Below are 57671 nucleotides of genomic sequence, written 5' to 3'. Positions count from 1 at the left end.
CTTTTTATCCGGATAATTGATTTTTACACCTGCTTCCTGAACTACTCTCAGCGATTCTTCCACCGATTCGGCCCAGTATTTCCGTTCAACCGGCACCGATTCATCAGCAGCTTCCTGTAACCATTTTTGTTCCTGTTCGGTAAGGCTGTTCCACACTTTTGTACTGATGATCAACACATCGGGAACACAGGTATGCTCATCGAGCGAATATTCTTTACAAACCTCGTAATGATGTGATGTATAAAGACTTGGCGGATTATTTTCGGCGCCGTCCACCACTCCGCTCTGAAGTGCCGTATACAATTCTCCCCACGAGATCGGCGTTGGCGAACCTCCCAGTGCTTTTACCATTTCCATGGCACTCTGGCTTTTCATCACCCTAATTTTCATCCCGTTCAAATCTTCCGGGGTATTAATCGGTTTGTCGATGGTATAAAAACTACGAAATCCGGCATCGTAAAAACACAGTCCGCGAATCCAGTATTCCTGGGTACCCAGCAAGAGTTCCTTCCCAATTTCGCCGTCAAAAACATTAAAGGAATGCTCTTTTGACCGGAAAATATAGGGTAACCCAAGTACTTTAAACTTTGGGGTGAAACTTTCCATTACTGCAGCAGAAACTTTAGTGATGGCCAAACTGCCGATTTGCAGCAGTTCCACACATTGCTGTTCTGAACCAAGCTGTCCGCTGGGATAAATATCTATGGTAAGTTCGCCCTTTGATTTTTCGGCCAAACGCTGCGCCATAAACACCATTCCTTTATGAACCGGATGCGTGGGATCGAGACCGTGTGCCAGTTTTAACACTTTATGGTGACCGGCATTACTGCACCCCATGACCATTCCGAGAAAAAGTATAGCCAGAAATATTTTAAAAGGTTTCATTTTCATTGGTTTTAGGTTTGACCGATTTTACAATCAGCTTATGTAACTATGATTTTAGCCGTTGAATAATCTGTAGTGCTTCGGCACATTTGTCCGTAATGTAGGCATAATTTCCTTCGGCCAAAACTTCTTTCGGGAACAATTGTGAGCCCATGCCCACACAAGTAACTCCCGCATCGAACCATTTTTTCAGGTTTTCTTCGTCGGGAGAAACGCCGCCTGTTGGCATAATGCTAGCCCATGGCATAGGTCCTTTCACCGCTTTTACGAAGCTTGGTCCTCCCACTTGTGATCCGGGAAAAATCTTCACCACTTCGGCACCCAGTTCATGCGCACGGCCAATTTCAGTAACTGAACCACAACCGGGACTCCAGGCTATTTTCCGTTTGTTACAAACTTTTGCTGTTCCCTCGTCAATCAGCGGCGCTACCACAAAATTGGTCCCCAGGGCAATGTACATGGCAGCCGTTGCTTCATCCACTATCGAGCCAACTCCCATGATCATATCGGGGCATTCCTGAATCGCCCATTTGTTGAGTTCGGCAAAAACAAGCGTGGCAAAATCTCCGCGATTCGTGAATTCGAATAAACGAACTCCTCCAGCGTAACATGCTTTTACTACTTGTTTACAAACTTCAACGTCTTTGTGATAGAAAACAGGAACCATTCCTGTTTCTTTCATTGTTAACGCTACATCTATTCTTGAAAATCTTGCCATCTTTTATACTTGATTCAATTATATCTTTCCATTCAACTGCTCCGTTGCAAGGTAACGTTTGTCCTCCAAAAAAGGGGGACAAGATTTTTCAATTTATTTGAAAAATCAGGGGGTACGTTTCTTTCACCCCAAAATAATTTAGAACGTCTCTTTTTTCTATGACTCATCATATCGGCGCAAACTACATTTCATTTTCAAACCGGTTTCCCGATGCGCCGTTTTCCGTTGTCGTTCATTATCCCCGCGCTGAAGCACGGGGTTATTCATATTGAGCTCTGCCGGAGTTCTACTTTTAACTTCCTACTTTTGCCTTCTCTAGCGGTCAACGCGCGCATTTCCGCCACCAATAATTTTTTCCACTTCCGATAAGGTCGCCATGGTTGTATCACCCGGTGTAGTCATGGCCAAAGCACCATGTGCTGCGCCATATTCAACGGCCAAGGCTCCGTCATTAAACTCAAGGAAACCGTAAATTAAACCCGATGCAAAGCTATCGCCTCCACCAACGCGATCCATGATTTCGAGATCTTCCCGGTGTTGGGCTTCGTGAATTTTACCTTCGGAATAGCAAATAGCACCCCATGAATTAACGGTGGCTGATTTCACGGTACGCAATGTTGTCGCAATCACCTTGAAATTTGGAAATTCGGCAATCGCATTTTTTATCATGCTCTTATAACCCGATAAATCCAGTTCTTTGAGGTTTTCATCGTTGCCTTCGATTTCCAGTCCCAAACAGGCGGTGAAATCTTCTTCATTCCCGATCATCACGTCTACATATTTGGCAATTTCACGGTTTACTTCCTGGGCTTTTGCTTCTCCTCCAATGGCTTTCCACAGCGAGGGACGGTAATTTAAGTCGTAAGAAACAATGGTATCGTACTTTTTGGCAATTTTTACGGCTTCGATAACCGTTTCGGCGGCCGTTTCAGAGAGGGCTGCAAAAATACCACCGGTATGCATCCAGCGAACCCCCAGGGTTCCAAAAATATACTCCCAGTCAATATCACCCGGTTTTAATTGCGATGCTGCCGTATTCCCACGGTCGGAAACACCTTTCGCGCCGCGAATACCAAAACCTCTTTCGGTAAAATTCAAGCCGTTGCGAACGGTTCTGCCACAGCCATCATAAGGCACCCACTTCACAAATTGAGTATCCAATCCGCCCTGAAGCATAAAGTCTTCGATTAAAGCGCCAACCTCGTTATCAGCCAAGGCTGTTATAATGGCAGTTTTCTTTCCAAAGCACCTTCTGAGTCCACGGGATACGTTGTATTCGCCACCGCCTTCCCAGGCTCTAAACTGACGGGTTGTGCGTATACGACCTTCCCCCGGATCGAGCCTTAACATTACTTCTCCCAGAGAAATACAATCATAGGTACATTCTGATTTCGATTTGATCTTCAATTTGGTCATGATTCGGTTTTTATTTATGCAATCGATTGCAAATATAACAATCCACACTAAACTTTTATAAATTGTCCGATCGCAAATGCTATTTTTTAAAACTTAAAATATTCTTTGGCATTGCTGAAACAAATGTTTTCCACCATTTTGCCCAGCAAATGCAAATCATAGGGAATCTCGCCGTTTTCAACATCTTTACCCAGTAAATTACACAGTGTTCTGCGGAAATATTCATGACGGGTGTAGGACAGAAAACTTCGGGAATCGGTTAACATTCCCACAAACCTGCTTAACAAACCAAGATTGGAAAGGGCATTCATTTGTTTCTCCATTCCGTCTTTTTGATCGAGAAACCACCAACCCGAGCCAAATTGCATTTTACCGGGTACCGATCCGTCCTGAAAATTCCCGATCATCGTGCCGATCAGTTCGTTGTCTCTTGGATTCAGATTGTATAAAATGGTTTGGCTCAACTTATTCTCCATGTCCAGCCGATCGAGCAAACGTGATAAGGGGCGTGCAATTTCGAAATCGCCAATCGAATCGAATCCCACATCGGCTCCTAACTTTTTAAATAAACGGGTGCTGTTGTTACGTAAAGCACCAATGTGAAACTGCTGGGTCCAACCCCGCGAGTGATCCATTATACCGAACTCGTACAACATGGCCGACTGAAATTTCCGAACCTCTTCACCGGTCAGGTCGTTCCCTTTTCTGACCTTGGCGAAAATCTTTTCAATTTCTGCTTCGGTATAATCTTCCGCCAAAATGGTCTCCACTCCGTGGTCGCTCAACCGACAGCCATTGTCGTGAAAAAACTGATGCCGGTTGTCGAGTGCATCCATCAGCGCAGAAAATGTACCGATATTTTGATCGGCAGCTTCTTCCAGCATATCGATGTATTCGTTATAGGCCTTTGTATTCCCAACGGCCATTGCTTTATCGGGTCTCCAGGCAGGCAATACAGCGGTTTCGAAACCACTTGCTTTTATTTCGCGATGGTACTCCAGCGAATCAACCGGATCATCGGTTGTACAAATGGTATGAACATTCGCCATTTTTATAATTCCACGACACGAATATTCAGGTGTTTGCAGTTTTGCATTGCATTCTTCCCAAATTTCTTTGGCAGTGGAAGGATTGAGCAAACGCTCCTCATCAAAAAAACGTCTTAACTCCAGATGAGTCCAATGATATAAGGGATTACGCAGCGTATTGGGAACCGTTTCTGCCCATTTTTCAAATTTTTCGTAATCGCTGGCATTACCCGTACAATAACGTTCGTCAACTCCGTTGGTACGCATTGCGCGCCATTTGTAATGATCGCCAGCCAGCCAGATCTCGGTTAAATTATTAAACTGCCTGTCTTCCGCTATTTCCTTTGGATTGATGTGACAGTGATAATCAAATATCGGCATTTTAACCGCGTGACTATAATATAATTCCCTTGCCACTTCATTCTGCAAAAGGAAATCGTCGTCCATAAATGGTTTCATATCATTCTATTTTATCGGAAACGGCCCTTCCCGAAGTCCGAAAATGTATTATTCTAAATCGAAAAGTCTTTTCAGGTGTCGTTCGTAGATGTTTTCCTCTACGCAAGCCCCTATCACATCGCTGTATTTTTTGAGCAAGCCGGTATACTTCTCACCCATTTCGGCAGCAACTTTATAGCCTACATGAATTAACTGGCGGAAATTGGGATTGTAATCCGGATGCCCCGGAATATGGCGCAAAGTGTTGCCGTATTTTTCTCCCGACCATGTTTCCACTTCCTCAGCCGATGGTAACTTACTATCGTCAATATCGATCACATCGGCATACGGAGCACACAATTCATCTTTACGGGCCAGCGCTTTGGCATAAATTTCTTTTGCTACCGCCAGTCCTTCATCACCCGAAATAGACAAGCCAATCACCTCTTCCAGCCAGGTTGTTCCGGCTGTTTTCACATGAATACCTTTGTCGTACTTCGCAATTATTGCTGCCATGATCGGGTAAATCGTAAATTTATCGGAACCGGTGTGCACACTGAGTTTCAAATCCTCAGGTAAACCAAACGCTTTTACGGCATAATCGATCACCAGCACATCCTGCTCAAATTCCTTCGCAAACTGTTCCACATCGCCCACATAATCAACGCCTTTATTAAAACGTCCGGTGAATTTTGGAGCAATGGTTTGCGCCGGAATCTTCTCATCGGCGATCATCTTCAGAATAAAGAACATGTCGACAGGAGTTTGCGGCGTCTCTACTTCATCCATCGAAACTTCGGTTACAAAATTTCCTTTTCCTTTTATAGTTTCAATATGCCGGTAAATTTCTCCCGCTTCTTTTACTGCTGCCAGGTATTTTTTAGCCACTTCTTCGAGCAGTGTATCGTTCACTACAATTGGCTCCTCAATTCCGGGGATTTTTACCTCGCCACCCAAAACAGCACACAATTTTTTAAATGCGGCCACATCCTCTGCCGAACTTTCGTTGCCAATATACATGGCAACATCCAGCGTGAAAAAATCGCAGGGTTCGATAAACCGATCCACGTTGCTCAGGTTAATGTGATCGGCATCAACAAAGTAAGGCCCTTCCCATCCCTGGTTTTTAACGGCGCCATCCGCCTCTGTTCTGGTTTCCTGTGGTTCGGAGTGAACGATGTTGTGCTCCCTGTTCGATTTGTTCCAAACCGGTGTAATTTCAACTCCCTCCGACGTGGCAATAATAAGTGCACTCAGTTGTGCTTCACCTTCATGATTGAAGCGGTCTCCTACTCCAAAGCTATATTTTCCAAGTTCCATTTTTACTGTTTAGATTGATATAATTACTGATCGGATTTCACTTCCGTGTACGTGCACGAAAATAGAATTATATTTTGAATCTAACAAGAAAAACAGAATAACAACATGACTAAAAAAATGAAAGATTTCCCGTTTTATTTCAATGCCCAAACAATGCAATTGTACAAAACGGGAAATAATTGGAAGCGCGAGATTAAATCAACATTCCGATCCCTAAGAAAATTTCTTCCTAATGCAGGTTGAACCAGCCCCTGATTTCAGAATTTGAAAGCGATGCTAGTCATCTTCCCGCCGAAGTTTACCAACCGATCTGTATATCTGTCCGTCTTCTCCAATTCCCTCGATGATATACGTATAGGTGGTTACCGGATCGGCAGCATAAAAGCTTACAATGGTGTCTGTCCCCGCCTGCACTTTTATATTGGGATTCCAGTATACGGTTGAGCGCATGTCGGGCTGCTTAGCCAATCGAATGGAATCCACCTCGTATTTTGGCACATAAAACCCGACAGGCTTTTGATACCCCAAAGGCGTGATTTTCTTTACGCCTTTTAACTCATAACTAGATTTTAGTCCAATTTTCAGACTAATAATTATGACACCTCCGCCGCCGCCACCTCTCCGACTGTATACAGCAGCACCGGCTCCTGCAATTACTGCAATGTGATCGATGTCGTCGGAATAAAGATCTCTTATATCATCCATTGTCTGTTCCATACCATCCACCAGTATCTCAGCGGCCCCATTACCTCTGGCCAAATAAACATTACTGTTTTCGATGCGTGAAACTCCGGGCAATGTGCGAATAACTCTTTCGAGAGGTTGTGGTGTTGGAAAAGAATGTGCAATTCTGTCTTCATCAAAAACAGTGCTCGATATTCCGTAATCTTTCTCTAAGGTATTTTTTGTTTTGTCGGTAGCATCCACACGAATTTCATCCAATACAATCATTTTCCCGCCATCTTCGTAATACACCCGTTCTGTAGCATTTTCACGCATTTTTCCGGTAAAGCCTTCGTTTTTCACCGGGATAAATCCAAGATGCTGAAATGCAGGAAAGGTGTCTTTATCGAAGGTAATAAATCCGGCGGGCTCCTGTTTGATATTTGTGAAACGCTGTGCCTGAACCGTAAACACCGTACTGTCGGGAAAATCCAATTCGTTAAAAATAAAACGGTTGTTTTCGTCGGTATAGGCCGATGCCGTGATAAACGGATCGACCGCCAACGCTGTTATTTCAGTGGGTTTATTTCGTTGCAGCAACATCTTATCGTATTTCCCTGAAAGTGTTTGCCCCAATTCAAGAAAATACTTCGCAGGCGAAGGTCCGTGCTGTAACAATTCGTTTATATCAAATCGTCTCCATCCCTGCGTCAGCATCAGTAAATCGAGAAAAAAACGGGTACTGTCAGCATTATTGAGGAAATAAAACCCTGGATTTTCGATGTGCCCTTTTAACTCGGAAGTTAGTAGGAGATTGGAGAAAATATTATCACTTAACGAATCGTGTTCAACCACAAGGTCATCCGTCACTGCCAATGAAAAACTACCGTTGTATGCAGTTGTATCTTGGCGCAGTAAAGAAAAGGTTAAACCGACTTTCGCGCGTCTTCTGTAATTTTCCTGATCAGGCTGCACCAGAAGATTTGATTTTTGTTCATTCCTGATCAACACCATCCTGCTTGAAACGGCTTCCTTGTTTTCGTTTAACAACACAAAATTCACAATACCTTCCGGCATAATATCCAGGGGGATCTTGTAATAAATATCGTCCAGCTCACGGGAAAACAGCAGGCGCTCTCCGGCATGTGCCATAATCGAGTAAGTCCCAACTGCATTGAAATCTTTCTGTCTGACATTCAGCAGAAGAGATTTCCTGTTGTTTACCACCGACAATGCAACTCCTTTTTCTAAATGGCGGGGCAACGCAACTGTAATAATTTTGTTTTCCGCGTCTTTTATTTCAGCATAATATTCTTCGCCTGTTTCCGGAACCAGGTAAAATGATCCCATACCACAGTGCTGGCTCTCGATGATAGCTACCGTATCCTTTTTGCTGTTGCGGACAAATCCCCAGATTTCGCGGGAATAACCGTCGCTACCTGTTGCTTTAAAAGCTACCCGGTTTCCAACATCAGCAATAAGATCGCCGCCTTCGGGAAAAAACTGCACATCCAACCCACCCTCTTCTTCTTTCTCCAAAAAGAATTTGTTGCGATACTCTGTCGGACTGTCTTCAAACTCAACTTCGATAAACTGATTTGCAGCAGAATCGCTTTCCGATTCCCAGTCAAAATTAATTTTTCCGTCATCGCCGGTTTTTCGTTTTAATACTTCGGTTTTCGAAGTCCCATTGTGCAACGTGCATTTAACCCGGGTATCCGCAACAGGTTCTCCGTTTTTATCGGCAAAATATACCGTTGCCAATTTTTTACCCGCCTCATCCCCGACGATCTCAAGTTTTGAAGTTACCTTATGCGTTTGCAAAGTACCGATATGAATGGCCTTGTAAAATACATAATCTATGCCTGCATTTAACATCCAGGTAGAATACGCCCTGATAAAATAACTTCCTTCCGGTAAGCCGGGGTCCAGTTTGATGTTCCCTGAAAATACCCCATCGATCTTTTTTATCTTCTTCCGGCAAACCAGCGAATCGGCCTGATCAAAAAGTTCAACGTATATAAAATTGCTGAATGCCCCCGGGAAATTTCCGCTTGCGGTTACCAGATAGCCCCTGAACCAAATCGTTCCTCCGGTAGCATAAATGTTGCGGTCGGTGTGCAGATACAATTTTTCCGTAGGAGGCTTATTGGCAAACGCGACAAAAACAGAATCGATCGATGCGGAAATATCCTGAGCAAAGCCGGTTGCCGAGCAACACGCAAAAACCAGGAATAATAAGGAAAGGCGGGCAGTTTTTAGCATGAGTAATTATTGGCTTATAGATTCATATAGTTTTACATTACGGAATGAAACATTGCAAACTTTACGAACAAAATAAATTGGCAAACCTGCAATACAATCACCTTATTGAGAGATGTTTGACCAGAACAAAGGGAAAAAGTTTAAGACGAATGAGATAAAAGTTATAAACGATCTAACTGATCATTGGTCTTTCGGCCCTAATCGCTTCTTCTGACCGCCAAATCTATCTTCAAAAAAAGCATTGAAAAGACATCCGTTATTTCCCTTTCATTCCAGTCAATACACTATTCATCTTCGCGACGAAGCTTGCCAACAGACCGGTATAGCTGTCCGTCTTCACCCACGCCTTCAATAATATAAGTGTAAGTGGTGGCAGGGTCGGCTGTATAAAAGCTGACAGTGGTGCCTTCTCCGGTCTGTACGTTTATTTTGGGATTCCAATATACGGTTGTGCGCATATCAGGCTGCCTAAGCATCCGAATAGAATCTACCTCATATTTGGGCACATAAAATTCCACAGGTTTCTGATATCCCAAGGGCATCACCTTTTTCACGCCTTTAAGCTCGTAATTGAATTTCCACCCCTCCTTCATGCTGATGAGTATTACTCCTCCGGCGCCACCTTTCCGGCTGTAAACGGCTGCACTCGGACCAGTGATCACCGCGATATGGTCAATATCATCCGAATACAAATCGCTTAAATCGTTTATCGACAAGTCGATTCCGTCCATCAACATTTCTGCTGCCCCGGTGCCTCTGGTCAGGTACACAGAACCATCTTCCACACGCGCTATTCCGGGCAATCTCCGAACCACCAGATCAATGGATTGTGAAACAGGAAAAGTTTTGGCAATTCTCTCTGCATCATAAATATAACTCGAGCTACCGTATTTCATTTCCAACAACTGCCGCGTTTTATCATTGCCCTTAACCTCGATTTCATCCAGCACAATCATTTTCCCGCCATCTTCATAATAAATCCGTTCCACAGCATTTTCGCGAGCCTTACCCGTAAAACCTTCGGTTAGGACAGGCATTCGTCCGATGTGTTGAAACGATGGGAAAGTGTCTTTATCCAGAACAATCAATCCGGCCGGTTCCTGTTTTACATTGGTTAAACGCTGGGCCTGAATGATAATTTTTGTACTGTCGGGAAAATCCAATTGGTTAAAAACAAAATTATTGTCGTCGTCGGTGAACGCTGATGCCATAATCACCGGGTCGACCGCCAAAGCAGTTATTTCGGTGGGTTTCTTTCTTTGCAATATCATTTTCTGATACTTCCCCGAAAGGGTTTGCCCGTATTCCAGGTAATATTTTGCTGACAGTGATTTGTTTGCCAACAACTCATTTATATCAAAACGCTTCCAGCCCTGCGTTAGCATTAGCAAATCGAGGTAGAAATTGGTGCTGTCGGCATTGTTTTGAAAGTAAAACCCGGGATTTTCGATGTAGCCCCGCAGTTCAGAAGTTAGTAACAGATTGGAATAAATATTATCGCTTAACGAGTCGTGTTCCACCACCAGATCATCGGTAACCGCCAGTGAAAAGCTCGCGTTGTAAGCGGAAGTATCTTCGCGGGGGATTGAAAGTTTTAGATCTACCTTTTCGCGCCGCCTGTAATTTTCCTGGTTTGGTTCTATCAAAAGTTCAGGTTTTGTGTCTTTCCGAATAAATATCATCCGGCTCGACAGCGCTTCCTTCTTCCCGTTCAACAAAACAAAATTTACGATACCTTCCGGTAGAATTTCTTCCGGTATCTTATAATAAGTTGCTTCCAGTTTTTTGGTTAACACTTTTCGTTCTCCGGCATGAATCAGCAAATAACAGGAGTCGAGCACATTATAATTTTGCTGCCTGATGTTCAAATGAATCACACCTCCCCTGCTCATTAGCGACAATGCGGCCCCCTTTTCCAGAGCACGGGGAAGCGGAACATTTAAAACGTTATTGCCGGCATCTTTGATCTCGGCAAAATATTGCTCCCCAACCTGCGGAATCATACGAATGTAACCCATTCCCGTATGCTGGCTCGAAATAGTAGTGATTGTGTCATTCCGGGAGTTTATGACAATTCCTTTTATTTCCCGGGAATAACCATCACTTCCAATCGCCTTAAAAGCTACTCTGTTTTCAACACCGGCGATAAGATCGCCACCTTCCGGAAAAAACTGAACGTCAAACTGCTTTTCGTTCTCCTTTTTCAGAAAAAATTTGGTACGGTACTCCATCGGGCTGTCTTCAAATTCAACCTCAACAAAGGGATTGGCTAAAGCATTTTTCTCCGGAATAAAATCAAAACTTATTTTTCCGTCGGCCCCCGTTTTTCGTTTCAGGACCTGCGCTTCTGAATTTCCGAGGTGCAGGGTACACTTCACCGGAGTGTCGATTACCGGAGCTCCTTCCTTATCGGCAAAATAAATGTTGGCAGTTGTTTCATTCCCGCTGATCTCGATGGTTGAACTTACCCGCTGTGTTTGCAGATTATCGATATGAATGGCCTTGTAAAAAACATAGTCGAGCCCCTCATTCAGCATCCACATCGAATACGCCTGCATAAAATAACTCCCTTCCGAAAGATGGGTATCCAGTTTAATGTTTCCACTAAATATTCCGTCAGTTTTTTTGATTTTCTTCCGGCAAACCAGCGAATCGGCCCGGTCATACAATTCAACGTATATAAAGTTACTCATGGCAGCCGGTCGATTGCCGGTAGCTGTTACCAGGTAGCCCCTAAACCAGATGGTTCCTCCGGAAGAATAAGTGTTCCGATCCGTATGCAAATACAATTTCTCCATCGGTGGCCGTTCTGTAAACGAGATAAAAGCAGAATCGACTGACGTAGAAACGTCCTGAGCAAAACTATTCACGGCGAACAAAGCAAACACGAGAAGCAAAAAGGAAAATTTCATCATTTTGGTCATGGGGTAATTAGTTTTAATTGTTTCACAATTTTACATAAGTAAAATATTCTGTGCAAATTTTATCCATAAATTGAAACCATAAACTTTCAGCATACGTTTTTCCCTGAAATCGTATTTTTCAAAAAAAACCTTTTGGGGGTAAAATTTCATTGCCAATACAAGTGTACTATTTTTAGATTATTATCTTAGCAAAAAAATAAGTTAATAACTAATTACTTTTAAAATAATTTTAAATCTAATGAAGATTATATTCAATTTAGCACTAGCAGTACTCCTCACGTTTCCCTTTCTGACACAAGCACAAACCCCTGACTGGCAGAATCCTGCGATGTTTGACCAGAACAAGGAAAAACCACATGCAACGCTGATGCCCTTTCGTTCGGTAGACGAAGCACTGAGCCAAAAATCAAATCAATCTGTTTTTTATAAAACATTGAGTGGTACCTGGAAATTCAACTGGGTGAGAAAACCGGCTGACCGGCCGATGGATTTTTTCAAACCCGATTACGATGTTTCCGACTGGGATGACATTCCCGTGCCATCAAACTGGGAACTACAGGGTTACGGAATCCCTATTTACGTAAACCATCAGTATGAATTTGCTGATCATAAAGCTCCGGTTTCCGATCAAATTAAGTTCATTAACAATCTTTATCCGGCAAATCCCGGACAAGTCCCCACCGATTATAATCCGGTTGGTTCGTACCGAAGAACTTTCACCGTTCCGGAAATCTGGGACGGTCGCAGGGTATTTATCCAATTTGGTGCCGTTAAATCGGCCTTCTACATCTGGATTAACGGCGAAAAAGTAGGCTACAGCCAGGGAAGTAAGACTCCCGCAGAATGGGACATTACCGACTACCTGAAAGCAGGCGAAAACACCGTGGCGCTTGAAGTGTACCGTTGGTCTGACGGATCGTACCTCGAATCCCAGGATTTCTGGCGCATTAGCGGTATTGAACGCGATGTGTTTCTGTATTCGACACCACAGGTCAGAATCCGCGATTTCTTTGCCAAAGCCGATCTTGATGCTGACTATAAAAACGGAAAATTCAGCCTTGATGTGGATCTGAAAAACAAGGTTTCGAAACTTCGTTCAGGAAACTACAAAGTTAGCTACCAGATTTTTGACGCCAACAACAATGCTGTTGCATCGGATGAAATGGAAGCAAAAATCAACCGCAAAGAAGATCTCTTGCTCACTTTCAACAAAGAAATTAAAAACCCGCTGAAATGGACGGCCGAAACACCCAATCTCTATTCGCTTGTTATTAGCCTGAAAAACAGCGCAGACGAAACAGTGGAAGTAGTAACTTCAAAAATCGGTTTCAGAAAAGTTGAAATTAAAGACGCTATATTTTATATCAACGGTGTTGCGGTTGCCATTAAAGGAGTAAACCGTCACGAACACGACGAATATAACGGACACGTGATAAGTGAAGAAGCGATGATTCGCGAGATTGCCTTAATGAAACAATACAACATTAATGCTGTAAGAACCAGCCACTACCCTAATGCAGAACGTTTTTACGAATTGTGCGATCAATACGGTTTATACGTTACCGACGAAGCCAACATCGAGTCGCACGGAATGTATTACGGAGAATATTCGCTGGCCAAAAAACCGGAATGGACCGCCGCTCACGTCGACCGCAATATGCGCATGGTTGAGCGCGATAAAAACCACGCATGCGTAATCGTTTGGTCGATGGGTAACGAAGCCGGCGACGGTGAAGTTTTCACTGAAGTATACAAAAGAATTAAGGAACGCGATCCCTCACGTCCTATTCATTACGAACGTGCCGAAATGGGCGATAACACCGACATTTTCTGTCCGCAATATCCGGGCGTACAGTCGCTGATCAATTACAAAAAAGAAAAACGTTCGAAACCGTTTATTTCCAGCGAATACTCGCATGCCATGGGTAACAGCAGCGGAAACCTGGCCGACCTGTGGGATGTGTTTAACGAAGACCGCAACGACCAGTTACAAGGTGGTTACATCTGGGACTGGATTGATCAGGCGCTGGTAAAAAAAGCAGCTGACGGAACTGAATTCTGGGCTTACGGCGGCGACTACGGCGAAAACATGCCTACCGACTACAACTTTGTTTGCAACGGTATTATTTCTGCCGATTACACGCCTCACCCTGCCCTCGATGAAGTAAAATACGCGTATCAGTATGTTCTTTTCAAAGCCGTAAATGGCGGTTATGAAATTTCAAACTACCACGATTTTATCGACTTAAGCGATTACGAAGTATCGTGGACCATCTCGGACAACGGTAAAAAGAAATTTTCGGGAATATTCGAAGGACTGAATTTGAAACCGGGCGAAAGTAAAGCGCTGGTGTTTCCGGTTCCGTTAATGGCAATTGCACCTGGAACCGAACGTTTTGTCGATTTCTCAGTGAAACTGAAATCAGACAAGCCATTCCGCCCTGCAGGTTTTGAAGTAGCACACGAGCAGTTCAAAATGGAAGGAAATTATGCCGCTTCGGCTACCACGCAAAAAGGAGGTGTATTAAATTTACAGGAAGACGGTAAGAACATAAATATTCACGGTGAAAATTTTGTGGTAACATTCGACAAAGTTTCAGGACTTCTTACCCATTATGAAGTAAATGGTGTTGCGTTGATTCAGAAAGGCCCGCAAATCAATTTCTGGCGTCCGGTGAACGACAACGACAAAGGAAGCAACATGCTGAGCCGCCTGGGAATCTGGCGCGAAGTTTCGCGTGAAGCCCAACCTGCCAGCGTAAACGCAGTTATGGTTGACGGAGACAAAGTAGTGGTAACTTCAACATACGAGCTCGACAAAGTAAAATCTACTCTGACGCTGGTTCAGACCGTTCATGGCAACGGAACCATTGAAGTACAAAGTTCGCTGAATGCATCTGCCGGAAAACTGCCCGATATGCCTCGTTTTGGTGTTCGCTGGGAAATGCCGGTGAATTTCGATAACCTGACATACTATGGCCGTGGCCCGCACGAAAACTACATCGACCGTAACCGCAGTGCCTTTGTTGGCATCTACCAAAGTAAAGTTGCTGACCAGTATTTCAAATACGTGCGTCCGCAGGAAAACGGATACAAAACCGATGCGCGCTGGTTTGAACTGAGAAACGAAAACGGTGTGGGATTAAAAATCACCGGAGAACCACTGGTAGGCTTCTCTACACTGCACAATCCGATCGAAGATTTTGACATGGAAAACGCACAGGATTTCAGACATACCAACGACATCGTTAAAAAAGATGGCGTTTTCATTACCACAGATATGAAACAAATGGGTGTGGCAGGCGACAACTCGTGGGGTGCAACTCCTATGAGAAAATACAGCCTCCCGGCTCAGGACCTTGAATTTAAATTTACCATTCAACCAGTTTTTTAGAAATTAAAACACTATCGAATCTTCATTTGTAAAACAATCAAAAATGAAACGAGCATGTAATCAAATATTTCCACATCGGAGTATGACTCAAATACATGCGAGTTCCATCTGTTACTTTAGTAAATAAACAATCTTAAACAGATGAAAAAACTTATATCACTCATGTTCCTGGCAATTTTTTGCCAGGAACTTTTCTCCCAAACCATTGACATTATTCCGCAACCTGCAAAGGTAATTACTCAAGACGGAAGTTTTACCCTTACTCGTTCTACCCGGATTCTTTTCAACATTACCAATGCCGACGGAAAAGCATTTGTGGCGCAAGCACAGGAGTTGCTGGAAGATGCCAGCGGCATAAAACCCGAAGTTGTTCCCGTTTCAGGCCCCGCCATTCCCGGAAACATCCTTGTTCAGTTGAACAATCCGCTGAATGCGCAAACCGGCACCGAAGGCTACAACGTGAAAGTGGAGAAAGACCGCATTTTCCTGAATGCCAACACCACCGCCGGCTTATATTACGGTATGCAAACGCTTTGGCAAATGCTGACTTCCGGCGACGGAAAAACAATCCCGTGCGTCGACATTACCGACTATCCGCGCCTCAGCTGGCGGGGAATGATGCTCGATGTTTCGCGCCACTATTACCCGGTAGAGTTTATCTACAAATACATCGACTACCTGGCGATGCACAAAATGAACGTTTTCCACTGGCACCTGGTCGATGATCAGGGTTGGAGGATCGAAATCAAAAAGTATCCAAAACTGACGGAGATCGGCGCCTGGCGTGCCGACCGCGAAAATCTGGACTGGAATTCAAGAAAAGCTCCGCTAAAAGCGAACGAACCGCAATACGGTGGATTTTACACACAGGATCAGATTAAATCGGTGGTAGAATACGCCCGTCAAAAACACGTTACGGTGATTCCCGAAATTGAAATGCCCGCACATGCCATGGCAGCTTTGGCAGCTTATCCCGAATTGTCGTGTACCGGAGAATACCAGCCGGTTCCGTCGGGCGGAGTATGGCCGATTACGCATATTTTCTGCGCAGGAAAAGAGGAAACTTTTCATTTTCTCGAAGATGTGCTGAAAGAGGTAATGGAGCTGTTCCCTTCTACATTTATTCACATTGGCGGAGATGAAGCCACCAAAACCGAATGGGAAAAATGTGCGCTTTGCCAGAAAAGGATGAAAGACGAAAACCTGGCCAACGAGCACGAACTTCAGGCCTATTTTATCAAACGCATGGAAAAATTCCTGAACAGCTACGGAAGACACTTGATTGGCTGGGACGAAATATTGGAAGGCGGCGTAAATCCGTCGGCTACCATTATGTCGTGGAGAGGTACAGGCCCCGGAATTGAAGCGGCAAAAGCCGGTCACGATGTGGTGATGACACCCACCGATTACAGTTATTTCGACTATTACCAGGGAGAGCCTTCGCTTGAACCCAAAGCCATTGGCGGACATCTGACCTTAAAGAAAGTGTATAGTTTTGAACCTGTTCCCAAGGAACTTACCGAAGAGGAAGGCAAGCACATTATTGGTGCACAGGCCAATTTATGGACGGAATACATTCCTACTACTGAACATGCCGAATATATGATTATGCCCCGCATGACGGCTTTGGCTGAAGTAGCGTGGTCGCCCAAAGAAGCAAAAGACTGGGCCAGCTTTTCGAAACGCATGGAAAGCCAGTATAAACGATATGAGAAAATGGGAGCGAATTATGCCACCAGCGCTTTCCAGGTAAAAGGTTCGGCTGAACTTAATCCTGAAAACCGGTCGGTAAAAGTTACGCTATCCACCGAAGCCTGGCAACCCGAAATACATTACACGGTTGATGGCTCGGAGCCCAATGCCAACTCAGAAAAATACACCGGTCCTTTTGAAATTCAGCAAACAACAACTGTAAAAGCAGTAGTGGTTGAAAACGGCAAAACCATGTCGAAACCGCTGTCTTCCACATTTTACCTGCACAAGGCCATCGCCTGCCCGGTTACGCTGAAGTTTCCCAACAGCAAAAATTACAATTCTACCGGCGATTTTGCATTGGTTGACGGGATTAAAGGTTCTTCAAATCATACCGACGGCCGCTGGAAAGGCTTTAACGGCGACGACCTGGTGGCCACCATCGATCTCGGAAAGGAAACTTCTTTTTCAACCGTAACCATCGGCGCACTTCAAAATGTTGGTGGATGGATTTTCTACCCCACAGAAATGATTGTTGAAAGTTCGGACGACGGCGTAACATTCAAAAAAGTGGGTTCGGTAAAAAACAAGGTCGATGCCAACGACGGAGAACGCCAGGTGAAAGACATTACCGTAAAGAAAAAAGCCAGTGCAAAATACCTGCGTGTAACGGTTAAAAACTATGGTACCTGCCCGAAAGGACACGCCGGCGAAGGAAAACCCGCGTGGTTGTTTGTTGACGAGATCTCAGTGGAATAAAACAACCATGATATTAAAAAATCGCCAGCAGAAATGAAAGTAAAGATTTTTACTCTCCCTCGCTCCCTCTCTATGCATAGAGAGGGAAGATTGTGACGCAGACACAATCAGGGTGAGTCTGAAAACTTTGAACTAATTTTTGCTATCGATTTTCGATAGACTTTTAGAAAAAATACAGGCCAGACAAAGATCAATTACACTAAAGTAAATAAATACTAAAAAATGAGGCTGTCCAATTTTACGTTTTGGACAGCCTCTCTTGTTTTATGAGATTTTAATTTCTCTGGCCGGTTTTGGTTTTACTTCTTCGCGCTTTGGTAATTTCACGTGAAGGATACCGTTGTCGTAATTCGCCGTAATTTTCTCGGCGTTTACTACATTTTCCGGCACAGTAAACGATCGTTGAAACGATTGATAACTAAACTCACGGCGTGTTACCACTTTCCCTTCTTTCTCTTCTTTTTCGTCTTTCTTTTCCGAAGAAATGGTCAGCCGGCCATTGTCATAATTTAGTTTAAAGTCATTTTTGTCCATCCCCGGTGCAGCCACGTCAATCTGGTATTCGTCTTTGTTCTCGACAACGTTCACTGCGGGCAGGGTTGAATCTGTTCCTGCAAAATTCCAGGAATTCCAATCCATCAGGTTTCCTTCAAAGAATTTATCTAAAAACGAAGGAAACGATGAATAATCACTGTTGAATAATCTTGGTAGTGCCATAATTTATTCCTCCATCTTTTAATTAGACATTCATTTAATTTTCACGTTCTGATTATTGCAAACACGATACCATTTCAAATGCCGTTTGATCGTCATTACCTTCATTTTTCTGATTTACAATTATTTGGGTAATTCATCTTAAACCCAGGCAACAAACACCCCTTAAACCACTATGAAAGAATGACATAACAAAACAAGAACAGATTGAAATTTTGACATTTTTTGTGAAATTTTGACGTAAAACGAAAGCTGGAAGCCGGATGTCGCAAACGAATATTAATAGTCTTCTGCCGGTGAATTACAAAAACCCAAAAGGAAGAAAGGCAACAGTTAAATTCTGCTACTCAATATTTTCATTACTTCCTTATAAAACTATCTTTTGGTTCCGGCAAACATTAAAACGCCACAAAATTCATTTTCCTCCGTAAATAAAAATCTGTCGCATAAAGCGTTTAGTAAAAGCGATGAAAGACCTGGAAATTATTTTTGACCGGAATTCCGAATAATTAAGATCTGCGAAAAAAACTTCATCACATAACATGTTTTCATAAAAGAAAAACCCAAAATTCAACGGCTTACCTGCAACATACTTCACTCAAATAAACGGCGTTATTCTTGGCGCGCGACTGAATAGTCTTACCTTTAGACGACAAAACAAACACCATGGAAAATGATTTTAAGCTGGCCGTTCTAATCGACGGCGACAATATACCTTCTGCATACGTAAAGGAAATGCTCGAAGAAATTGCCAAATACGGAAATCCAACCATCAAGCGAATTTATGGCGACTGGACGCGGCCCACACTTTCGAAATGGAAAAATGTGCTGCTCGAAAACGCTATAAATCCGATTCAGCAATACGGTTACACACAAGGGAAAAACGCCACCGATTCAGCAATGATCATTGATGCCATGGACATCCTGTACGCCGGACAGGTAAATGGTTTCTGCCTGGTATCGAGCGACAGCGATTTTACCAGACTTGCGACCCGACTGCGTGAAGCCGGCATGAAAGTATTTGGTATTGGCGAAAAGAAAACGCCGGAGCCTTTTATCGTGGCCTGCGATAAATTTATTTACCTCGAAATATTGAAATCTGACGAAAAAGAAACAGAAAACACTGCACTTGCCAGTAAACCTCAAAAGAAAGATGACTACGACAAAATAACGCCTAAAGTCGTTCGGCTGATTTCCTCCACCATTTCCGACCTGGCTGACGACGACGGGTGGGCATTTATGGGCGATGTAGGCAGTTTGCTTCAGAAACGCCAACCCAACTTCGACTCCCGGAACTACGGCTTCGAAAAACTCACTCCGCTAATCAACTCCATAGGCAAATTCGAAATCGATCAGCGCGACAGCTACAAGGGAAAATTCAAACTGATTTATGTGCGAAATAAAAAAGGAAAATAGCAGAAAGTCAGAAGATAGAAGCAGGAAGAAAATCACTGATCATTCACAATTGGATATTAATTATTAGCCAATCAATACATCAAACAATACGAAAATGCAGAAATGCCTGAATACGAGAATAAGCTACAAGCCATTAGCTACGAGCTACGAGTCGCTGATCATTGGATATTTGTTATTGATTATTGAAAATCCAATCCTTTCTTCTCTGAAAACTGAGATTGCAAACTGCAACTGAATACTGACCACTGTTTACTCAATCCTTGAATCTCATCAATCCTTCAGTCCCTGTAAACTGATCAGTTAAACAAGTCCACAATTTCCTCTTTGGTAATTTCCTGGAACGGATCGTTGGAGTTGATAAACTTATCGGCCAGCGAGCTTTTGCGTTCCTTTAGTTTCTGAATTTTTTCCTCGATCGAATTTTCAGTAATAAAGCGGTACACAAACACATGCTTGTCTTGTCCGATGCGGTGCGCACGGTTAATAGCCTGGATCTCGGCGGCCGGATTCCACCACGGGTCAATAATAAAAACATAATCGGCTTCGGTCAGGTTGAGCCCCACCCCACCTGCTTTCAGCGAAATCAGGAAGATGCGGTTATCATCGTTTTCCTGAAACTGTTTGATCACCTCTTCGCGTTTGGTGGTTTGCCCGGTAAGTTTCGAATATTTCCAGCGCTGCTTTTTGATTTTCGACTCCAGCAATTCGAGATGCGTCACAAACGACGAGAAGATCAGCACCTTGTGTTTTTCGGCCACCAAGTTCTCCAACATCCGGAAAATCTCGTCGAACTTACCCGAACTTTCACCGGCATCCTTTTCCAGCAACGACGGGTGATTGGCCAGTTGCCGCAAACGCGTGAGTCCCTGCAGTACCACAAACTGCGATTTGTTCATCCCCTCTTTTTCTATAGCTGAGAGTATTGTATTTCGAATGATCGACTTTTCCTTGTCGTACAGTTTTTGCTGATCGTCGGCCATGCTGCAAATACGCACTTCTTCCATCAACGGTGGCAGATCGCGCGCTACTTCCATTTTTTTACGGCGCAACACAAAGGGACGGATCATCAGTTGCAGTTTTTCCATCTGCTCTTCGTTGGCGTGTTTTTCGATGGGTGTTATAAACATCCGTTGGAAAAAAGCGAGGTTCCCCAGCAAGCCAGGATTCAGAAAGTTCATCTGGCTCCACAGGTCCGACAGCGAATTTTCGATCGGCGTTCCGGTGATCACCAGTTTATGACGCGCCTTTATTTTCATCAGCGCCTTGTAGGTAAGCGACCCCGAATTTTTGATCGACTGGCTTTCGTCGAGAATCAGGTAAAAAAACTCGGTGCCAGCGAGCATTTCGCTGTCGTTGCGCATGGTTCCGTAAGTAGTCAGAATTATGTCGTAAAAGCGCGCAATTTTACCGATGTCTTCCACTTTTTTGCGCTGCAAGCCCACGTATTTGTATACTTTCAGCGACGGCGTAAACTTGGCAATTTCGTTGCTCCAGTTGTGTACCAGCGAAGTCGGCAAAACAATCAGGCTGGCAGGTTGAACCGTTTCATCAGATTCGCCGCCGCCAAACATATCCAGCTGTCCGTTTGGATCGGGCTTCCCGATTTTAATCGGCTGCTGGCTGCGTTTCAGTTTTAGCAACAGCGTTAGTGTTTGCAGCGTTTTTCCCAGCCCCATGTCATCGGCCAGACAACCACCCAGTCCGTTTTTGTATAAACCGTACATCCAGCTAAAACCTTCTTCCTGGTAGGCCCTTAAACTGGCCTTCAGCTTCGACGGCAATACGGTCTCTTCTTTTTCGGCATCTTTTAGTTTCAGAAATTTCTCTTTTAAGTCGCTGTCGATGCCTTCAAAACTTTGCTGAAGCAGCGTAAAATGATGCTTGTGAAATTCGATGCGCTCGCCTTTGTCTTTTCCGTAGGGCAACAGGCCCTTGTAACGAGCAAACCACTCGTCGGGCAGAATAGCTATTTCGCCGTTGGGCAGCACAAACTCGTGAATGTCGTTCAGAATGTATTTTTTGAGCCGTATGAACGGGATGCTAAACTCGCCGAAGCGCACCACCGCGTACACATCAAACCAGTCGCCGCGGGTTTGCGTTTTGATTTCCAGCTGGCCGCTTCCGGCAAAATATTTCTTATCACCCTGCTTTTGCACCACTTCAATACCGTGTTTCTTCAACTCAGCCCGGTGTTCGCCCGACCAGTTCAGCAAATGATACAGGGCATTTTGTTGCTCCAGTACCTCGGCGCCTTTTAACTGGTAATAACCGTTGAAATCGGCCAAGCCTTTTTCTTTCAGCAGTAAGATCACTCCCGCCTCCCATTCAAAGTCGCGCACCGTTTTCAGAAAAACATAGGAAGATCCAGATTTCTGAAGACTCACCGAAGTTTTTTTTGTCGATCCAGGCAGAAAATTCTCTTGTCCGTATGTAAAGCGAAGCACAAAAGCCGGTCGATACTGCAGATCCACTTCGAGCGACAAAACCGCTTTTTTACTGATATCGGCCTCGCGAATCTCAAAACCACTGGCCTTTACGTCGAAGTCGCGGACAGTGTTCAGGATAAATCCCGAATAATATTTTTCTTCGATGGTGTTGGGAACCGAAACCACATCTTTTTCAAAAAAAGGCATCAGTCGTTTGGCATTCAATTTCTCAAAGGCGATTAACTGATCGCGGTACAACATCAGGCAGGGTTCGTTGGTGATGATCCGGTTGGTCCGTTTCGAAAGCAGCAACTCTTTTCCCTCCATAAAAACTTTCAGTTTATAACGGGTTTGCAGTTCGGTGCGTTCGAAATAAAACTCGGGGCGCGCAAAAACCGGCGGCACATGTATCACATCCTCATCGTAGAGATTTGAATACTTGGCCTCCTTTTTAAACAGCCGAACCGGACTCAGCATCAGCACCGATGCCACATCCATCATGCGCTGTTCGATAAACGGAAGCACCTGCCGCTGGAATACGCCGGAGTCGAGCCGCGAAAAAAACTCAGACACGCTTCCGGCCCTCGAAAATCGTTTCATCAAGCGTTCGTCGCTGTATTTCTCGATTGTTTTTACCAGTTCCTTTTCGTAGGGGCGCCATTCGTATTCCGAGTCATCGAAATCATGCGGTTTTACCAGCCTCTCCACCGTGTAGAATTTTTCCATCCTCCTGATCAAAAAAGGCTGAAAAACCATCCCCACAAAACGGTGTTCGGTCAATGCAATTATGAATTCAAGCTCTCCCATCGGTTGTTTAAAAGAATTGTACTTCCTTTTTTCCGTTATTGAACAAAATCACTTTGATCAAAAGAACCTCAAATATAAAACGGCTCGTGAAAACGACCACAGAAATTGGCATTTTTATCGCGATTAGAAATACAAAATTTATTTAGCAGCACCGCCGCTAGGTTGTTATATTTGCAGTACATTATACAAAATACAGTATCCGATGAAAAAACTTATTATCCCAAAGATCAATACAGAAAAAGCAGCAAGCGCGGAACAAATTTCTCAGTTACTGGAAGCTTCCACGCAGCTTCAGGAAATTGACATACTCAACTGGAAAGAATTCTCGTACAAACCCTTGCTGAATTTCAGGATTGCACATACCGGCAACGAAATTCTGCTGAAATACTACGTTCGTGAAAAATACATTTTGGCTCGCGAAACGCGTATTAACGGCGAGGTTTACAAAGACAGCACCGTTGAATTTTTCATTTCGGTGGACGGCAAGAATTATTACAATTTTGAATTCAGTTGCATCGGAACACCTCATGTCGCGCACGGCCCTGGACGCGGAAACCGCAACTTTGTTTCGCCCGAGTTGCTTAAAAAAATTGATATTTCATCGACCTTGGGTAACGAACCGTTTGAAGAAAAAACCGGCGATTTTTACTGGGAAATGATGATACGCATCCCGATCGAATGTTTTGCCTACGATGCACTCAAAACGTTTGACGGACTGAAAGCTACCGCTAACTTCTACAAATGCGGCGACGAAACTTCGGAACCTCATTATGTTACCTGGAACCCGGTTGAAACTGAAAATCCGGATTACCACCGTCCTGAATTTTTTGGAGAAGTGGTTTTTGAATAATCACTTTGTTCAGTCTTTTTTAATTTTTGATGAACAAAAAAACATTCCCGGTAGTTTAATGGTTTAGATTTCAGATCAAATTTTAAAAATATGATGGAGTAAATCCGTCCTCGTGGTAACATTTGATCTGAAATTGAGCAATAATCATTAACTTGAAAAAAAACCGGGAATGGACCTGTACCACAAAACCACGCTGAAAATATCGAAACTGGTAACCACCTCTTACAGTACCTCTTTTTCGTTTGCAACAAGCCTGATGAATAGCGAGCACCGGGATGCCATTTACGCTATTTACGGTTTTGTGCGTTTTGCCGACGAAATTGTCGATACCTTTCTCAACCATGATCAGCAAGGGCTGCTCGATTTATTTGAGGCAAATATGGGAAAAGCCCTCGATAATAAAATCAGCCTGAATCCGGTTTTAAATTCGTTTCAGCTGGTGGTGCACAAGTACCAAATTCCCCGGCAACTCATCGATGCCTTCCTGCACAGTATGCGCATGGATCTCGATAAGAAGAATTATAGCAGCAAAGCGGAAACCGACCAATACATCCACGGTTCGGCCGACGTGGTAGGCCTGATGTGCCTGCATGTTTTCTGCGACAATAATCCTCAGTTACTGGAAGAATTGCAAGAACCGGCAATGCGCTTGGGATCGGCCTTTCAGAAAGTTAATTTTTTACGCGATCTCAAAGCCGATTCCGAAGAATTGGGAAGAAGCTACTTTCACCATTATACTCCGGGCAATTTCGACGAAAAAGCCAAAGCCAGCATCATTGCAGAAATTGAAAGTGACTTTGATGCCGCTTTACCGGGTATTCGCCGACTGCCTTCCGACTCGAGGATTGCTGTAATGGTGGCCTACAGATATTACCGCCAGTTGCTGCAAAAACTAAAACGCACACCGGCATCCCGAATCAGGAAAACCAGGATCAGGATTTCTGATTTCCGGAAAATGGTGATTATGACCCAATCGATGACCCTTGGAAAACTAAATATTTTATGAAACAGGAACAGGTAATACTGGTAGATGAAAACGATGCGGTGCTGGGCGCTATGGAAAAAATGGAAGCCCACCGAAACCCGGTGCTTCACCGCGCCATTTCGGTATTTATTGTAAACAAGAAAGGCGAGTGGCTCTTGCAGCGGCGCGCCCTCGGCAAATACCATTCAAACGGTTTGTGGACCAACACCTGCTGCAGTCACCCGCAACCCGGAGAAAGCAGCCTCGAAGCGGCCAATCGTCGCCTGGTCGAAGAAATGGGCATGAAGGCAGAACTGGATGAAAAGTTCCATTTTATCTACCGCGAACCGCTCGATAACGAGCTCACCGAATACGAGCTAGATCATGTTTTTGTCGGTGTCAGCGATCAACTGCCCAACATCAACACCAGCGAAGTACACAGCTACAAATACATCGCATACGACGATCTGAAAAAAGATATCGAAACCAATCCGGGCAATTACACGGTCTGGTTCCTGAAAATTGTGGACAAAGTAAACGAATACCTCAAAAAATGATCTGGAATATTCTTTTAGCAGTCGCAGCTTTTGCGTTCATGGAATTTGTGGCCTGGTCGAACCACAAATTTGTGATGCATGGCTTTTTGTGGAAATGGCATGCCGACCACCACACCAACGATCACAAGAAAAATACCTCGCAAACCGAGTTGTACAACCCCGGATTCGAGAAAAATGACTATTTTTTCCTGGTGTACGCCATTCCGGCAATCATCCTGCTGATTATTGGATTTTATTTTTCGTTTCCACGGCTCGTTGCTTTGGGGATTGGAATTTCTGCCTACGGTTTTACATATTTCATGCTTCACGATGTGATGGTTCACCAGCGATTGAAAATCCCTTTCCTGATCCACCCGAAAAGCAAATACCTGCAATCGGTAATCGAGGCGCACCTGGCTCACCACCGGGGCAAAAACATTCACGATTTTAACAATTACGGCTTACTGATTTTCCAACGCAGATTTTTAAAGAAATAATGTCGCTGTATTTTTGGCTTCTATTCGGATCGATTGCTGTACCGTTGCTCCTTAGCTTCGACAAACGGCTCCACTTTTACACACAGTGGAAATATGTGCTGCCTTCAATTTTTACAGTAGCAGTTTTGTATATTTCGATCGACATCTATTTCACCCGGCAGGGTTTCTGGGGCTTTAACGATCGCTATATTTCGGGCCTGCAATTGTTCCATTTACCTGTCGAAGAAATTCTCTTTTTCATAGTTGTTCCCTATGCCAGCATTTTTCTTCACGAAGCCATTCTCGAATATTTTCCGCAGGTTAAAGTGGGGAAAAAGTTAAACGTTGTACTAATTGGATTTTTTTTGGTGATGAGTCTGCTGGTGCTGGTTTTCAACCTCCCCCAAAGCTACACGGCCTATATTTCAGGCAAACTACTATTGATCCTGATCCTTGCACTTGTGCTAAAAAGTGAAAGCATTCGCTCATTTTTCCTCACTTTCCTGGTTATACTACTTCCATTTTTGCTGGTCAACGGCGTGCTAACGGGCTCATTCATCACCGACGAAGTGGTGTGGTACAACAATACTGAAAACCTGGGAATCCGTATTTTTACTATACCTGTTGAAGATTTTGCCTATGCCTTCACCATGATTTTGCTGAACCTTTTGTTGATTGAAAAACTAAAGCAACTCTACTGAATCTTGACACACCATCAAAACATATCACGTTTTACTGAACGATACTTTTCCGGATTCGTCGTTTTCTTTTTTGTCTTTTACACCGTGGGCATCATCGGTTTGTCGATGGCCGCCACACGCCCGCTTTTTATCGGCCTTACCCCTCTGGCTTTACTGCTTTCTTCATTCGCCGTGATGCTTTTCCATCGCGATCACCGGTTGAAAGTGTGGCTGATTTTTGTTTTGATCTACCTGTTGGGATTATCCGTCGAGATGACCGGCGTGCAAAGCGGGTTGATCTTTGGCAACTACAAGTACGGCAACGGACTGGGATGGAAAGTTTTCGAAACACCGCTGATAATCGGATTAAACTGGCTGTTGCTGGTTTACGCCGCCACTTCGCTGAGTAGCCGGTTAAAGATCGCTCGCATATTCCAGGTCCTCATAGCAGCATTTATATTGCTGGCTTACGACCTGATTCTGGAGCAAATAGCCCCAAAACTCGATATGTGGAGCTGGGATAACGATATTATTCCGTTACAAAATTACCTCGCCTGGTTTGCGCTGGCATTTGCTTTTTCGGTCCTGCTGGTGTACTCGAAAACACAAGTGAATAATAAACTGGCACCGGTTGTTCTGCTCTGTCAGTTCCTGTTTTTTGTCGTTCTGAATTTAATACTACGATGATACGAGCCAGCCACCATATCATCCTCTTCCCTTTTTTCCGAAACTACGTGCTTTGGAAAATGAAACGCTCATTTGCCGGCACTGAAATCATTGGCAATGTGCCGGACAAAGGGAAAGCGGTTTTGTGGATTGCGAACCACGTGAGCTGGTGGGATGGTATCTGGGTGCTCTCGGTGAATCAAAAAACATTTCGGCGAAAGTTCCATTTTATGATGTTGGAAGAACAGCTTCGGAAGAACTGGTTCTTTCAATTTACAGGTGGCTTTTCTGTAAAAAAAGGAACGCGCTCAATTTTGGAGAGTCTCAACTATGCTGCTGAACTGCTCCAAAATCCGAAAAACATGGTACTGATGTTTCCGCAGGGCGAAATACAAAGCATGCACCAACAGCAGTTTTATTTCGAAAAAGGTGTTGAAAAGATCCTACTGAAAGCCCAGAAGGAAGTGCAGACTATTTTCCATGCAAATTTTGTCGATTATCTATCACAACCCAAACCTACACTTTACCAGTATCTGACAGAATACAAGGGAGGCTCTTCGCATTATGAGATGGAGGAAGCGTATAATCGGTTTTACAGGGAATGTTTAACTGCCCAAATGGCCAAATTGAGTTAACTATGGAGGCAATCACCTATATCGTTTTTGTCTTTGCATTGGTTCAGCTGGCAGTAAGTCTGGTTAACCTGGTATTTCGGCAGCGACTGCCAGAAGCGGCAACAGAACCGATTGAACTGGTTTCAGTCCTGATTCCCGCCCGCAACGAAGAACAAAACATCGGCAACCTGCTCCGCGACCTGAAAGAATGCCATCAAAACATTGAGGTATGGGTGTACGACGACCAGTCGACCGACCAAACCACTTCGATTGTTGAAGAAATCAGCCAAACAGATCCACGGATTCAACTGTTGCATTCGGCCGGATTACCCGAGGGCTGGACGGGTAAAAACCACGCCTGCTATTCGCTCGCCCAAAAAGCCGGAGGCCAGTATCTACTGTTTCTGGATGCAGATGTTCGGATAAACACAAAAGTTATCGCCCAAAGCATTGCCATGATGAAAAGCCAAAACCTGGCGCTTTTGAGTATTTTCCCGCAACAGGTGATGAAAACCCGGGGTGAAAAGCTTACCGTTCCGGTGATGAATTATGTGCTCCTTACGCTGCTACCGCTAATTCTGGTCAGAAAGTTGGGATTTCCTTCCTTATCGGCAGCGAACGGGCAGTTTATGCTATTTAATGCTGAAACATACAAAAAATGGCAGCCTCATCGCCACAATCGTAACAAACGGGTGGAAGACATTGAAATTGCTCGATTTTTAAAACGTAACAACGAAAAGATCGCCTGCCTGACTGGCAATGATGATATCCGCTGCCGAATGTACGGCGGTTACACCGATGCAGTGAATGGTTTGTCGAGAAGTGTGCTGCTGTTTTTTGGCAATTCCGCCCCGGTTGCCATCCTGTTTTGGTTGATTACCACTTTTGGTTTTGTAGTGTTGACGTTTACCGCTCCCTGGGAAATTTTTGTCCTTTATCTGTTCATTCTTGGAGCTATACGTGTATTCGTTTCGATATCAAGCCGGCAAGCTGTCGGGACAAACCTGATTTTGGGGTTCATGCAGAAAATAAATTTGGGAATTATGATCGGGAAAGCAATTCGCTCGCGGTCGCTAAAAACATTCGAATGGAAAGGAAGAGCTGTACCCTCATCGTAATGCTGATTCTGGTGCCGATGCTGCTGGCGGCATCCTGGAAAACAAGAATCTACCGTGCCTATACCGGCAACGACATGCGGGCATGGAAAGCCGCCATGGATGAAATGGAAAACCAAAAAACCAATGATCCCGCCTACCTGGCAGAACTGGTAAATTATCAGTACGGATACATTGGCTATTGTCTGGGCATTGACGATGACGATGCCGCTAAAAATTGTCTTGAGCAGGCAGAAAAAAATCTGGACCAATTGGAGCAACTCGGTTTTTCATCAGCAACAATCAATGCTTACCGTTCGGCGTTCTTTGGGTACAAGATAGCTTTATCCCCGATAAAAGCACCGTTTTTTGGTCCTAAAAGCATCAAAGCGGCGGAGCAATCCATTCTTGCCGATCCGAAAAATCCGCTCGCTTACGTCCAACTCGGCAATGCTGAGTTTCATATGCCAGCTGTATTTGGCGGAACAAAAACAAAAGCGATTGAATACTTTCAAAAAGCAGAAAAACTGATGGAAGAAAATCCGGAAACGTGGATCACTCAAAACTGGAATTACCTGAATTTACTGGCGTTAATCGGACAATCGTTTGAAGCATTAAACAAATACGAAGAAGCAAAATCATATTACAGCAAAGCGGTAAATGCAGAACCCACTTTCAAATGGGTGAAAGATGAACTGCTTCCCAACCTCGATAAAAAATTGACAAATGAGTAAAAAAATACTGGTAGTAGGTGCAGGAATCGGTGGACTGGCAACAGCACTAAGGCTTGCAAAAAAAGGATACGAAGTGGAAATGCTCGAAAAAAATGAGCAGGCCGGAGGTCGGTTGAACCAAATCAAAAAAGACGGTTTTACCTTTGACACGGGCCCCAGTTTTTTCAGCATGTCTTACGAATTTGAGGAATTTGCGCGCGACTGCAACATCAAACTTCCTTTCGAATATTTTGAGCTCGATCCGCTTTACTCGGTGAATTTCAGCGACAATCCAAAAACCTTTCACCTGTACAAAGACATTGATAAACTGGCCGAACAATTTGCGGATATCGAACCCGATTTCAAAGAAAAATTTATCCAATACCAGGCCAAAGCCGGTGCACTTTTCCACGATACTGTCGACCTGGTAATCAAGCAAAATTTTGATTCGCTTTTTCATTACATCACCACACTGATGCGGGTGAATCCGGTACACATTCCCGTTCTGTTGCGAAGTTTCTACGATCACGTAAAAAAATACTTCTCGTCGAAAGAAGCCATCCAGATTATTTCGCTGGTTGCATTTTTCCTTGGCCGAACACCATTTGATACCATGGCCATTTACAGCCTACTCTCGTACACCGAATTTAAACACGATGGCTATTTCAACGTAAAAGGCGGGATGTACCAGATTGTGGAAGGAATCGTAAACGAGTTGAAAAAGGAGAACGTTACGATCCACTACAACACCGAGATCAAAAACTTCGAAGAAGAAAACGGCCAACTAAAAGCCTTCGTCGATCAGCATGGAAAGCGCTGGACGTCGGATGTATTTTTGATCAACTCTGATGCTGCCTGGTTTCGCGGAAATGTGTTCAGGCGAGAGCAATATTCCGACAAAAAACTGGATAAAATGAACTGGACCATGGGTTACCTCACTTTTTATGTGGGGATTAAACGAAAACTGCCGATGGTGGACCATCACAATTATTACCTGGGTAGCAATTATGAGGCTTATGCCAACAATATCATGCAAGACCCCGACACCTTGCAGAAACCCTATTACTACGTAAATGTGCTTTCAAAAAACAATCCCGATTGCGCTCCCGAAGGTTGCGAGAGTCTGTTTTTTGTGTGCCCAGTGCCCAACCTGTATTTCAAACCAAGCTGGGATGATAAGCAAGAAATCGTGAACAGTATCATCGCTGATTTTTCAGAAAGAATCGGAGTCGACATACAAAAAGAAATAGTAACGCAAACCATTTACACCCCCATCGAATGGCGCGACCGTTTTAACCTTCACCGCGGTAGCGGACTCGGACTTTCGCACAATATGAACCAGATCGGGCACATGCGGCCGCGCAACTACGATGAGAAATATAAAAATGTGTTTTACGTAGGTGCTTCTACCGTTCCCGGCGCCGGAATTCCAATGGCAATCATCAGTTCGAAGCTGGCTTTTGAGCGGATTAGTAAACACTTCGGGCAATAAGTTGTTAGCTAGCATAGAAATTTATAGCAGGAAAACATGACACAACTGGAAATACTGAAAAAAGAACTGGGCAAACCGTACTTTGATCTTGAATTTTTATTGCATTGTTTGAAAGAAGTGCTGGAAGAAAACCACGAAAACGAACTGGCCGCTTCCATTCCCTGGCTTTGCGAGAATAATCATTACAACGATGTTCGCTTTACGCGAAAGCATTTTCACCTGTTTTCCATCGCATTCCAGTTGTTAAACCTGGTGGAAACCAACGGAGCCGTTCAGAACCGCCGGAAAACGGAAGAAGAAAAGTCACTCACCGCGATCAACGGATTATGGGCCAACAGCCTCGACTTGCTGAAAAAGAACGAGGTTTCGGAAGAACAGATCCTGGAAACGCTGAGTGAAATTGAGGTTCAACCGGTACTTACCGCCCACCCCACCGAAGCCAAGCGCCCTGTGGTGCTGAAAAAATACCGCGAGCTCTACCTGCTTTTGGTAAAGCGCGAAAATTCGATGTACAATTCATTTGAACGCGAAGAAAACCGGAACGAAATCAAGCGGGTGATTAATGCAATCTGGCACATCGACGAGTTTTACATGGAAAAGCCCAATGTGGAAACCGAACTTGAAAATGTGATCCACTATTTCACCCATGTTTTCCCCGAAATTGTTTCGATCAACAACCGGCGTTTGGTGCAGGCCTGGGAATACGCCGGCTTCGATCCGCACAGGCTGGTCGACAATAACATATATCCACAAATTCGTTTTGGAACGTGGATTGGCGGCGACCGCGACGGACATCCTTTTGTTACGGCTGACGTTACCCGTCATACCCTGCAAAAACTACGACTGAATTCGTTTCTTATATTGAAAAATGAACTGACTAAATTGGGCGAAGACCTGAGTTTTTATTTCAGAATAAACCAATTACCCGAAGGCATTTCAGAACGGCTAAAAGAACTGATTGCTGAAAATTCGGATGAATTAAAACCGATTGTGGCGCACAACCGGAAGGAAGCTTTCAAGCTGTACGTTAGTTTGCTGATTGCCAAACTCCCGGTAAAAATCGGGCGCGAACAGTCGTTCGAATTACTGGATACTCCGGAAAGCTACAGCAATTCCAAACAATTGATCAGTGACCTGGAAATCCTGAAAGATGGATTGTATCAGCTGGGAAAAGATTCGCTGGTGCATAATTCGGTGTACCACACCATTCAACTGGTGAAAACATTTGGCTTTCACATGGCCGAACTGGATGTTCGCCAAAACAGTGCTTATTACGAAAAAGCATTGAACCAGATTGTGGACGAGTCGCATTTGTCGAGCATTGATTTTGAAAAGGGGAAATCGGAAATCATACAGGCAGAATTGGAATCGAACCGGCCTTTTATCCGCGACTGGAGTCATCTGCCAACTGAAGCCAAAAGTGTGCTCGACTGCTTTGCGGTACTTCAGCAGCACTACTCGAAATATTCGGGTGCGGCGCTGGGCTCGCTCATAATCAGTATGACCCGCAACCTCGACGACCTGATGACGGTTTATATCCTGGCAAGAGAAGCCGGATTGACTCATTTCGAGAAGACACCGGTTCTGAAATTGCACGTCGTCCCCTTGTTTGAAACGATTGACGACTTGAAAGCGAGTCCGAAAATTCTCGAAGAATACCTTAGTCAGCCGGTGGTGCAAAACAGCCTCGAATACCAGCGAATCGCGCGGGGACGGAAACGCAGGATACAGGAAGTGATGATCGGCTACAGCGACAGCAACAAGGACGGCGGAATTCTGGCCAGTACATGGTACCTCTACAAAGCTCAAAAAGAACTGACCGAAGTGGCCAACAAATTCGATATCGATTTGAAATTCTTTCACGGAAAAGGTGGATCCATCAGCCGCGGTGCCGGCCCGGTTCACTGGTTTCTAAGAAGTCTTCCCAACGGTACACTTTCGGGCAAAATAAAAATGACAGAACAAGGCGAAACCATCGAAAAGAAATACGCCAACAAAATCAATGCAGCCTACAACCTGGAATTGATGGTGTCGGGAGCCACGCTCAATACCTTGCTTCACAAACAAAATAGCGAGGGCAATCACGTTGCTGCCGAAATTGTTGAATACCTCGGTCACGAAAGTAAAAAGATTTACACCGACCTGCTGCATAACAAACATTTTCTGGAGTTCTTCCGGCAGGCTACGCCCATCGATGTGATTGAGCAAAGCAAAATTGGTTCGCGCCCTTCCAGGCGAACCGGAAGACAAACTTTTGAAGACTTGCGGGCCATTCCGTGGGTATTTAGCTGGGGACAATCGCGTTTTCACATTACCAGCTGGTACGGAGTGGGCTCAACGCTCGAAAAACTAAAAGCTGAATTTCCCGATAAGTTCCAGACGTTGAAAGAACTGGTTCGCGAAAGCCAGTTTGTACGTTACGTGCTGACCAACATCGATACCAGCCTTGCCAGTACCGACGAAGAAATCATGTCGCTTTACGCCGGCCTGGTAAAAAACGATGAAGTCCGCAATTCGATTCTTCCCCTCATCATCAACGAACTCGAAAAAACCCGTTTATTGATGGAAGAACTGCTGAGAAGACCAATGGAAGCCCGGCGTAAGAACCACTTTCATTCAACAGCTTTACGGGCCGAAGCGCTGGATATTTTGCACAAAAACCAGGTAAACAACCTGCAAAAATGGAGAGGAATGGAAAGTGCATCGGACGCCGAAAAAGAATCGATGCTAAACGAATTGCTGATTTCGGTAAACGCCATTTCAAACGCCATGGGGACTACAGGATAAAAATTTCGATACTCCATATTTCCTTTACTACATCCGGGTCATCTGTTTTCGTCGGAAATGCCCTCATTTGCCCCATATAAAAACTAAAAGACAATAGCTTGCACAAGCTAATCGTTAATATGGGCACTATAAATAGTAGAAGTATAATAGCGTGTTCCAGCTCATCTTCTTAAAATTATTTTATCTTTATCGATAGTTTTTAAACTATTTTAATAAATACTATGATCCGGAAGTTCGTTATTCTGACCACCCTGACAATTTCCCTTCTTTCATGCAACAAAACCGATAAAGTCATTTACAAAGATTCCGCTGCTCCGGTCGACCAGCGAGTAGACGATTTGTTATCTCGCATGACACTGGAAGAAAAGTTCTGGCAACTCTTTATGATTCCGGGTGATTTAAGCGATGGAAAAGAAAGATACAAACACGGTATTTTTGGGTTCCAGGTCGCCACCAAGGGCAAATCGGGGAACTCGGCAGAACAACTGCTTGATTATTCCGGAGGCAGCAACGCGCGACAAACAGCGGAACTGATCAATAACATTCAAAAATATTTTGTGGAAGAAACCCGTTTGGGGATTCCGATTATTCCTTTTGATGAAACGCTTCACGGACTTGTTCGGCCGGGAGCAACTGCTTTTCCTCAGGCGATTGCACTGGCAGCCAGCTGGGATACTACCATAATGCAGCAAGTGGCGCACGCCATCGCCACCGAAACCAAATCACGCGGTATCCGCCAAATACTTTCTCCCGTGGTAAACATTGCACGTGATGTACGCTGGGGACGCATAGAAGAAACCTATGGAGAAGACCCGTACCTCACCTCAAAAATGGGGGTTGCCTTTGTTTCTCAGTTTGAAAATATGGGAGTTTTAACCACACCCAAGCATTTTATTGCCAACGTGGGCGACGGCGGACGCGACAGCTATCCGATTCATTTTAACGAGCGTCTTCTCGAAGAAATTTATTTCCCGGCTTTTAAGGCCTGTTTTAAAGAAGGTAAATCGTGGTCGGTAATGACGTCGTACAATTCGCTTGATGGACGGCCTTGTACAGCGAACGACTGGCTGCTGAACAAAAAATTAAAAGAAGATTGGGGTTTTGACGGTTTTGTTATTTCAGATGCTGGAGCTACCGGGGGTGCGAATGTCCTGCACTTTACCGCAAAAAACTATGCTGAAAGTACCGAACAGGCAATTGAAAACGGACTGGATGTTATTTTTCAGACTTCTTACGACCATTATCCGCTTTTTTGGGAAGCTTTTGAAAAAGGAATGATCGATGAAGAAGCGATCGACGAGGCTGTTCGCCGGGTGCTTCGGGCCAAATTCAAACTTGGTTTGTTTGAAAGTCCTTACATCGATGCGAAAGAAGCCGATAAATTTAATGGTACCCAGGAACACCGCGAACTGGCAAAAGTGGCGGCGCAGAAATCGATCGTCTTACTAAAAAATGAAAACGAAACACTTCCACTTGGCAAAAATATTCAGTCACTTGCTGTAATTGGCGTTGATGCCCAAGAAGCACGTTTGGGCGGTTACTCCGGCCCAGGAAACAATCCGGTCAGTATTCTGAATGGCATCATAAATAAAGTGGGTGAAAAGAACGTAAACTATGCGCCGGGTTGTGGAAGGCAAGTTGCAAATTACACGACTGTACCATCTTCTTCGCTCTTTACGATTGAAAACGGAAAGAAAATCAACGGACTAACAGGCGAATATTTTAACAACAGCGAATTAAACGGAGAACCTGCGCTGACCAGAACTGACCGGCAGTTAAATTTTGGCTGGACCTTGTTTTCGCCCGATCAGGAAAAAATTAATTACGATTGCTACTCGGTAAGGTGGACGGGCAAATTACTTGCTCCGGAAACAGGAACTTTTGAAATTGGAATTAAAGGCGACGATGGCTACCGCATTTACATCGATAATCAACTAGTGCTTGACAACTGGAAAAAACAAACGGTCAGAACTTTAACGACAAAATATAATTTCAAAAAAGACAAGGAATACGACTTGGGTATTGAATTTTTTGAAACCGTTGGAAATGCCCGCTTAAACTTTATTTGGAATGTGGGCATCAAAGATGAATCGGAACAAAAGATCGCCGAAGCAGTGGCACTGGCACGAAAAAGTGATGTAGCCGTTGTAGTGGTGGGAATAGAAGAAGGCGAATTCAACGACCGTGCCTATCTTTCGCTTCCGGGGAAACAGGAAGAATTGATTCAAAGAGTTGCTGAAACCGGAAAACCGGTAGTTGTAGTATTGGTAGGAGGAAGCGCCATTACCATGACCAACTGGATCGACAAAGTACCAGCTATTGTAGACGTTTGGTACCCCGGCGATGAAGGCGGAAATGCAGTGGCAGATGTACTGTTTGGAGATTACAATCCAGCCGGCAGACTCCCGGTCACTTTCCCGGTGCACGAATCGCAACTTCCGCTCTATTATAACCATAAACCCACAGGCCGTGGCGATGATTACCGCAACCTCACCGGAAAGCCGCTTTTCCCCTTTGGATTTGGCCTGAGCTATACCGAATTTCAGTACAGCGACCTCCGGTTCGACAAGCAACAGATTGGGCAGAATGAAAGCACAACAGTACACGTTAATGTTACCAATACAGGTAATTCCGACGGAGATGAAGTAGTTCAGCTCTATGTCCGCGATCTGCTCGCATCGGTAGCGCGGCCCTTAATGGAACTAAAAGGCTTTGAACGCATTCACCTGAAAAAAGGGGAAACCAAAGAAGTGAGCTTTCGCATAACACCGGAAACGCTGAAAATGCTCAACGAAGAGATGCACTGGGTAGTAGAACCGGGAGATTTCCGGATCATGGTGGGAGCGTCTGCCAACGATATCCGCCAGCGCGGGATCCTCAATGTGAAAGAATAAATAAAATTTACTGAAACCTACTTAAGACCAATAAAATGAACCTAAAATTGAAAACAGCCTCCATCTACTTCTTATTTTTCATGTTTATAATTACTTCATGTTCTGTTGAAAAAGGAGAAGAATACCAGCTTGAGAACTGGACAATGGTCATCAGCAACAAAGGGAAGATCATTGAGTTGAAAGACCATACAACCAACATGGGCCATTTGCTTCCCGAGCGTGAATCATGGCTGATCACACTAAAACAGGACACAGTTATTCTGACACCTCAACAAGCAACTTTTCAAAAGGATAAAAATCGGGTTACGCTAACTTTTGACGATAACATTTCGGTGGAGGTAAATATTCATCCTAAAAAAGATCATATAACTTTTGCAGTGGCATCTATTTCTTCGGAAGATGGAATTGACGCATTGATCTGGGGACCATATTACACCGACCTCAACAACAGCATTGGTGAAGTAGTAGGCATCGTTCAGGGTGAGGAATTTACGATGGGCTTGCAGACTTTGAATCCAAAAACATTGGGTGGCTATCCGTGGACTGACGATGATTTTCTTCCTCAACTGGATATTTTCAGCCAGTCGGATTCTGAAAATCTGGAAAAAGAAGAAGGCACGCCTTACACGCTTTACTCGGTTGAAGCTGCGAAACCAGTGCATAACGGCAGCTCGCTGCAGGCGTACACGCGTAACAGAAGTCACGACCGGGTGATCAAAAACTGGGGACATGAGAAATACCTTGCTCCGGCATACAACGATGGCGGATTGGTGGGTTCAAAAATTGCCCTTTTCGGATGCGCTACCGAAAACACATTGCACACCATCGGAGAGATTGAAGTGGCAGAAGGCCTTCCCCACCCGACCATTAACGGTGAATGGGTGAAAACTTCTCCGGTGATCAATTCGTCGTATCTGATCATGGATTTTAACGAACAGAACATGGAGGAATGCCTCAAATACACAAAACTTTCAGGCTTCAATTATTTGTACCACAGCCATCCGTTTGCATCGTGGGGACATTTTCCGTTGCTGCAAAACCAGTTTCCGAATGGTTACGACGGGATGAAAGCCTGCGTAAAAAAGGCAGAAGCAGAGGGAATTCACATCGGCATGCACACACTCACCAATTTTATTAATACCAACGATCTTTACGTAACACCGGTTCCGGATAAAAGACTGGCAAAAGTTGGCAGCTCTGTGCTGACAAAAGCTATTGGAGCAACTGAAACGGAAATTGAAATTGAGTCGCCCGACTATTTCAACCAGTTTCAAAACAACAACCTGCGCAGCGTAGTAATTGATGATGAAATCATTCGTTACGGCTCGGTTAGTGAAAATGTGCCGTGGAAATTGCTCAACTGTCAACGCGGTGCGTTTGGAACAACTGCAGCTGAGCACAAAACAGGAAGCAGCATCGGGAAACTGGCTGACCACGCGTACAAAGTTTTCCTGGGAAATGCGGAACTCGACAAGGAAATTGCAGAAAACATTGCTGATTTTATGAATTACACAGGAGTGCGCATGCTCGATTTCGACGGTGTGGAAGGAACCTCGTCTACCGGATTGGGAAAATATGGTGAAGCACTGATGGTTTCGCAATGGTACAATCACTTAAACGACGATTTGAAAAGCCATTTTCTGGTGGGTTCGAGCCGGACACAGCATTACCTGTGGCACATTTATTCGCGGATGAACTGGGGCGAACCCTGGTATGCCGGTTTCCGCGAAAGTCAGACAGAGTACCGCCTGGCTAATCAGAAGTTTTACAAACGCAACCTGATGCCGGGAATGCTCGGGTGGTTCAGAATGATAGAAAGCACGCCAGTAGAAGATATCGAGTGGATGATGGCCCGTTCTGCCGGTTACAACGCAGGATTTGCCTTTGTTACCAGCCTTCAGACGATTCATGCAAACGGCAGTGCCGAAGAGATTTTCCGGATCATGAATTTGTGGGAAACAGCCCGTTTGGCCGGATTGTTTCCGGAAGATGCCAAAGAAAAAATGCGGGATACATCCACCGAATTCCGCATGAAAAAAGTTGAAGACGGATCGCTGATGCTTACCGAAGTTTTCTCACACAAATTTCAACACGAAAACAAAACCCGTCAACCCGGAGAACCTTTGCATTCTTCTTTCGAATTTGAAAACAAGGGAGCAGAGCAGCCTTTAGGAATGATTATAACCGCTCAAAATGCCGATGTTTCAGATATTAAAATGGAGATCAATAATTACAAAAACCTCTCTTTTCCCATTGTTCTGAAGAAAGACCAGAGCATAAAAATTACGGGAACGGGAGAAGCGGTTGTGTACGATAAAAACTGGAATAAATTACAGTCATTTACTCTTGACAACTCTGATGTTCTTGTTTCGAAAGGCAAGCAAACCGTTACCTTTGACTGCAAATTTCGCAATGCCGGAGACAACGCCAACGTAAAAGTGGAACTGATTTTGTTAGGCGACGAAACAAAAATCGACTAACAGTATTTTCACAAAACAAAAGCTATACAGAAAACAGATGAGAACAATGAGAAAACTATGGGTGCTTGCTTTCGCAATTCTAGGACTTGCAGCTTGCCAACATTCGGCCCATAAAACCAACGAAACCCCAAAAGTCCAACAAGAGAAAGCCGAAGAAGCGAAAATCTATGTTTCAACCGATGGCAATTCACGTTTTTCAGTAAACTTCATCGACAGCGAAAACATTCAGGTAACGAATCTGAGTGATGGGAAAAAATACAACCTCAAAATAACTCCGGCAGCCAGCGGTGCAAAATATTCGGATAGCGAAGGCCATGTTTTCTGGACAAAAGGCAACGATTTTATGTGGATGAAAGATGACGAACTGCTCACATCCGGAAAAATAACATCACAGGATCAAGGCCAGAAAGAAAGGAATACAGCATTCAACAAAACATTGGAATTGCAGGGCATTGGCTTCAACATAACGGCAACACGCAACAACGGTATGTCGGAGGTAACCATTTCGCCTTTCGGTCTGGAGATCGATAACCGGCCGGTAACTCATCAAATGGAAGGAAGCATTACCGATGCAGAAATTGAGGATTTGAATGCCGATGGTTCTCCCGAAGTGCTGATTTATTCGCGTTCGGATGGTAGCGGAAGCTACGGAAATGTTCTCGCCTACTCTGTTAACAACCGTAAATCGATGAGCGATGTGTACTTTGATCCGGTAACCGGAAACCCGGCTTTGAGCAAAGGCTACATGGGGCACGATGAATTTCGCGTGGTTGAAAATTACCTGGTACAACGTTTCCCCATTTACAACGAAGGAGACAGCAATGCGAAACCAACCGGCGGTATCCGGCAAATCACTTACAAGCTGTTGAATGGCGAAGCCTCCAGACGTTTCGAGGTAAAGGATATTATTACGCTCGATCGTTGATCATTAATTGGCAAATCCCTGCAGACTATTATAAAATTTTACCCAGCGCTATTGCATGATAAGTTAGGCCTCATCCCAAATTGCATATCCTTTAGAGAATAAATGATTTGCTTTGTGTCGACATTTCGCTGAACTTTACAAGAACAAAAGTTCTCTCGTTATGAAAAGCTCAGGGCCATTGATCGCAGCAATTATCCTTCTTATTCTGATGTTCACCCAAACCGGTTGTCAGGTATCTGCAGGAACCGATTCGAAATATAAAATTCCGGTACAATTAAATGATGGACTGCAAACCGGCGATGCTGCAGCCATGAATATAGATACCGAATTACTGGAAGATGCTGTAAAAGCTATCCAAAAGGGGAAATACAACGAAGTCCATTCCATGTTGATCTACAAGAACAATAAACTGGTGATGGAAGAGTATTTTGAAGGGTACAATTACCAATGGGATGCTCCGAAATATCAGGGAGAGCTGGTGAAGTGGGATAGCAATAAACGACACCCTGTGATGTCGTGCACCAAAAGCGTAACTTCGGCCTGCATTGCCATTGCGATCGAAAAAGGATTTATCGGGAATGTTCATCAATCGATTTTTGACTATTTACCCGAACATCAACAGCTTCGTACCAACAACCGGAACTACATCACCATCGAACACTTACTAACCATGACTTCCGGATTGGCCTGGAACGAGTGGAGCTCGCCTCATGGAGGAGATTTCACCAACGACATTGACCATCTTTACACGGTTGATGATCAAATAAGCGCTGTTTTGGAAAGAGAATGGTGGGCAGAACCGGGGCAATTCTTTACCTACAACGGAGGCGGCATGGTCATTTTGGGCGAAATCATTAAAAATGCTTCGGGGATCGACATTGAAGAGTTTTCCAATACCTATTTATTTGAACCTCTCGGAATTGAAGCAACGCCATGGATGCGCTACAAAAACGGCAGGATTGAGTCGGCAGGTTCTTTAAGTTTTACGCCCAGAAGCATGATCAAATTCGGAGCCTGTTATTTAAATAACGGTGTGTGGAACAACCAACAAGTTATTCCGGCCGACTGGATAGTCAAAAGTTCGGAGCCTTATGGCAACAATCACGGGATAAAAATCCCGATTGAAGATTCGGGAGAAAATGGCTATGGCTACAGTTGGTGGACAAGCGAAATGAACCATCGCCGCAAAGCAATAAAGATGTATCGTGCCAACGGCTGGGGAGGCCAGGTTATCCAGGTCCTTCCCGAACTTGATATGGTGGTTGTTTTTACCGGCGGTAATTACGTCAAAAAATCAAGGCTTTTTAAATTGACCCGGAAATATATTCTCCCCGCAGTCTTGCACTAATTGATGAGCAGAATCTTCTTTTATTCTAACTGATAATTAGTAAATTCGATCCTATAAACCATTCTAAACCTTCTTTGTATGTTCTCTTTTCGATCCTATTTAATTGTTTTGTTTTTTGGGATGTCAGCCAGCTGTTTTGCTTTTTCGGGCAGTAGCGCCAAAGTGGAGATGTGGAAACGTTTCGAAATCAGTTTTGAAAACTTGTCGTGGCAGGGAAATCCATTTGATATTATTTTGGAAGCTACCTTTACCAGTCCTTCGGGCAGAACCTTAAAACACTTTGGTTTTTATGCCGGAAAGAATGTGTGGAAAATATATTTCATGCCCGACGAAAAAGGAAATTGGACCTGGCAAACACATTCTGAAGATGTTGATTTGGACGGCAAATCGGGAAAATTTACCTGCATCAACTCATCGCTCGATGCACAATTGGTTCCGGAGGGGAAACACTGGCGGCTCAAAGCGGGCAAAGGAGATTTCCCGGTGATTTGGAGTCCTCCTTATCCCGATGGAACACATTGGGGATTCAGGGGCAATAATACTTCAGATCCGAAGGTTCAGGAAGCGCTGAAATTTGCCGACGAAGTAGTCGGTGCCCGTATACTCGGAATCGGAGACCTTGTTACTGTTCCCATCGATTGGGCGAAAGACTGGCCCCAAAGCGCGGTACCCTACGTGAAAGGAAAAGAAGGCGATGAATTTTATTTGCCTTTCTGGGATAACCTGAATGCACTTATGGATGCGGCACGCGACCGTAACATGGGAGTTTATGTAATGCTATACAGTGACGATGCACTAACACCCGACAATTTTGGAATAAAGCCGCGTTCAGAAAAAGAATTACGATTGTTTCGCTATGTAATTGCCCGGCTGGCCTGCTATCCGCATATTTTGTGGGATTCAGGAATCGACATCAGCGAATACCGCAATAATGAATGGATCAATTGGTATGCCTCGTGGTTTTATACGCACGATGCCTGGAAGCACCCGGTGAGCAGCAGGTCGGGAGGTGGCAGCGGCGGAATAATGCCAGAAAAAGGAACCTACTACAGTGTTGGCGGGGCAACGCTTCCCAGCCGATCCGATTTTTTGAACTTTCTTGAAAACACGCAGGTACCCATCGCACACACCGATCACTGGCGACCTTTTATCAAGCGGGGAAACTGGAACATCAAAAAACTAAGACTGGCCACCTGGCGATGTGGTTTAACGGGCGCACAGGCGCTGTTTCCCGATTTTAACCAGGGAATCATTCAGTTTGATGTTGTGGATGAAGGAGCAAAACAAATTGGAATCGCCACGCATTTCTTTAAAAATGAACTCCGTTTCGACCTGCTTGATTTGCTCCCGCACGATGAGCTGATTTTGGAAGGCGACAATGTCATTCTGGCTGCCAATCCGGGAAATGAATATGTGGTTTATGCCGAAGACGGTGGTAGCTTTAGCATCGACTTTTCAGACGTTCACCAGACCTTTACTACAGAGTGGTATAACCCGCTCAACGAAGAAATAATTCCCAACGGGAAAATCAAGGGAGGTAGCATTCAACCGTTTAATACGCCAACCAAAGCAACGGATTGGGTGCTTCACATCTATCGCCGGTAAAACAAGCGCTTTAGAAAAGCCTAAAAACACTACTTATTTAAAGTTGCCGCTTCTGATAATAATATCCGATTATTGAGGAATAAACCCAAAAATGTTTAGGGTTATTGTTTAATGTACATAATAACAAACTCTGTTTTCTAAAAAAATTATACTTTAGGCAATCGTTACTGGCATATAATGATTTGAAAAAGAACATAAAATATTTATTCAGAAAATCAGCAATCTGGAACAGATCAGAAAATGGATCACCCAACTCAACCTAAAACAGGCCATGTATCATTTAAAATAGCTCTTCTATTTTTGGGATAATACCATTGTTTTACTTAAGATGTTTTTGATCGTGAAACCTTTTCTGTTTAACTAAATTGGATGTATTAAACCTTTTTTATTAACCAACTAAAATCAATCCGTATGAACAGATTAAAATTGAAACAAAAGCTTTTTAATAATTTTCGTGTATCGACAGCATTTGCCATCCTTTTGTTGTGCAGTGCAACGCTAAGTGCGCAGCAAGCAGAGATAAAAGTGTTTGCCCACCGTGGGGGCAAAATGGAGTTTGCAGAAAACACCTTACAGGCTTTTCAGGAAGTGTACAAAAAAGGGTTAAGAGGCTATGAAACTGATGTGAGACTAACAAAAGACAAGCATTTGGTTATTTTTCATGACGACAATTTCAAACGGATTTTTGGTGTTGAAGGTTCCGTGGAAGAATCTACGCTGGAAGAAATTAAAGCACTGCGTACGAAAGACGGATATCAGATTCCAACATTAGACGAGGCTTTGGAGTTTTTTAACAGTAAGCCCTGGTTGTATATCGAGTTTGAAATGAAAACCACCGGCTCATTTTATACTGAAAAGGTGCTGGAAGAGTATTGCGATGAACTGTATGAAAAAATTCATGCCCATAAACCTCCGACTTCCGATTATTTAATGACCTCTTTTGATTCCCGCCCGCTAAAGTATTTGAGAAGCAAATATCCGTCAGTTGATTTGCTATTGATAAAAGGTGAGGGACTTTCTGAAAAAGTGTTGGAAGAAGCAAAAGCACTTGGTATAAATCGTGTGGGATGTAAAATTGAAGGGACAACCCGTGCAATGGTCAGAACCGCCAAAAAGCAAGGATTTATTATAAGCCTGTGGCCGGGATCATCAATCGACGACTTTATTCTGGCCATAGGACTGGAAAGTGATTATGCCTGCTCCGATGTTCCGGTGGCTGTTTATGAGTGGGTGAAAGAAAATGCCCCGTGGATTACGCTGAAGTAAATCAGCATAGGTCAAACGCAACCTCCATTCAAAAAGCTGGAATGACGGCGAATCGGAAGAACCGGTTCTCCGTTATTCCGGCAAAATAGTGAAGAACAAAATTTAGTTTAGAATACCCACCCAAACGCCGCATTCTTTACATACTCCAATTGAATTTCGGTTCACAAAACGACAGTCGCCGGGTAACATAAAATCTGTCGTTTTTCTTCTCGCGCGTTTTAACGCTTTCAGTAACTAAATAGCAAACCAATCAATTACATAAACTTTTTAACCAGCCATTTTCTTACCGGAACGTCGTATAATTTCATACTAAAATGAGCCAGTACAATCGATGCGATCAGCACAACAACTCCGTGAATCCAGGCATCTTTGAGGGAGGCCTTCGTATCCACTACCCAAGCAGTATAAATGTAAATTAAAGGATAATGCGTGATGTAAATCGGGTACGAAATATCTCCGAGAAATTTACAAAGCCTCGCTCCCACTTTGCTGTAAATTTCACCGCTGGCTCCGATATAAACCACCAAAGGAAAAAGAAAAATGATGGACAGAGAATCATACAATCCGTTCATCCACAAATGTTCGCTTCCTCCAATTCGGGGAATGGCAAGTATAGCAGTAACCAATAAACTACTCCATAAAAAAGCATTTTTAATACTTCCGGGCTTGACAAGACGCGAAAGTAACAAACCGGCAAAAAACGGATATAACAACCTCGTAAATCCAATATACAGTTGTTTGCCATCGAGCGACCAACCGCCAATAACATCGCCTTGCGGACTGGTTACCGCAAGATGTATTAACAAACATCCGAACAAGAATACAAACACGGCCAAGAGCTTATTCGAAAACTTGCGGACAAAAAGCGCATATAAAATATTGGCAATATATTCGAAGAACAACGACCACGCAGGACCATCCAAGGGGTGCATTTCGTCCCAGCCCCGAATATCCATCGATTTCGGAATAGGTATCAAAGTAAAACCAATCACCATCACCAGTAACATTTCCCAAACCGGTGTTTCACTGATTTTTGGGAAAAGCGTTGGCGAAGCACTAAAATAAAAACAAATGGCACCAACCACTGTCCCGAAAACAATCATCGGGTGAAGCCGGATCAATCTTCGTTTAAAGAAGTCTTTTAATGTCATCTTTCCCCACCGGTCGTCGTACGCATAACCAATTACAAAGCCGGAAAGAACAAAGAAAAAATCGACAGCCAGGTAGCCATGATTGATGATCTGAACCAGGTGATTGCCGCCGGTAAAAGCTTCCAATAAGTGAAACATTACAACAATAATGGCCGCCACACCGCGAAGGCCATCCAATATTTCATAGTGTTTTTTTGAGTCGGAAAAGACAGAGACTTGCTTAAGATTCGAGTTCATTTTTTAGGTTTAGTTTACCGGAATAATTGCTTACGAATTTTCAAAATCTAACACGAATTTATTACCCCTTAAATCCGTAGAGCGCTAGTTTTTATTAAAGAACCAAATATATTTTTTCTTTTTTAATTGCTTCCCTTGTTTTGAAACAATTTAGTGTATGCTGTACAATTTAATTCATAAAAAAAGCTATCTCATTCGCTCTTTATTGCTTATGAAATAGCTTTCTATCCCGGAATCTGCCGTTTCTAGCTCAGACTCTCTATCACATTTTTTAGTTTCCGTTGTATCTCGCCAGCAATTTCACCCAAGTTCTCATTTCCGACACTAATCATCGAAGCAACCGGATCAACGGCTGAAACCTCGACTTCGCCCTGATAGTTCTCTTCCACCACCACATTGCAAGGCAGAAAAACGCCGATTTTATCTTCGTTTTGTAAAGCTTTGTAGGCAAAGTGTGGATTGCAGGCACCCAGTATCTTATACTTCTTAAAATCCACATCGATCTTTGATTTAAGCGTGGCACTCACATCGATCTCTGTTAATACGCCAAAACCTTCTTTTTTTAATTCGGCAGTAACAAGTTCCAATGCCTCTTCGAAACTCCTGCCTTTCAATACTGCATTAAAATAGTAACTCATGGTTCTTCCATTTTTTGTGTAAGTTATGACAAGTATACACTATAACCAAGGATAGACCATATTGGTTTTTCACCAGGTACTTAAAGCAAAAAAGAAGATTCCTGACAAGCTATTTACTGACCTTTTAATATAAAAAAAGGAAATTATTCTACCGGATTTTAAAAGTGATCCATCAAACTACTGTTTAATAGTCTTTAACATCTCCACGGCTTGTTTCGATCCCATATGAGAGGCTTGTTGCAACAAACTGATTGCTTCAGCTTTATTTCCAACCGCCAATTGAGCCTTTGATAACAGGATGTAAACACTAATTTGTCGGGGTGCCGCAGAAATTACCTTTTTTAAATCGGCAATAGCCTGGTAGTAGTCTCCCAAATCCATGTAGCAACGGCCCCTGTTTTCGTATATCGCCGGTAAACGCGATTGATTGGTGCAATACTCAGCTGAAGATGAGAAACTTTGTTTGGCTTCTTCATATCTTTTCTGTTTGTAAAGGATGATTCCCCGGTTAAAGTGCGATAAATAATCGGATATATTTAAAGTGACAGCTTTTTCTAAATTTTGTAAGGCCAGTTCATCCTTTGTCTGATTAATGTAAATTACCCCCAATTTACCATACGCTTTATAATCGGTTGGATCAAGTTTAATTGCTTCATTAAAATCAGAAATAGCAGCACGCTCATCATTCATTTTCATTCTTGCTCTTCCCCTGACATAAAAATAATCGGCTATCTTTTCAAGCGATATTGCCTTGTCCAAATCATCAATGGCCAGTTTATACTGATCGAGCTGCAAGGCGGTATAACCCCTTTTGTAGTAGGCATCTGCCGACTTCGGAAATTTCGCAATGGCTTCCGAAAAACTTTTGTAGGCTTCGTTGTTCATCCCTTTTTCCTGAAGTATTTCCCCCTCGCGGATCAAGAACTCATCTTCGGCTAAAAACAGGGGATTAATTACCAACTCGGGATCGTACTTCATGTTTACGAATTCGGGAATATTGTTGGCGTATTTATCAAACGAGAAATTATCGAGATACACAGGTGGCGAATCGTTGCCGTTTTCGTCGATATGGGTTAAAAAGAGCTGCGTATAGGCTCCGAATTTTTTGGTGGAAAATACCAGCCATTTGCTGTTTGGAGACCAGGAATGCCACGAATTCATCACGTCCTGGTTACATGTAAGCATTCTTGCTTCTCCTCCTTCAGCCGGAACAATCCATAATTTGCTGTCTTTTTGAAGCAGCATAAAACTTTCGGCCTGGTTGTAAACGATCCATTTTCCATCGGGTGAAATTCGCGGGAAATAATTACTCATTCCATTTCCTGAGGCACCTTTCAACGGTGTTGCAATTCCGCCTCTTCCTTCGTTAAAAGGTATCGTATAAATGTCGTATTTAAAAAGCGAGTCGCGCGAAACATAACTTTGTTCAAATTTTTTGTAGCGCTCCATGTCTTTCAACTTTGCTCTTGATCCATTTTGTATCCCGCTTTCTTCATAATGTTTTGCTTTTGCTCTCGCGAAAAGGATGTTTTGTCCATCGGGTGTCCAAGCGGGATTCGACTGAACCAGATTGGTATCGGCAGCCCCCGGTAGAGGAGTGAACGTTTCATTAAACCGGTCGTAGGTCATTAAAATCCCTTTAAAAGGGAAAAACAATTGAGAAAATTCGAGGTCGTTTTGTTCGATAAATATCTCACAATCATGTAATGTGCTGATTGAATACCTGCCATCGGGCGACATCTTGGAAAGTAAGCCGTAGGTAAATGCACCGTTTTGCGATTCATCCCAATCAATAATGTTATCGTTGGTAAATTTTGTTTCCTTTTCGAATTCGGTAATAACATACGATCCTTTGTCGTTCGCTGCATCTACGTCCATTCCAATGTATTTTCCATCATCAGAAAAGGAATGGCAGTTGGCACAAACGGGTATATTTCCCAAAATACGATGCGGCTTTTCTTCGGTGCTGATGCTACCTAAATGCCAAAGCAGGTTTTTCATATTTTCTTTGGCAAACTTAAAAGGCAGTGGAACGCTTCTGAAAAAAATGGGTGCTTCAACTGCATCCTGCGAAATTGCAAAAGTAACTTTTCCCTCGCTTACTGTGCTTTTATTTATTCCCTGAACAGTAAGGGTATAATCCTGATTGTAGACATTGCACACATTACTCCAGGTTTCTTTCGACGGTTTCCACCTCGGTTCTTCAACACTAACTTTATCAACGATGATGTTTTCTCCCAATTTTAAGGTTACCAACCAGTTACTAACTTCCGGGGTGGTTTCGTTCCATACAAAGTTTGGAGGAGCAATGTCTTTCGGATAAAGCGTTCCTTCAAAAGGATAGAAAAAGGATATGTTTTGTGTTTTATCCTGACAAGACTGAAAACTAATAATGATACTAACAAAAAGTATAAAAGTGACAATCGAATTTAACCGGGTATTTTTATCTGACATCGTATCCTGATTATGAAAAATTAGAGACTGTAGGTTTTTGCAACAGGCACGAAATATGCAATTTTTGACTTGAATTAGAAAAAAATCACTTCAGATAATACCTGAAAATGATTATTTATAAAGTGTCTAAAAACAAGTTTAAAAATATTTAGATGCCCCGGATTGGCGGGAAATCGCCAAAGGAAACACCGATACATTTCCATACCAACACAGTTAAGGGAAAACCGCCATTGGCATCAAAGTTTTTTGCTATAACTCCACCAAACAATTGGTTGTCGGTATTTTCAGAAAATAAGTTGGTACTTATTTATGGATATGTATGATATAAAATGCTTTAAGCAAGGATATTTCCGGAGATGAATCGAATTTACAATGGTGCCAACCTCGCTGTCAGACGTGCTATATTTCTCTATTACCACAAATAAAAAGCCCCCCATCCTAAAAAGGATGAGAGGCTTCTGTGTCGTGATCTATATTTACTAAACTACATTCACCTCTTCCACAATTTCGCGGCCTTTTTGCATGGCATCGAGGTTAAGCGGAATAAGTTTATGATACCTTTCAGGCAGCGATTTTGCCAAACCTTTTTCAACATTGTCAAGCGACAAAATGGGGCGCACCTTAAGGTAACTGCCAAAAACAATCATGTTGAATACTTTGGGATTTCCCATTTCAACAGAAGCTTTGGTTGCCTCCACCTTAAAAATATTGATATCGGTTCGTGTAGGCGGATTAACGATTCCATTGGGATCGTAAAGCAAAACGCCTCCCGGTTTAACAGCCTTCTCAAATTTATCCATACTTTGCTGATTCAGGATAATGGCAGTATCGTATTCCTGCAACACGGGCGAACTGATTCGTGTATCGCTAACAATAACGGTTACGTTAGCCGTTCCACCGCGCATTTCGGGTCCGTACGAAGGAAACCAGGTTACTTCTTTATCTTCCATAATTCCTGAATAGGCCAGAATTTTGCCCATCGAAAGTACACCTTGTCCGCCAAAACCGGCGATTATCATTTCTTCTGTCATTGCTTCAAAAATTTAATTCTCGGAATGTTCACCTTTCACACTGTCTTTCATATCGCCCAAGGGATAATAAGGGATCATATTTTCTTCCATCCACTTATTGGAAGCCACCGGAGATAATTTCCATCCCGAGTTGCAGGTGGAAACTACTTCAACAAAAGAAGTTCCTTTTTTGTCGAGTACATTCTGAATAGCTTTTTTTACGGCTTTTTTACATTTGCGCACGCCACCGGCCGTATGAACCGACTGACGTGTTACATAAGATGTGCCGGGCAATTGCGCAATCAGGTTTGTGATCCTCATTGGGTAACCATTCAACTCAACGTTTCTTCCGTTTGGAGTGGTAGCAGTAACCATTCCCTCCAAAGTTGTAGGCGCCATCTGTCCGCCGGTCATCCCGTAAATACCGTTATTGATAAAAATAACCAGGATATTTTCTCCGCGATTGCAGGCGTGCATAATTTCAGCCGCTCCGATAGAAGCTAAATCGCCATCGCCCTGGTAGGTAAATACAAAAGCATCGGGATTAACCCGTGAAATACCAGTGGCGACTGCCGGAGCACGACCGTGAGCAGCTTCCTGCCAGTCGATGTCGATATAATTGTAAGCAAAAACGGCGCAACCTACCGGCGCCACACCAATGCTTTTATCCTGAAGTCCCATTTCATCGATGAGCTCAGCCAGAATTTTATGCACCACCCCGTGAGAACATCCCGGGCAGTAGTGCATTGGCGTATCAGTTAACAGCTTTGTTTTTTGATAAACCAGGTTTTCGGGTTTTATAATATCCTGAATATCCATCGTAACATCTGTTTTAGTAACTTCTTTTAACTCCATAACTTAACTCCCATGAAAATTTATCTTCCAAAGCCTCCACTACTTCAGTCGGTGTGGGAATAATACCCCCCATCCTTCCAAAATAGTTTACACGCGCATTGCTTCCGGCATCGTAAACGGCCAGTTTTATATCCTCGACCATCTGGCCGGCGCTCATTTCAACAGAAAGGAAACCCACTGCTTTTCGGGCCAGTTCTTTTATTATTGTTTTGGGGAAAGGGAACAAAGTAATCGGTCTTAATAAACCCACCTTTAATCCTTTGGCACGGGCTACTTCCACCGCTTTCTGGCAAACACGCGCCGCGGTTCCGAAAGCTACCAGAATAAATTCGGCATCGTCACACTGAATGGCCTCATAACGTACATCCTCTTCTTCCATCTTCCGGTATTTAGCCTGAAGATTAATATTTCTGACTTCCATATCGTTGGAAGCCATTTCGAGTGAAGTGATCACATTCTTTTTACGTGAAGACGGTTTTCCTGTTGTTGCCCACCCGCCATTTTTCTCTACCACTTCTTCTTTTGTCCAACGTGGCTTGTAATCGGCCAGCTCTACTTTTTCCATCATCTGGCCAATGGCGCCGTCAGCCAAAATCATGGCAGGATTACGGTATTTAAATGCCAGTTCAAAGCCCAGGTCAACAAAGTCGTTCATTTCCTGTACCGAAGAAGGTGCCAGAACAATTAATTTATAATCGCCGTGCCCTCCTCCTTTTACAGCCTGAAAATAATCGGCCTGCGAAGGTTGTATGGTTCCCAAACCCGGGCCGCCACGCTGTACATTTACCAGCAGACAGGGTAACTCGGCCCCGGCTAAATAGGAAATTCCTTCGGCCATCAGGCTAATACCCGGACTGGAAGAAGAAGTCATTATTTTTTTACCTGTTGCAGCCGCTCCATACACCATATTGATCGATGCAACTTCACTTTCAGCCTGCAGAACCACCATGCCGGTTTCCTTCCACGGTTCGCGGGCCATTAGTGTTTCCATTACTTCGGACTGAGGTGTAATGGGATAGCCAAAATAACCATCGCATCCGCAGCGGATGGCGGCTTCGGCCAGTACCTCATTACCTTTCATCAATTTTATTTCGCCCATTTTGTATGCTTCTTTTTTCGATGTTCAATTTAACTAACTCGCTTTTGCTCGATAAACCGTTATACAGGTATCCGGACAAACCACGCCACAATTGGCACATCCGACACACGCCTCCGGATTTTGCATATACGAATAATGATAACCTTTACTGTTAACTTCCAAATGAAGCGCCAATACATCATGCGGACAGGCTTCAACACATACACTACAGCCTTTGCATGCCTCCTTATCGACGACAACTGCTCCAATTACTTTTGCCATATGTCAATTTTTCTAACAAATTTAATGTTCTAAAACTATTGAAAAAACCTATAAATATCAGCAATTTAAACGAATTTAAATCACAGTTCTAATTATAAATTATATAGGGAAATTTACTTTCAGATTATAGTTTTGTCACAACTTTTCTTTTTGAGTTCTCACTTCAATGAACAAAACTATTTTATACAACATGAAAATTGCGCAACTATTGTTGCTTTTCGGAAGATGGGAAAGATTGAAAGAGATTGATGGAGATTGGAGAAGATCGATAAAGATTGACGAAGATTGATTGTGAGGGAGAAATTGTGCAACAGTTCGGATCCTTGTTGAAATAAGAATAAAATCCGAAAATCAACTGACAAGCCCGAAGCTCTGTGCTCTTTGCCCCTTGCTCTTTGCCTTTGCTACAACTTATAAAGTATCCGGGTTAAAATGTTCCGGTGGATTCCCAGATAGGAGGCGACATGCTGCCGTTGTACTTTTTGGGCCAGTTCGGGATAATCACCAAAGAATTTCCGGATGCGCTGTTCCGCATTCAGCGACTGAAACGAGTGAATGCGGTCCATCGCCTGAATGTAACTTTCCTCGGCCAAAATACGAACGGTACGCTCGAACTTATGATTCGAATCCAGTAAATCCTTAAACTGCTCTTTTTCGATGTAAATGAGTCTTGAATCTTCGTAGGCACGAATACATTCAGTTGAATCCTTGCCTAACACAAAACCACGGTGATTGCTCACGATAAAATTATTGGGAGGAAAAAAGAACCGCGAAACCCACTCGGTGCCGCTGTCCGACAAATAAGTGGCATAAAGAAGTCCTTCGAGTAAAATACCGATTTTGTGATTTTTCTCGCCGTAATCGATAAACAATTCGCCCTTCGGAAGCAACACCGGATCACTGTTCAGGTTAAAATCCTTTAGCAATTCCAGAGTGTGTTCGTATCGGGTAATTATTTTGTTTTTATCCATCTGCACTTCTCACCTCCGTATTACTCTTTCATGGAAATTTTACTGTTCAGTTTTTTTTGAAAAATTCTCGTTAAATAGTCTCAATCGGGTATCCAAATCTTCAAACTGACTGCGTTGAACAAACGATACACAAGCCCTGAGCCCTTGTTCGCTACTCCCCGTATTATCGAGCGCAATGGCACTTACACCATAATACAATAGATGAGCCACCAAGTCGTTACCGCTCATCCCAGGGTAACCAATGGTAAAATAAAATCCATCTCCGATCGGTACACCCAGGTCGGTTTTGTACACCAGTTCAAAGCCGTGTTTCAGGAAAAGCGCTTTCATTTGGTGCGCCCGCTCTCCATATTCCTTGATGCCTTCAACAAAATTGTAACGGCCTTCGTTCACCGCCTTTAACATTCCTGCCAAAGCCCATTGCGCAGAATGACTGGTGCCCGAAGAAAGCGAATACAACAAACGCAAGGTGACGATGGCTCCAAACGAAGTGCCTTTAAAGCGTTCCTGCAAATCGGGGTAATCGCGACCAAATAATTGATCTGAAATTGCCATAATCCCAATACGCTGACCGGCATATGAAAAGATCTTCGAACTCGAAATAAACAAGATATAATTATCGGTATAATTGGCTACACTTGGCTGATACGGAGGAACTCCGGGGATGGAAAGATCCTGACGGAGATCCATTCCAAAATAAGCAAGGTCTTCCATTACGATTACATCGTACTTGGTAGCCAGTTCGCCAATAATTTTTAGTTCGTCTTCGGTAAAACAAATCCAGGCCGGGTTATTCGGGCTGGAATAAATGATTGAATTGATATTACCTTTTGAAAGGATTGATTCCAGTTTTTCGCGAAGTTTTTCTCCCCTGAAATTGTAAACATCGAATGTTTCGTATTTCAGATCCAGCACCATCATCTGCTGTTTTTGCACCGGGAATCCCGGATCGATAAACAAAGCAGTCTCCTTCTTTTTATCGACATTGGCAGCCGCCAAAAAAGCGACAAAGGTTCCCTGCATAGAGCCGGTAGTTGGAATACAACCTTCGGGAGCGAGATCAACATTCAGGAAGTTTTTGATAAACTTCGAAGCTTCCTCTTTCAAGGGTTTAATACCGTCCACCATCGGATAAATGGCAGCCACTCCCCTGTCAAGCGCTTCCTTTTCGGCATCTACTCCCACCTGGGCCGGAGGTAATCCCGGAACACCCATTTCCATACGAACATATTTAAAACCGGTAGCTTCTTCTACCAGGTTTACCAATGCTACCAACTCTCGAATGGAGGCTTTGCCCACGTTCGGAATACGAAGTTGCTTTATCTTTTCATCGACAAGTGCCTTGTCTAATGGAGAATTGTTCATAAAACTCAATTGTTTAGAGTTTAAAGTTCAATGTTCAGAGTTGATTCTCGATATTGGATGCCGGATACCCGATATTAGATGGTCGATTGCGGAAGTTACGCATTAAAGCATTTCCGCAATTAAGCATTTTCTTCTTTGTCCTTCAATCCTTATTCTTAAAATCCGAAATTGCCACGAATTTGTTCGATCCAGCCGGCAACGCGTTCATCGGTCATTTCCGGTTCGAAATCCTCATCTACCGGAAGTCCCAGAAATTTACCATCGACAACGGCGTCTGATTCGTCAAACTCGTAACCTTCGGTAGAAACCTGTCCGACCAAAACAGCGCCGTTTGCCATTAATTCTTTTCCCAGCAAACCAATGTGATCAACAAAACCGTGCGCATAGGTAACGTGGTCGCCCAGACCAAAAACAGCTACTGTTTTATTGCTGTAATCCACTTTGCCGATCTCAGGTAAAAAACGGCCCCAGTCGTTGTTAGAGAAGCTGGAATCCCAGGTGTCTTTACCAACAGTTGAAAGCCCAAATATGATCTTATCGTATTTTTCAATGTCAGCAGACGACGCATTTTTTACTGCAATCATTTCTACTTTGTCAGCGCCGATCATTTCTTTGATTTTATCGGCGACACGGTTAACGGCACCGCCAACCGGACCATAAAAAATAGCTATTTTACTCATATCTATAAATTTAGTTTTTTATTGGTTTTGCAATTCACCTCTTTTGTACTCTCCTAAAATAGACAGACTTGAAGCGCTTTTCAGGACCTGATGGATGGCACGGTCGTAGTTAGCGCCATTTTCCCACTCGATATCCACATGGAAAGTATACTCGTTGGGCTTCCCGACAATCGGGACCGACTGTATTTTCGTAAGGTTAATTTCATTTTCGGCAAAGGTGTTTAACACCCTGGCCAACGCCCCGTAGAAGTGGCCCACTTCGAAGCAAACCGATGCTTTGTTGGTTCCTTCTGTAGGATTACCGTGTTTCGATAAAATCAAAAAACGGGTATAATTTTTCTTGTTGGTTTCAATACCGGTTTCGATCACTTTTAACCCGTATAATTCGGCCGAACGTAAATTACCGATTGCCGCGGCGTTTGTCATCTTCTCTTCGGCCACTAATTTAGCAGAAGCTGCAGTATCGAGTTTCTCATGCAACTGAGCATTTGGATAATAGCATTCGATGAATTCCATGCATTGCTGCAAAGCAATCGGATGTGTATGAATATGCTTGATGTCTGCCGGAGTTACTCCTTCGTTAACCATCAGATTCATTTGAATATGCAGGTAAATTTCACCGATTATACGTAAATGAAAATCACGAATCAGCTGGTAGTTCTTGAGCAAACTTCCGGCTATGGAATTTTCGATAGCCATCACAGCAAAATCAACCTTGTCGGCGTCAATCATTTCGCAAACCGTGGTGAACGTCTTGCATTCAACCACTTCCACATCATCCTCAAAATATTTTCTTGCTGCATCTTCGTGGAAAGACCCCGCAATGCCTTGAATGGCGATACGCTTCATGTGATAAATTTTAAAGAACCCAAAGATACAAATAATGGATAAAGATTTCAGTGATGCGCTATTTTCAGGGAGAAATTAACGCAACACTTCAGATTGGATTCCAAAATCAATTTATTTCCGGCAGTCTATTATCCCTTATATTCTTCGAGAATAGCTGCGCATTTTTGAATGTTGGTGGGCCGGATCACAATGGTTGCTTTGTTATCGTTCATCGAAAACGCATACATGTATTCGATAAAGGCACCTTTTGCATTCAGCAACTCCAGCAATTCCGCCAATCCTCCCGGTTTATTCGAACTGTTTGCCAGTAAAACGTCGGTTGTTTTAACCGAGAAATCGCTGGCCTTTAACACGGTGCAGGCTTTATCCGGATCGGAAAGCACCATCCTCAAAATTCCGAAATCGGAAGTATCGGCAATGGTAAAGGCTGAAATATTTATTCCGGCATCGCCCAGGATACGCGTCACTTCGCTTAGCCGGCCCGATTTATTTTCCAGAAATACGGAAACTTGTTTTATGATCATGGTAGTTAGATTTTGCGGTTATCAATTACTCTTTTGGCTTTTCCGGCAGTGCGCTCGATGGTTTTGGGCTCTACCAGTTTTACATCGACCGAAATGCCCAGCGTACTTTGAATGTTGCTGGTTATTTTTTTCTTCAACGCCTCCAACTCTTTTACTTCATCCGAGAAAAACTGTTCCTGCACTTCCACCATCAGCTTCAGCACATCGAGTGTTCCGACCCTGTCGACAATCAGCAAATAATGCGGCTCGGTTTCGCTCATGCTCAGCAATACACTTTCGACCTGCGACGGGAAAACATTTACACCGCGAATAATCAGCATATCGTCGCTGCGGCCCATGCATTTTTCCATGCGCACCAACGTGCGTCCGCATTGGCATTTATCGTAAATCAAGCGGGTTAAATCGCGGGTACGGTAACGCAGAATCGGGATACCTTCTTTTGTTATTGTACTGAAAACCAGCTCTCCGATCTCGCCGGGGGCAACCGGTTCGAGTGTTTCCGGATTTATAATTTCCGGGATAAAATGATCTTCATTAACATGCATTCCGCACTGGTATTCGCATTCGCACGAAACACCGGGTCCAACTACTTCGCTAAGTCCGTAAATATCGATAGCCTTTATTTTCAGTTTGTTTTCGATTTCCTTGCGCATGCTCTCGCTCCAGGGTTCAGCGCCAAAAATCCCGACACGCAGTTTTAGTGATTCCGGGGCCACTCCCATATCTTTCATCACTTCGGCTAAAAACAGTGCATATGAAGGTGTACAGGCAATAACCGTACTTCCGAAGTCTTGCATCAACTGAATTTGTTTCTGGGTATTTCCTCCCGAAATCGGGATAACTGTTGCCCCGAGGTTTTCGGTTCCGTAATGCAGCCCGAGCCCGCCGGTAAACAATCCGTAGCCGTATGCTACCTGAACGATATCTTTTTGATGAACACCCGCCATTCCCAGCGAACGGGTTACCACTTCGGCCCACATTTGCAGGTCGTTGCGTGTATATCCCACTACCGTTGGTTTCCCTGTTGTTCCGGAGCTGGCGTGTAAACGTACAATCTCGCTCATCGGCACGGTAAACATTCCAAACGGATAATTGTCGCGCAAATCGGATTTGATGGTAAACGGAAGTTTTGAAATGTCTTCCACACTTTTGATATCGCCGGGAACCAATCCCATTTCCTGCATCTTTGTTCGGTAACTCGGGATATTATGATAAACCCTCTGCACAGTGCGAATAAGTCTTTCTGATTGAATGGCTGCCATTTCGTCCCGCGAAGCACACTCAATAGTTTTATTCCAGATCATTTATATATATTATTTCTG

At 43.7% G+C, this 57671-nt stretch carries 42 protein-coding genes (1 of these 42 cut by a window edge); 20 read left to right on the top strand and 22 right to left on the bottom strand.

Annotation, left to right across the window (positions count from 1 at the left end; genetic code table 11):
• From MR764_RS08530 to MR764_RS08500, 7 genes are all read right to left on the bottom strand, one after another.
• Nucleotides 1-885: the 5' portion of a TRAP transporter substrate-binding protein gene (locus tag MR764_RS08530; protein ID WP_247978991.1), read on the bottom strand. The gene continues 96 nt to the left of window position 1, outside the view; only the first 885 of its 981 coding nucleotides appear in the window; its start codon is at nucleotides 883-885; the stop codon falls past the left edge of the window.
• Nucleotides 886-931: 46 nt separating this feature from the next.
• A complete protein-coding gene (locus MR764_RS08525; RefSeq protein ID WP_247978990.1) occupies nucleotides 932-1603 on the bottom strand; it encodes a bifunctional 4-hydroxy-2-oxoglutarate aldolase/2-dehydro-3-deoxy-phosphogluconate aldolase in 672 nt (223 codons plus the stop codon).
• Nucleotides 1604-1918: 315 nt separating this feature from the next.
• Entirely contained in the window at nucleotides 1919-3019 is a 1101-nt protein-coding gene (locus MR764_RS08520) for a sugar kinase (protein ID WP_247978989.1), read from the bottom strand.
• A gap of 86 nt (nucleotides 3020-3105) precedes the next feature.
• Nucleotides 3106-4506, bottom strand: a complete 1401-nt coding sequence (uxaC, locus tag MR764_RS08515) for a glucuronate isomerase (protein ID WP_247978988.1) — start codon at nucleotides 4504-4506, stop codon at nucleotides 3106-3108.
• Nucleotides 4507-4554: 48 nt separating this feature from the next.
• Nucleotides 4555-5805 (bottom strand): tagaturonate epimerase family protein, encoded by a 1251-nt coding sequence (locus MR764_RS08510; RefSeq protein WP_247978987.1) that lies wholly within the window; start codon nucleotides 5803-5805, stop codon nucleotides 4555-4557.
• A gap of 276 nt (nucleotides 5806-6081) precedes the next feature.
• A complete protein-coding gene (locus MR764_RS08505; protein ID WP_247978986.1) occupies nucleotides 6082-8733 on the bottom strand; it encodes a TonB-dependent receptor plug domain-containing protein in 2652 nt (883 codons plus the stop codon).
• Nucleotides 8734-9017: 284 nt separating this feature from the next.
• Nucleotides 9018-11657 carry a TonB-dependent receptor plug domain-containing protein gene (locus tag MR764_RS08500; protein ID WP_247978985.1) on the bottom strand — a complete coding sequence of 880 codons (2640 nt, stop codon included), beginning with the start codon at nucleotides 11655-11657 and terminating at the stop codon, nucleotides 9018-9020.
• A 238-nt stretch (nucleotides 11658-11895) separates the two neighbouring features.
• Between MR764_RS08500 and MR764_RS08495 the strand changes: the two genes are divergently transcribed.
• Both MR764_RS08495 and MR764_RS08490 read left to right on the top strand, forming a co-directional pair.
• On the top strand, nucleotides 11896-15051 hold the full coding sequence (locus tag MR764_RS08495) for a glycoside hydrolase family 2 TIM barrel-domain containing protein (RefSeq protein WP_247978984.1): 3156 nt from the start codon (nucleotides 11896-11898) through the stop codon (nucleotides 15049-15051).
• Between the two features lie 141 nt (nucleotides 15052-15192).
• Nucleotides 15193-17502, top strand: a complete 2310-nt coding sequence (locus tag MR764_RS08490; protein ID WP_247978983.1) for a family 20 glycosylhydrolase — start codon at nucleotides 15193-15195, stop codon at nucleotides 17500-17502.
• A 264-nt stretch (nucleotides 17503-17766) separates the two neighbouring features.
• Here MR764_RS08490 and MR764_RS08485 read toward each other — a convergent pair whose 3' ends face one another.
• Nucleotides 17767-18219, bottom strand: a complete 453-nt coding sequence (locus tag MR764_RS08485) for an Hsp20/alpha crystallin family protein (RefSeq protein ID WP_247978982.1) — start codon at nucleotides 18217-18219, stop codon at nucleotides 17767-17769.
• Nucleotides 18220-18882: 663 nt separating this feature from the next.
• Between MR764_RS08485 and MR764_RS08480 the strand changes: the two genes are divergently transcribed.
• Nucleotides 18883-19632: an NYN domain-containing protein gene (locus MR764_RS08480; protein ID WP_247978981.1), complete on the top strand. Its 750-nt coding sequence runs from the start codon at nucleotides 18883-18885 to the stop codon at nucleotides 19630-19632.
• Nucleotides 19633-19928: 296 nt separating this feature from the next.
• On the opposite strand, the gene MR764_RS08475 is transcribed toward MR764_RS08480, so the two are convergent.
• The gene (locus MR764_RS08475) at nucleotides 19929-22865 is read right to left on the bottom strand and encodes a DEAD/DEAH box helicase (RefSeq protein ID WP_247978980.1); all 2937 of its coding nucleotides are present in this window, start codon (nucleotides 22863-22865) and stop codon (nucleotides 19929-19931) included.
• Between the two features lie 202 nt (nucleotides 22866-23067).
• Between MR764_RS08475 and MR764_RS08470 the strand changes: the two genes are divergently transcribed.
• The 17 genes from MR764_RS08470 to MR764_RS08390 all read left to right on the top strand — a co-directional run bounded on the left by MR764_RS08470 (nucleotide 23068) and on the right by MR764_RS08390 (nucleotide 44255).
• On the top strand, nucleotides 23068-23715 hold the full coding sequence (locus MR764_RS08470) for a carbohydrate-binding family 9-like protein (protein WP_247978979.1): 648 nt from the start codon (nucleotides 23068-23070) through the stop codon (nucleotides 23713-23715).
• Nucleotides 23716-23884: 169 nt separating this feature from the next.
• Nucleotides 23885-24721 (top strand): phytoene/squalene synthase family protein, encoded by an 837-nt coding sequence (locus MR764_RS08465; RefSeq protein ID WP_247978978.1) that lies wholly within the window; start codon nucleotides 23885-23887, stop codon nucleotides 24719-24721.
• Nucleotides 24718-25236: an isopentenyl-diphosphate Delta-isomerase gene (idi, locus tag MR764_RS08460; protein ID WP_247978977.1), complete on the top strand. Its 519-nt coding sequence runs from the start codon at nucleotides 24718-24720 to the stop codon at nucleotides 25234-25236. The genes MR764_RS08465 and idi overlap by 4 nt, the downstream gene beginning before the upstream one ends.
• Complete coding sequence (locus MR764_RS08455; RefSeq protein WP_247978976.1) at nucleotides 25233-25712, top strand: hypothetical protein; 480 nt, start codon at nucleotides 25233-25235, stop codon at nucleotides 25710-25712. Before idi ends, MR764_RS08455 begins: the two co-directional genes overlap by 4 nt.
• Nucleotides 25712-26392 (top strand): lycopene cyclase domain-containing protein, encoded by a 681-nt coding sequence (locus MR764_RS08450; RefSeq protein ID WP_247978975.1) that lies wholly within the window; start codon nucleotides 25712-25714, stop codon nucleotides 26390-26392. The genes MR764_RS08455 and MR764_RS08450 overlap by 1 nt, the downstream gene beginning before the upstream one ends.
• Nucleotides 26393-26395: 3 nt before the next feature.
• Nucleotides 26396-27058 carry a carotenoid biosynthesis protein gene (locus MR764_RS08445; protein ID WP_247978974.1) on the top strand — a complete coding sequence of 221 codons (663 nt, stop codon included), beginning with the start codon at nucleotides 26396-26398 and terminating at the stop codon, nucleotides 27056-27058.
• Nucleotides 27059-27117: 59 nt separating this feature from the next.
• Nucleotides 27118-27672: a lysophospholipid acyltransferase family protein gene (locus MR764_RS08440; protein ID WP_247978973.1), complete on the top strand. Its 555-nt coding sequence runs from the start codon at nucleotides 27118-27120 to the stop codon at nucleotides 27670-27672.
• Nucleotides 27673-27674: 2 nt separating this feature from the next.
• The gene (locus MR764_RS08435; protein WP_247978972.1) at nucleotides 27675-28769 is read left to right on the top strand and encodes a glycosyltransferase family 2 protein; all 1095 of its coding nucleotides are present in this window, start codon (nucleotides 27675-27677) and stop codon (nucleotides 28767-28769) included.
• The gene (locus MR764_RS08430) at nucleotides 28739-29479 is read left to right on the top strand and encodes a tetratricopeptide repeat protein (RefSeq protein WP_247978971.1); all 741 of its coding nucleotides are present in this window, start codon (nucleotides 28739-28741) and stop codon (nucleotides 29477-29479) included. The genes MR764_RS08435 and MR764_RS08430 overlap by 31 nt, the downstream gene beginning before the upstream one ends.
• On the top strand, nucleotides 29472-30950 hold the full coding sequence (gene crtI, locus MR764_RS08425) for a phytoene desaturase family protein (RefSeq protein ID WP_247978970.1): 1479 nt from the start codon (nucleotides 29472-29474) through the stop codon (nucleotides 30948-30950). The genes MR764_RS08430 and crtI overlap by 8 nt, the downstream gene beginning before the upstream one ends.
• A 36-nt stretch (nucleotides 30951-30986) precedes the next feature.
• Nucleotides 30987-33737, top strand: coding sequence for a phosphoenolpyruvate carboxylase (locus MR764_RS08420; RefSeq protein WP_247978969.1), 2751 nt, complete (start codon nucleotides 30987-30989; stop codon nucleotides 33735-33737).
• Nucleotides 33738-33958: 221 nt separating this feature from the next.
• Entirely contained in the window at nucleotides 33959-36631 is a 2673-nt protein-coding gene (locus MR764_RS08415; RefSeq protein WP_247978968.1) for a glycoside hydrolase family 3 protein, read from the top strand.
• Between the two features lie 35 nt (nucleotides 36632-36666).
• Nucleotides 36667-39111, top strand: coding sequence for a hypothetical protein (locus MR764_RS08410; protein ID WP_247978967.1), 2445 nt, complete (start codon nucleotides 36667-36669; stop codon nucleotides 39109-39111).
• A gap of 46 nt (nucleotides 39112-39157) precedes the next feature.
• Nucleotides 39158-40036 carry an MliC family protein gene (locus MR764_RS08405; RefSeq protein WP_247978966.1) on the top strand — a complete coding sequence of 293 codons (879 nt, stop codon included), beginning with the start codon at nucleotides 39158-39160 and terminating at the stop codon, nucleotides 40034-40036.
• Between the two features lie 160 nt (nucleotides 40037-40196).
• Nucleotides 40197-41384, top strand: a complete 1188-nt coding sequence (locus tag MR764_RS08400) for a serine hydrolase (RefSeq protein WP_247978965.1) — start codon at nucleotides 40197-40199, stop codon at nucleotides 41382-41384.
• Between the two features lie 78 nt (nucleotides 41385-41462).
• Complete coding sequence (locus MR764_RS08395) at nucleotides 41463-42989, top strand: DUF5060 domain-containing protein (protein ID WP_247978964.1); 1527 nt, start codon at nucleotides 41463-41465, stop codon at nucleotides 42987-42989.
• 411 nt (nucleotides 42990-43400) lie between these two features.
• Nucleotides 43401-44255 (top strand): glycerophosphodiester phosphodiesterase, encoded by an 855-nt coding sequence (locus MR764_RS08390; RefSeq protein ID WP_247978963.1) that lies wholly within the window; start codon nucleotides 43401-43403, stop codon nucleotides 44253-44255.
• A gap of 254 nt (nucleotides 44256-44509) precedes the next feature.
• Here MR764_RS08390 and MR764_RS08385 read toward each other — a convergent pair whose 3' ends face one another.
• From MR764_RS08385 to MR764_RS08325, 13 genes are all read right to left on the bottom strand, one after another.
• Nucleotides 44510-45643, bottom strand: a complete 1134-nt coding sequence (locus MR764_RS08385; protein ID WP_247978962.1) for an acyltransferase — start codon at nucleotides 45641-45643, stop codon at nucleotides 44510-44512.
• 245 nt (nucleotides 45644-45888) lie between these two features.
• On the bottom strand, nucleotides 45889-46281 hold the full coding sequence (locus MR764_RS08380) for a DUF302 domain-containing protein (protein WP_247978961.1): 393 nt from the start codon (nucleotides 46279-46281) through the stop codon (nucleotides 45889-45891).
• Between the two features lie 177 nt (nucleotides 46282-46458).
• Nucleotides 46459-48735: a tetratricopeptide repeat protein gene (locus MR764_RS08375; RefSeq protein WP_247978960.1), complete on the bottom strand. Its 2277-nt coding sequence runs from the start codon at nucleotides 48733-48735 to the stop codon at nucleotides 46459-46461.
• A gap of 479 nt (nucleotides 48736-49214) precedes the next feature.
• Nucleotides 49215-49766, bottom strand: a complete 552-nt coding sequence (locus MR764_RS08370) for a 2-oxoacid:acceptor oxidoreductase family protein (protein WP_247978959.1) — start codon at nucleotides 49764-49766, stop codon at nucleotides 49215-49217.
• A 12-nt stretch (nucleotides 49767-49778) separates the two neighbouring features.
• A complete protein-coding gene (locus MR764_RS08365; RefSeq protein WP_247978958.1) occupies nucleotides 49779-50564 on the bottom strand; it encodes a thiamine pyrophosphate-dependent enzyme in 786 nt (261 codons plus the stop codon).
• Nucleotides 50565-50577: 13 nt separating this feature from the next.
• Complete coding sequence (locus MR764_RS08360; RefSeq protein WP_247978957.1) at nucleotides 50578-51699, bottom strand: 3-methyl-2-oxobutanoate dehydrogenase subunit VorB; 1122 nt, start codon at nucleotides 51697-51699, stop codon at nucleotides 50578-50580.
• 33 nt (nucleotides 51700-51732) lie between these two features.
• Nucleotides 51733-51960, bottom strand: coding sequence for a 4Fe-4S binding protein (locus MR764_RS08355; protein WP_247978956.1), 228 nt, complete (start codon nucleotides 51958-51960; stop codon nucleotides 51733-51735).
• Between the two features lie 404 nt (nucleotides 51961-52364).
• Nucleotides 52365-52931, bottom strand: coding sequence for a Crp/Fnr family transcriptional regulator (locus MR764_RS08350; RefSeq protein WP_247978955.1), 567 nt, complete (start codon nucleotides 52929-52931; stop codon nucleotides 52365-52367).
• A gap of 39 nt (nucleotides 52932-52970) precedes the next feature.
• A complete protein-coding gene (locus MR764_RS08345; protein ID WP_247978954.1) occupies nucleotides 52971-54296 on the bottom strand; it encodes a pyridoxal phosphate-dependent aminotransferase in 1326 nt (441 codons plus the stop codon).
• Between the two features lie 155 nt (nucleotides 54297-54451).
• The gene (locus tag MR764_RS08340; protein WP_247978953.1) at nucleotides 54452-54976 is read right to left on the bottom strand and encodes a flavodoxin; all 525 of its coding nucleotides are present in this window, start codon (nucleotides 54974-54976) and stop codon (nucleotides 54452-54454) included.
• An 18-nt stretch (nucleotides 54977-54994) separates the two neighbouring features.
• Nucleotides 54995-55825 carry a prephenate dehydratase gene (locus tag MR764_RS08335; RefSeq protein ID WP_247978952.1) on the bottom strand — a complete coding sequence of 277 codons (831 nt, stop codon included), beginning with the start codon at nucleotides 55823-55825 and terminating at the stop codon, nucleotides 54995-54997.
• Between the two features lie 128 nt (nucleotides 55826-55953).
• Complete coding sequence (locus MR764_RS08330) at nucleotides 55954-56349, bottom strand: ACT domain-containing protein (protein WP_247978951.1); 396 nt, start codon at nucleotides 56347-56349, stop codon at nucleotides 55954-55956.
• Between the two features lie 5 nt (nucleotides 56350-56354).
• On the bottom strand, nucleotides 56355-57653 hold the full coding sequence (locus tag MR764_RS08325; RefSeq protein WP_247978950.1) for a phenylacetate--CoA ligase: 1299 nt from the start codon (nucleotides 57651-57653) through the stop codon (nucleotides 56355-56357).
• Nucleotides 57654-57671 lie beyond the last annotated feature (18 nt).

This window comes from Maribellus sp. YY47, assembly GCF_023111095.1.
GTDB lineage: Bacteria > Bacteroidota > Bacteroidia > Bacteroidales > Prolixibacteraceae > Draconibacterium.
The sequence above is the reverse complement of the archived record's forward strand: the minus strand, read 5'-3'. Positions and strand labels throughout refer to the sequence as shown.

What these genes read in the sequence shown, in the direction of transcription:
- MR764_RS08440 (WP_247978973.1), top strand. Translation starts at nt 27,118, where the DNA reads ATGAAACGCTCATTTGCCGGCACTGAAATCATTGGCAATGTGCCGGAC.
- MR764_RS08350 (WP_247978955.1), bottom strand. Translation starts at nt 52,931, where the DNA reads ATGGATAAAAACAAAATAATTACCCGATACGAACACACTCTGGAATTG.
- MR764_RS08475 (WP_247978980.1), bottom strand. Translation starts at nt 22,865, where the DNA reads ATGGGAGAGCTTGAATTCATAATTGCATTGACCGAACACCGTTTTGTG.
- MR764_RS08470 (WP_247978979.1), top strand. Translation starts at nt 23,068, where the DNA reads ATGAAAAAACTTATTATCCCAAAGATCAATACAGAAAAAGCAGCAAGC.
- MR764_RS08360 (WP_247978957.1), bottom strand. Translation starts at nt 51,699, where the DNA reads ATGGGCGAAATAAAATTGATGAAAGGTAATGAGGTACTGGCCGAAGCC.
- uxaC (WP_247978988.1), bottom strand. Translation starts at nt 4,506, where the DNA reads ATGAAACCATTTATGGACGACGATTTCCTTTTGCAGAATGAAGTGGCA.
- MR764_RS08480 (WP_247978981.1), top strand. Translation starts at nt 18,883, where the DNA reads ATGGAAAATGATTTTAAGCTGGCCGTTCTAATCGACGGCGACAATATA.
- MR764_RS08335 (WP_247978952.1), bottom strand. Translation starts at nt 55,825, where the DNA reads ATGAAGCGTATCGCCATTCAAGGCATTGCGGGGTCTTTCCACGAAGAT.
- MR764_RS08345 (WP_247978954.1), bottom strand. Translation starts at nt 54,296, where the DNA reads ATGAACAATTCTCCATTAGACAAGGCACTTGTCGATGAAAAGATAAAG.
- MR764_RS08365 (WP_247978958.1), bottom strand. Translation starts at nt 50,564, where the DNA reads ATGGATATTCAGGATATTATAAAACCCGAAAACCTGGTTTATCAAAAA.
- MR764_RS08500 (WP_247978985.1), bottom strand. Translation starts at nt 11,657, where the DNA reads ATGACCAAAATGATGAAATTTTCCTTTTTGCTTCTCGTGTTTGCTTTG.
- MR764_RS08520 (WP_247978989.1), bottom strand. Translation starts at nt 3,019, where the DNA reads ATGACCAAATTGAAGATCAAATCGAAATCAGAATGTACCTATGATTGT.
- MR764_RS08395 (WP_247978964.1), top strand. Translation starts at nt 41,463, where the DNA reads ATGTTCTCTTTTCGATCCTATTTAATTGTTTTGTTTTTTGGGATGTCA.
- MR764_RS08370 (WP_247978959.1), bottom strand. Translation starts at nt 49,766, where the DNA reads ATGACAGAAGAAATGATAATCGCCGGTTTTGGCGGACAAGGTGTACTT.
- MR764_RS08485 (WP_247978982.1), bottom strand. Translation starts at nt 18,219, where the DNA reads ATGGCACTACCAAGATTATTCAACAGTGATTATTCATCGTTTCCTTCG.
- MR764_RS08380 (WP_247978961.1), bottom strand. Translation starts at nt 46,281, where the DNA reads ATGAGTTACTATTTTAATGCAGTATTGAAAGGCAGGAGTTTCGAAGAG.
- MR764_RS08390 (WP_247978963.1), top strand. Translation starts at nt 43,401, where the DNA reads ATGAACAGATTAAAATTGAAACAAAAGCTTTTTAATAATTTTCGTGTA.
- MR764_RS08410 (WP_247978967.1), top strand. Translation starts at nt 36,667, where the DNA reads ATGAACCTAAAATTGAAAACAGCCTCCATCTACTTCTTATTTTTCATG.
- MR764_RS08450 (WP_247978975.1), top strand. Translation starts at nt 25,712, where the DNA reads ATGTCGCTGTATTTTTGGCTTCTATTCGGATCGATTGCTGTACCGTTG.
- MR764_RS08525 (WP_247978990.1), bottom strand. Translation starts at nt 1,603, where the DNA reads ATGGCAAGATTTTCAAGAATAGATGTAGCGTTAACAATGAAAGAAACA.
- MR764_RS08420 (WP_247978969.1), top strand. Translation starts at nt 30,987, where the DNA reads ATGACACAACTGGAAATACTGAAAAAAGAACTGGGCAAACCGTACTTT.
- MR764_RS08415 (WP_247978968.1), top strand. Translation starts at nt 33,959, where the DNA reads ATGATCCGGAAGTTCGTTATTCTGACCACCCTGACAATTTCCCTTCTT.
- MR764_RS08510 (WP_247978987.1), bottom strand. Translation starts at nt 5,805, where the DNA reads ATGGAACTTGGAAAATATAGCTTTGGAGTAGGAGACCGCTTCAATCAT.
- MR764_RS08375 (WP_247978960.1), bottom strand. Translation starts at nt 48,735, where the DNA reads ATGTCAGATAAAAATACCCGGTTAAATTCGATTGTCACTTTTATACTT.
- MR764_RS08385 (WP_247978962.1), bottom strand. Translation starts at nt 45,643, where the DNA reads ATGAACTCGAATCTTAAGCAAGTCTCTGTCTTTTCCGACTCAAAAAAA.
- MR764_RS08455 (WP_247978976.1), top strand. Translation starts at nt 25,233, where the DNA reads ATGATCTGGAATATTCTTTTAGCAGTCGCAGCTTTTGCGTTCATGGAA.
- idi (WP_247978977.1), top strand. Translation starts at nt 24,718, where the DNA reads ATGAAACAGGAACAGGTAATACTGGTAGATGAAAACGATGCGGTGCTG.
- MR764_RS08340 (WP_247978953.1), bottom strand. Translation starts at nt 54,976, where the DNA reads ATGAGTAAAATAGCTATTTTTTATGGTCCGGTTGGCGGTGCCGTTAAC.
- MR764_RS08505 (WP_247978986.1), bottom strand. Translation starts at nt 8,733, where the DNA reads ATGCTAAAAACTGCCCGCCTTTCCTTATTATTCCTGGTTTTTGCGTGT.
- MR764_RS08430 (WP_247978971.1), top strand. Translation starts at nt 28,739, where the DNA reads ATGGAAAGGAAGAGCTGTACCCTCATCGTAATGCTGATTCTGGTGCCG.
- crtI (WP_247978970.1), top strand. Translation starts at nt 29,472, where the DNA reads ATGAGTAAAAAAATACTGGTAGTAGGTGCAGGAATCGGTGGACTGGCA.
- MR764_RS08490 (WP_247978983.1), top strand. Translation starts at nt 15,193, where the DNA reads ATGAAAAAACTTATATCACTCATGTTCCTGGCAATTTTTTGCCAGGAA.
- MR764_RS08495 (WP_247978984.1), top strand. Translation starts at nt 11,896, where the DNA reads ATGAAGATTATATTCAATTTAGCACTAGCAGTACTCCTCACGTTTCCC.
- MR764_RS08355 (WP_247978956.1), bottom strand. Translation starts at nt 51,960, where the DNA reads ATGGCAAAAGTAATTGGAGCAGTTGTCGTCGATAAGGAGGCATGCAAA.
- MR764_RS08405 (WP_247978966.1), top strand. Translation starts at nt 39,158, where the DNA reads ATGAGAAAACTATGGGTGCTTGCTTTCGCAATTCTAGGACTTGCAGCT.
- MR764_RS08400 (WP_247978965.1), top strand. Translation starts at nt 40,197, where the DNA reads ATGAAAAGCTCAGGGCCATTGATCGCAGCAATTATCCTTCTTATTCTG.
- MR764_RS08465 (WP_247978978.1), top strand. Translation starts at nt 23,885, where the DNA reads ATGGACCTGTACCACAAAACCACGCTGAAAATATCGAAACTGGTAACC.
- MR764_RS08435 (WP_247978972.1), top strand. Translation starts at nt 27,675, where the DNA reads ATGGAGGCAATCACCTATATCGTTTTTGTCTTTGCATTGGTTCAGCTG.
- MR764_RS08330 (WP_247978951.1), bottom strand. Translation starts at nt 56,349, where the DNA reads ATGATCATAAAACAAGTTTCCGTATTTCTGGAAAATAAATCGGGCCGG.
- MR764_RS08325 (WP_247978950.1), bottom strand. Translation starts at nt 57,653, where the DNA reads ATGATCTGGAATAAAACTATTGAGTGTGCTTCGCGGGACGAAATGGCA.